General features: G+C 61.6%; 50 protein-coding genes and 1 pseudogene (1 of these 51 only partly in view). 25 read left to right on the top strand and 26 right to left on the bottom strand.

All coding sequences use genetic code 11. From position 1 onward, the window contains the following. On the top strand, window positions 1-1,245 hold the 3' portion of the coding sequence (locus KHO31_RS18585; RefSeq protein WP_201085031.1) for an MFS transporter. Its footprint begins 12 nt before the window's first position; only the last 1,245 of its 1,257 coding nucleotides appear in the window; its start codon lies beyond the left edge, outside the window; it ends in the stop codon at window positions 1,243-1,245. Window positions 1,246-1,549: 304 nt separating this feature from the next. Here KHO31_RS18585 and KHO31_RS18580 read toward each other — a convergent pair whose 3' ends face one another. The 6 genes from KHO31_RS18580 to KHO31_RS18555 form a co-directional block, all read right to left on the bottom strand. Then, window positions 1,550-2,698 carry an enoyl-CoA hydratase/isomerase family protein gene (locus KHO31_RS18580; protein WP_201085030.1) on the bottom strand — a complete coding sequence of 383 codons (1,149 nt, stop codon included), beginning with the start codon at window positions 2,696-2,698 and terminating at the stop codon, window positions 1,550-1,552. Next, window positions 2,695-3,525 carry an enoyl-CoA hydratase gene (locus tag KHO31_RS18575; protein ID WP_211623881.1) on the bottom strand — a complete coding sequence of 277 codons (831 nt, stop codon included), beginning with the start codon at window positions 3,523-3,525 and terminating at the stop codon, window positions 2,695-2,697. The genes KHO31_RS18580 and KHO31_RS18575 overlap by 4 nt, the downstream gene beginning before the upstream one ends. Then, window positions 3,522-4,418 carry a 3-hydroxyisobutyrate dehydrogenase gene (gene mmsB / locus KHO31_RS18570; protein WP_201072566.1) on the bottom strand — a complete coding sequence of 299 codons (897 nt, stop codon included), beginning with the start codon at window positions 4,416-4,418 and terminating at the stop codon, window positions 3,522-3,524. The genes KHO31_RS18575 and mmsB overlap by 4 nt, the downstream gene beginning before the upstream one ends. Before the next feature lie 170 nt (window positions 4,419-4,588). Continuing rightward, window positions 4,589-6,106 carry a CoA-acylating methylmalonate-semialdehyde dehydrogenase gene (locus tag KHO31_RS18565; protein WP_211623879.1) on the bottom strand — a complete coding sequence of 506 codons (1,518 nt, stop codon included), beginning with the start codon at window positions 6,104-6,106 and terminating at the stop codon, window positions 4,589-4,591. A 60-nt stretch (window positions 6,107-6,166) separates the two neighbouring features. Further along, window positions 6,167-7,858 carry an AMP-binding protein gene (locus tag KHO31_RS18560; RefSeq protein WP_201072561.1) on the bottom strand — a complete coding sequence of 564 codons (1,692 nt, stop codon included), beginning with the start codon at window positions 7,856-7,858 and terminating at the stop codon, window positions 6,167-6,169. Window positions 7,859-7,953: 95 nt separating this feature from the next. After that, the gene (locus KHO31_RS18555; protein ID WP_201072558.1) at window positions 7,954-9,087 is read right to left on the bottom strand and encodes an acyl-CoA dehydrogenase; all 1,134 of its coding nucleotides are present in this window, start codon (window positions 9,085-9,087) and stop codon (window positions 7,954-7,956) included. Window positions 9,088-9,391: 304 nt separating this feature from the next. Between KHO31_RS18555 and KHO31_RS18550 the strand changes: the two genes are divergently transcribed. From KHO31_RS18550 to KHO31_RS18525, 6 genes are all read left to right on the top strand, one after another. Then, a complete protein-coding gene (locus KHO31_RS18550; RefSeq protein WP_211623894.1) occupies window positions 9,392-10,429 on the top strand; it encodes an AraC family transcriptional regulator in 1,038 nt (345 codons plus the stop codon). Between the two features lie 82 nt (window positions 10,430-10,511). Then, window positions 10,512-12,137 (top strand): NfeD family protein, encoded by a 1,626-nt coding sequence (locus tag KHO31_RS18545; RefSeq protein WP_211623878.1) that lies wholly within the window; start codon window positions 10,512-10,514, stop codon window positions 12,135-12,137. Continuing rightward, the gene (locus KHO31_RS18540) at window positions 12,134-12,907 is read left to right on the top strand and encodes a slipin family protein (RefSeq protein ID WP_201072555.1); all 774 of its coding nucleotides are present in this window, start codon (window positions 12,134-12,136) and stop codon (window positions 12,905-12,907) included. The genes KHO31_RS18545 and KHO31_RS18540 overlap by 4 nt, the downstream gene beginning before the upstream one ends. 139 nt (window positions 12,908-13,046) lie before the next feature. Further along, window positions 13,047-13,304 carry a DUF4148 domain-containing protein gene (locus KHO31_RS18535; RefSeq protein WP_201072553.1) on the top strand — a complete coding sequence of 86 codons (258 nt, stop codon included), beginning with the start codon at window positions 13,047-13,049 and terminating at the stop codon, window positions 13,302-13,304. A gap of 370 nt (window positions 13,305-13,674) precedes the next feature. After that, complete coding sequence (locus tag KHO31_RS18530) at window positions 13,675-14,976, top strand: NCS2 family permease (protein WP_201072551.1); 1,302 nt, start codon at window positions 13,675-13,677, stop codon at window positions 14,974-14,976. A gap of 142 nt (window positions 14,977-15,118) precedes the next feature. Beyond that, a complete protein-coding gene (locus tag KHO31_RS18525; protein WP_201072549.1) occupies window positions 15,119-15,652 on the top strand; it encodes a cytochrome b in 534 nt (177 codons plus the stop codon). 266 nt (window positions 15,653-15,918) lie between these two features. Here KHO31_RS18525 and KHO31_RS18520 read toward each other — a convergent pair whose 3' ends face one another. Continuing rightward, window positions 15,919-16,209, bottom strand: a complete 291-nt coding sequence (locus KHO31_RS18520) for a DUF1488 family protein (protein ID WP_028194698.1) — start codon at window positions 16,207-16,209, stop codon at window positions 15,919-15,921. Between the two features lie 414 nt (window positions 16,210-16,623). Between KHO31_RS18520 and KHO31_RS18515 the strand changes: the two genes are divergently transcribed. Both KHO31_RS18515 and KHO31_RS18510 read left to right on the top strand, forming a co-directional pair. Next, on the top strand, window positions 16,624-18,618 hold the full coding sequence (locus tag KHO31_RS18515; RefSeq protein WP_201072547.1) for a sigma-54-dependent Fis family transcriptional regulator: 1,995 nt from the start codon (window positions 16,624-16,626) through the stop codon (window positions 18,616-18,618). A gap of 74 nt (window positions 18,619-18,692) precedes the next feature. Then, complete coding sequence (locus tag KHO31_RS18510) at window positions 18,693-19,001, top strand: 2Fe-2S iron-sulfur cluster-binding protein (RefSeq protein ID WP_201085027.1); 309 nt, start codon at window positions 18,693-18,695, stop codon at window positions 18,999-19,001. 133 nt (window positions 19,002-19,134) lie between these two features. Here KHO31_RS18510 and KHO31_RS18505 read toward each other — a convergent pair whose 3' ends face one another. The 5 genes from KHO31_RS18505 to KHO31_RS18485 form a co-directional block, all read right to left on the bottom strand. Next, entirely contained in the window at window positions 19,135-19,329 is a 195-nt protein-coding gene (locus KHO31_RS18505; protein WP_042325076.1) for a YqaE/Pmp3 family membrane protein, read from the bottom strand. Between the two features lie 80 nt (window positions 19,330-19,409). Then, window positions 19,410-19,604: a DUF1653 domain-containing protein gene (locus KHO31_RS18500; RefSeq protein ID WP_201085026.1), complete on the bottom strand. Its 195-nt coding sequence runs from the start codon at window positions 19,602-19,604 to the stop codon at window positions 19,410-19,412. 191 nt (window positions 19,605-19,795) lie between these two features. Then, complete coding sequence (locus KHO31_RS18495; protein WP_201072543.1) at window positions 19,796-21,142, bottom strand: glutamine synthetase family protein; 1,347 nt, start codon at window positions 21,140-21,142, stop codon at window positions 19,796-19,798. A gap of 175 nt (window positions 21,143-21,317) precedes the next feature. Beyond that, window positions 21,318-21,875 carry a helix-turn-helix domain-containing protein gene (locus KHO31_RS18490; RefSeq protein WP_201072541.1) on the bottom strand — a complete coding sequence of 186 codons (558 nt, stop codon included), beginning with the start codon at window positions 21,873-21,875 and terminating at the stop codon, window positions 21,318-21,320. 15 nt (window positions 21,876-21,890) lie between these two features. Beyond that, window positions 21,891-23,180, bottom strand: a complete 1,290-nt coding sequence (locus KHO31_RS18485; protein WP_201072539.1) for an NAD(P)/FAD-dependent oxidoreductase — start codon at window positions 23,178-23,180, stop codon at window positions 21,891-21,893. A 242-nt stretch (window positions 23,181-23,422) separates the two neighbouring features. On the opposite strand from KHO31_RS18485, the gene KHO31_RS18480 reads away from it, so the two are divergent. Together KHO31_RS18480 and KHO31_RS18475 are read left to right on the top strand one after the other, a co-directional pair. Next, the gene (locus KHO31_RS18480; RefSeq protein ID WP_201085025.1) at window positions 23,423-23,860 is read left to right on the top strand and encodes a YciI family protein; all 438 of its coding nucleotides are present in this window, start codon (window positions 23,423-23,425) and stop codon (window positions 23,858-23,860) included. A gap of 34 nt (window positions 23,861-23,894) precedes the next feature. Continuing rightward, window positions 23,895-24,299 (top strand): OsmC family protein, encoded by a 405-nt coding sequence (locus tag KHO31_RS18475; RefSeq protein WP_201072535.1) that lies wholly within the window; start codon window positions 23,895-23,897, stop codon window positions 24,297-24,299. A gap of 33 nt (window positions 24,300-24,332) precedes the next feature. On the opposite strand, the gene KHO31_RS18470 is transcribed toward KHO31_RS18475, so the two are convergent. Next, window positions 24,333-24,977, bottom strand: coding sequence for a helix-turn-helix transcriptional regulator (locus KHO31_RS18470; protein WP_201072533.1), 645 nt, complete (start codon window positions 24,975-24,977; stop codon window positions 24,333-24,335). 348 nt (window positions 24,978-25,325) lie between these two features. Between KHO31_RS18470 and KHO31_RS18465 the strand changes: the two genes are divergently transcribed. From KHO31_RS18465 to infA, 3 genes are all read left to right on the top strand, one after another. Further along, complete coding sequence (locus KHO31_RS18465; RefSeq protein WP_201072531.1) at window positions 25,326-25,544, top strand: hypothetical protein; 219 nt, start codon at window positions 25,326-25,328, stop codon at window positions 25,542-25,544. A 532-nt stretch (window positions 25,545-26,076) separates the two neighbouring features. After that, on the top strand, window positions 26,077-26,358 hold the full coding sequence (locus KHO31_RS18460) for a hypothetical protein (protein ID WP_035557986.1): 282 nt from the start codon (window positions 26,077-26,079) through the stop codon (window positions 26,356-26,358). Between the two features lie 135 nt (window positions 26,359-26,493). Next, a complete protein-coding gene (gene infA, locus KHO31_RS18455) occupies window positions 26,494-26,766 on the top strand; it encodes a translation initiation factor IF-1 (protein ID WP_012427521.1) in 273 nt (90 codons plus the stop codon). A gap of 288 nt (window positions 26,767-27,054) precedes the next feature. Here the strand turns inward: infA and KHO31_RS18450 are convergent, their stop codons facing one another. Next, window positions 27,055-27,798, bottom strand: coding sequence for a GntR family transcriptional regulator (locus KHO31_RS18450; RefSeq protein WP_201072529.1), 744 nt, complete (start codon window positions 27,796-27,798; stop codon window positions 27,055-27,057). 257 nt (window positions 27,799-28,055) lie between these two features. On the opposite strand from KHO31_RS18450, the gene KHO31_RS18445 reads away from it, so the two are divergent. The 3 genes from KHO31_RS18445 (at window position 28,056) to KHO31_RS18435 (ending at window position 31,230) form a co-directional block, all read left to right on the top strand. Beyond that, window positions 28,056-29,294 carry a cyanate transporter gene (locus KHO31_RS18445; RefSeq protein WP_201072527.1) on the top strand — a complete coding sequence of 413 codons (1,239 nt, stop codon included), beginning with the start codon at window positions 28,056-28,058 and terminating at the stop codon, window positions 29,292-29,294. Between the two features lie 198 nt (window positions 29,295-29,492). Further along, window positions 29,493-30,068, top strand: a complete 576-nt coding sequence (locus KHO31_RS18440; protein WP_201072525.1) for an ANTAR domain-containing response regulator — start codon at window positions 29,493-29,495, stop codon at window positions 30,066-30,068. Window positions 30,069-30,078: 10 nt separating this feature from the next. Next, complete coding sequence (locus tag KHO31_RS18435; protein WP_211623877.1) at window positions 30,079-31,230, top strand: CmpA/NrtA family ABC transporter substrate-binding protein; 1,152 nt, start codon at window positions 30,079-30,081, stop codon at window positions 31,228-31,230. A gap of 29 nt (window positions 31,231-31,259) precedes the next feature. Here the strand turns inward: KHO31_RS18435 and KHO31_RS18430 are convergent, their stop codons facing one another. Next, on the bottom strand, window positions 31,260-32,678 hold the full coding sequence (locus KHO31_RS18430) for a sensor histidine kinase (RefSeq protein ID WP_201072520.1): 1,419 nt from the start codon (window positions 32,676-32,678) through the stop codon (window positions 31,260-31,262). Then, window positions 32,675-33,346 (bottom strand): response regulator, encoded by a 672-nt coding sequence (locus tag KHO31_RS18425; RefSeq protein ID WP_201072995.1) that lies wholly within the window; start codon window positions 33,344-33,346, stop codon window positions 32,675-32,677. Before KHO31_RS18425 ends, KHO31_RS18430 begins: the two co-directional genes overlap by 4 nt. A 139-nt stretch (window positions 33,347-33,485) precedes the next feature. Here KHO31_RS18425 and KHO31_RS18420 point away from each other — a divergent pair, with 139 nt between their 5' ends. The 5 genes from KHO31_RS18420 (at window position 33,486) to KHO31_RS18400 (ending at window position 39,011) form a co-directional block, all read left to right on the top strand. Continuing rightward, on the top strand, window positions 33,486-34,574 hold the full coding sequence (locus tag KHO31_RS18420; RefSeq protein ID WP_211623876.1) for an ABC transporter substrate-binding protein: 1,089 nt from the start codon (window positions 33,486-33,488) through the stop codon (window positions 34,572-34,574). Between the two features lie 100 nt (window positions 34,575-34,674). Further along, entirely contained in the window at window positions 34,675-36,444 is a 1,770-nt protein-coding gene (locus tag KHO31_RS18415; protein WP_201072515.1) for an ABC transporter permease, read from the top strand. Then, window positions 36,437-37,504: an ABC transporter ATP-binding protein gene (locus KHO31_RS18410; RefSeq protein ID WP_201108316.1), complete on the top strand. Its 1,068-nt coding sequence runs from the start codon at window positions 36,437-36,439 to the stop codon at window positions 37,502-37,504. The genes KHO31_RS18415 and KHO31_RS18410 overlap by 8 nt, the downstream gene beginning before the upstream one ends. A gap of 70 nt (window positions 37,505-37,574) precedes the next feature. Next, a complete protein-coding gene (locus KHO31_RS18405) occupies window positions 37,575-38,651 on the top strand; it encodes a porin (protein ID WP_201085021.1) in 1,077 nt (358 codons plus the stop codon). 210 nt (window positions 38,652-38,861) lie between these two features. Then, window positions 38,862-39,011, top strand: a complete 150-nt coding sequence (locus KHO31_RS18400; protein WP_201072509.1) for a hypothetical protein — start codon at window positions 38,862-38,864, stop codon at window positions 39,009-39,011. Between the two features lie 38 nt (window positions 39,012-39,049). Here the strand turns inward: KHO31_RS18400 and KHO31_RS18395 are convergent, their stop codons facing one another. Both KHO31_RS18395 and KHO31_RS39345 read right to left on the bottom strand, forming a co-directional pair. Further along, window positions 39,050-39,490, bottom strand: coding sequence for an ester cyclase (locus KHO31_RS18395; protein ID WP_211623875.1), 441 nt, complete (start codon window positions 39,488-39,490; stop codon window positions 39,050-39,052). Between the two features lie 718 nt (window positions 39,491-40,208). Then, window positions 40,209-41,117, bottom strand: a pseudogene (locus tag KHO31_RS39345) (LysR substrate-binding domain-containing protein); the annotation flags it as partial. 406 nt (window positions 41,118-41,523) lie between these two features. Here KHO31_RS39345 and KHO31_RS18385 point away from each other — a divergent pair. Both KHO31_RS18385 and KHO31_RS18380 read left to right on the top strand, forming a co-directional pair. Next, window positions 41,524-42,579, top strand: coding sequence for a Dyp-type peroxidase (locus KHO31_RS18385; protein WP_211623892.1), 1,056 nt, complete (start codon window positions 41,524-41,526; stop codon window positions 42,577-42,579). Beyond that, the gene (locus KHO31_RS18380; protein ID WP_211623872.1) at window positions 42,572-43,375 is read left to right on the top strand and encodes a family 1 encapsulin nanocompartment shell protein; all 804 of its coding nucleotides are present in this window, start codon (window positions 42,572-42,574) and stop codon (window positions 43,373-43,375) included. Before KHO31_RS18385 ends, KHO31_RS18380 begins: the two co-directional genes overlap by 8 nt. 168 nt (window positions 43,376-43,543) lie before the next feature. Here KHO31_RS18380 and KHO31_RS18375 read toward each other — a convergent pair whose 3' ends face one another. After that, window positions 43,544-44,533 carry a LysR family transcriptional regulator gene (locus KHO31_RS18375; RefSeq protein WP_211623870.1) on the bottom strand — a complete coding sequence of 330 codons (990 nt, stop codon included), beginning with the start codon at window positions 44,531-44,533 and terminating at the stop codon, window positions 43,544-43,546. Between the two features lie 273 nt (window positions 44,534-44,806). On the opposite strand from KHO31_RS18375, the gene KHO31_RS18370 reads away from it, so the two are divergent. After that, window positions 44,807-46,234: an aminotransferase-like domain-containing protein gene (locus KHO31_RS18370; protein WP_201072502.1), complete on the top strand. Its 1,428-nt coding sequence runs from the start codon at window positions 44,807-44,809 to the stop codon at window positions 46,232-46,234. A 43-nt stretch (window positions 46,235-46,277) separates the two neighbouring features. Here KHO31_RS18370 and moaA read toward each other — a convergent pair whose 3' ends face one another. From moaA to KHO31_RS18335, 7 genes are all read right to left on the bottom strand, one after another. Continuing rightward, the gene (gene moaA, locus KHO31_RS18365) at window positions 46,278-47,381 is read right to left on the bottom strand and encodes a GTP 3',8-cyclase MoaA (RefSeq protein WP_201139337.1); all 1,104 of its coding nucleotides are present in this window, start codon (window positions 47,379-47,381) and stop codon (window positions 46,278-46,280) included. A gap of 242 nt (window positions 47,382-47,623) precedes the next feature. Next, window positions 47,624-48,535 carry a bestrophin family protein gene (locus KHO31_RS18360; protein ID WP_201072498.1) on the bottom strand — a complete coding sequence of 304 codons (912 nt, stop codon included), beginning with the start codon at window positions 48,533-48,535 and terminating at the stop codon, window positions 47,624-47,626. Window positions 48,536-48,573: 38 nt separating this feature from the next. Beyond that, window positions 48,574-49,581, bottom strand: a complete 1,008-nt coding sequence (gene cydB, locus KHO31_RS18355) for a cytochrome d ubiquinol oxidase subunit II (protein ID WP_201072496.1) — start codon at window positions 49,579-49,581, stop codon at window positions 48,574-48,576. Between the two features lie 4 nt (window positions 49,582-49,585). Further along, window positions 49,586-50,974 (bottom strand): cytochrome ubiquinol oxidase subunit I, encoded by a 1,389-nt coding sequence (locus KHO31_RS18350; protein ID WP_201072494.1) that lies wholly within the window; start codon window positions 50,972-50,974, stop codon window positions 49,586-49,588. A gap of 262 nt (window positions 50,975-51,236) precedes the next feature. After that, window positions 51,237-53,519, bottom strand: coding sequence for an FdhF/YdeP family oxidoreductase (locus KHO31_RS18345; RefSeq protein ID WP_201072492.1), 2,283 nt, complete (start codon window positions 53,517-53,519; stop codon window positions 51,237-51,239). 247 nt (window positions 53,520-53,766) lie between these two features. Continuing rightward, window positions 53,767-56,562 (bottom strand): ATP-dependent Clp protease ATP-binding subunit, encoded by a 2,796-nt coding sequence (locus KHO31_RS18340; protein ID WP_201072490.1) that lies wholly within the window; start codon window positions 56,560-56,562, stop codon window positions 53,767-53,769. A 418-nt stretch (window positions 56,563-56,980) separates the two neighbouring features. Continuing rightward, complete coding sequence (locus tag KHO31_RS18335) at window positions 56,981-57,361, bottom strand: TraR/DksA family transcriptional regulator (RefSeq protein ID WP_211623868.1); 381 nt, start codon at window positions 57,359-57,361, stop codon at window positions 56,981-56,983. Window positions 57,362-57,378 lie beyond the last annotated feature (17 nt).

Genomic DNA, 57,378 nt, shown 5'->3' with positions numbered 1-57,378 from the left:
AGCTCAAGGCATGAGCGCCGTTTGCTATGGCTGCTTGCGCTGACGCAGTTCACCATCATCATGGACTTCATGGTGATGATGCCGCTCGGGCCGCAGATCATGCTCTCGTTCAGTATCACACCCGCCGCGTTTGCGACGGCCGTATCGGCGTATTCGTGGTGTTCGGGTCTGTCGGGTTTATTCGCGGCGACCTATATCGACCGCTTCGACCGGCGTCGTCTGTTGCTGACCGTCTATGCGCTGTTCGCGCTATCGAATCTCGCCTGCGCGTTGGCGAGCAGCTTCCCCCTTCTGCTTGCGGCACGTGCTTTTGCGGGCATAACGGGTGGCGTGTTGGGCTCCGTGATCATGGCGATCGTCGGCGACGTGATTCCGGTGCAACGCCGCGGCGCCGCGACCGGCACGATCATGACCGCCTTTTCATTGGCTGCGATTGCTGGCGTGCCGGCAGGCGTGATGCTAGGCGCGCACTTCAACTGGGCCGCGCCGTTCTATTTGCTGGTGGTGCTGTCGCTACTCGTCTGGGTGGCGGGTTGGCAACTAGTCCCTTCGCTTGCCGAACATTTGAGCCGCCGCCAGCCCGCGCTTGGCGAAGTGCTGCCTGATTTATGGCGGCTGTTGAGCAACCCGCGACATATGAATGCGTTTGCGCTGACGTTCATGATGATGATCGCGCATATGCTGGTGATCCCGTTTATCTCGCCGATCCTGGTTGCCAATCACGGCGTGGCCCCGACGCAGTTGTCGTGGCTGTATATGGCGGGTGGCGCGGCAACGTTCTTCACATCGCGCCGCGTGGGCAGACTTGCTGACCGATTCGGCGCGCGGCGCGTATTCCGGATTGCGGCGGTACTTTCGTTTCTGCCCGTCCTGTTGGTGACGCATCTGCCGGATCTACCGTTCTACGCGCTCGTGATGTTTTTCCCGTTTTTCATGGTACTGCTATCCGGTCGAATGGTACCCATGCAGGCACTGCTGACAACCGTACCCGAGCCCTCCCGCCGGGGTGCATTTCTAAGCGCCAACAGTGCGCTGCAGGCCTTGGGCACGGGATGTGGCGCATGGATTGGCGGCTTGATGCTGAGCAGTTCGTCGACCGGGCAAATCACAGGATATGGGACAGTAGGCTGGGTAGCCGTAGCCGTCGCGCTGATCGGCGTACTCTGGATTTCCCGGGTTCACGGCGCGCAGAGCGTGTTACCCCCGACAGGCATACTGCGAGGCGACACAGTCGGAGAAGGATAATAACGAGCGCGCCGACGGCGCGTTAGAAGCACCGCATCGGCGCGCGCAGCGCCGCCGGAAGAATGACAGCCTTGTCACTAGCGCCGAATGTGCGAGAGCACAGATTCCAGATGCACCACTACCGCAACTGCGCGGGGGCTCCGCTTAAGAGCTAGCGGTGTGAAGCGGCTTTCTTTGCTTATCTTTCTTTGCCGCGGCAAAGAAAGTAAGTGCCGCCCCGCACAGGGGCAACGCTAATAGACCAATAACAATTCAAGGAAAGGCCAACACCGCAGGCATACAAGCAGAACAAGCACCATCTACTTCATCCAGCATCAGCCCCCAACCCCACCAACGGATGCGTCTCCCTCTTCCACGGCGAAGCCAAAAAATGCCGAACCCGTTCCGGCCGCACTTCAGCAAGCGTCGCAGGCGCCCACCGGCACTTACGATCCTTATCGATCAATTGGGCCCTCACACCTTCGCAGAAGTCCCCCTCCTCGACCACCCGCTTAACAATACCCAGCTCCATTCGAAAGCAGTCCGCCAGGCTCATCTGCCGCCCACGCAGTAGCGCCTCCCGCGTGACATACAACATCGTGGGCGAATGCCCAACCATCGCATCATAAGCAGCCTGCAGCCACTGCTTCACCTCACGCGCAGGCTCGCGCTCCAGATCCTGACGCAACGTCGCGACGATCCGCTCGATGCTCGAGCGCCGATCGAAATGCCTCAACATCAACTGCGTAAAAGGCCCCAACGCAGCATGCGGAATAATATTGCACGGCGGCTCGAACACCCCACGCAACGCCGCCATCAAATCCCCCGCGTGCGGCATGCGTTGCAAGCGCTCTTCGAAAGTCCCGAGCCACTCCGCCGGCACGCACAGATCCGCCAACTGCAAGCGCAACGCGTCAGCGCCGGACAACGTCACACCCGTGAGCCCGACATACAGTTCGACCTCCGCCGGCATCACACCAAGGAAACGCGTCGCCCCCACATCCGGCAGAAAGCCAATGCGCGTCTCCGGCATCGCGATCTTGCTGCGCTCCGTGACAATGCGCAGCCGCGCAGCCTGACCGAGCCCCATGCCGCCGCCCATCGAGATACCGTCGAGCAAAGCAACCACAGGCTTCGGAAACGTGTGCAACGCATAGTCGAGCCGGTACTCGTCGACGAAGAACGCCAGCCACCGGCTGTCGCCATTCTTGGCGAGCCGGTGTACCTCACGCACATCGCCGCCGGCGCAAAAACCCTTGGCGCCCGCGCCTTTCAGCACGAGCGCAACGATACCGTCATCGGTACGGCAATGTTCGACCAGGACGGCAAGCTCGCGCACCATCGCGTGCGACAGCGCATTGAGCGCGGCCGGCCGGTTCAGCGTGATGATCGCCACACGGTTGACGACGCGAAACAGAATCTCGCGCTCCGCTTCGACGCTCGTATCGAGCGCGACGCTCTGCACGGCGCTCATCGAAGGTTCTCCTGCTCGCCATTGGCACGCTGTTCGGCGTGCGCTACGGCCTGCGTCACCTGCCAGCGCGGCGCACGTTTCTCGAGGAATGCATTGACGCCTTCGCGCTGGTCGGCGCCGTCGAACAGGTCGACAAAGCGTTCCCGTTCCACCGCCAGGGCCGCCGCACGCGGCACGCCGTTGCGCCCCTGGTGGATCAGCGTCTTGCTGAAGCCGACCGCTTGAGGGCTAAGGGTCGCGACACGCGCCGCCATCGTCAACGCGGCCTCGCGCGCTGCGCCTTTTTCCACCACTTCTTCGACGAGACCGATACGCAATGCGGTTGCCGCATCGACGCGTTCACCGGTCAGAATCATCCGCTTGGCCCAGCCTTCGCCGACCAGCCACGGCAGCGTCTGCGTACCGCAGCCGCACGGCAGCAAACCGACCGCCGTTTCGGGCAAAGCCATCAACGCGTGTTGCTCGGCGATGCGAATGTCGCAGGCCAGCGCGCATTCGAGCCCGCCGCCCATCGCGTAGCCGTTGATCGCGGCGATCACCACCGGACGCGCGTTCTGCAAGGTCTCGAACGCCGCGCCGAAACGCGTCGCCGCTGTGCGCGCGACTTCGCGATTGCCGTCGGCGAACGTGTTCAGGTCGGCGCCCGCGCTGAAGAACTTGGGGCCGTCGCCCGTGATCACGATCGCCCGCACGCGCGCCTCGCCGTTCAGCTGCTCAACGGTGTGCTGCAACTGCATCAAGCCGTCCGGCGTGAAAGCATTCGCGGGCGGCCGTTTGAGCGTCAGCAGCGCGACAGCGCCGTCGTGTGCGTAGTCGAGTTCGATCATGACGCGTCTCCGTCCTTGCGATAGAGCTTGATCACGGCCGAGAAGTCCAGACGACCCGCGCCCTTCGTGCTCATTGTTTGATAAAGCTGTTGCGCGAGCGCGCCGAGATACACCGGTTGACGCGCGAACTTCGCGGCGTCGGTGGCGAGGCCCAGGTCCTTCAACATCAGATCAGTGCCGAAGCCGCCGGTATAACCGCGCGTGGACGGCGCGGTTTCGATCACGCCGGGCATCGGGTTATACGTGTCCGAACTCCAGCAGCGGCCCGTCGAGGTATTGATGATGCCGCCCAGTACTTTCGAGTCGATGCCAAGCGCCTCGCCCAGCGACATGGCCTCGGCCACGCCCGCCATCGTGATGCCGAGCACGAGGTTGTTGCAGATCTTCGCGACCTGGCCGGTGCCGGTCTCGCCGCAATGCACGATGTTCTTGCCCATCGCCGACAACACCGGTTTGACCTGCTCATACGCGCTCACGCTGCCGCCGACCATGAAGGTCAGCGTGCCCGCCGCCGCGCCGCCGGTGCCGCCCGAAACGGGCGCGTCGACGAAGGTATTACCGCGTTGCTCCGCAAGTTCGGCAAACTCCTTCACGCTCGCCGGGTCGATCGTGCTCGAATCGATGATCGTCACGCCTTCCGCGATGCCGGCGAAGACACCGTCATCCGCTATCAGCACGCTACGCACATGAACGGCTGCGGGCAGCATCGTCACCACGCATTCGACGTCGGTCACCGCGGCTTTCGGCGAATTTGCCGCTTTAGCACCCGCATCGACGAGCGCCTGGACAGCTTGCGCGTTGAGGTCGAATACGTTGACCGCGTGGCCTGCCTTCAGCAGATTGAGCGCCATCGGCGCGCCCATATTGCCCAGTCCGATAAAGCCAATTTTCATGGTGTCGTCTCCTGTCGATGGGAGTTAGCGCTTTAGCGCTTACTCCCGTCCCATGCAAAGCTCGATGGGAGTTAGCGCTTTAGCGCTTACTCCCGTCCCATGCAAAGCTCGATGGGAGTTAGCGCTTTAGCGCTTACTCCCATCCCATGCAAAGCAATAAACCTTTGATCTCAGCGCAAGCTGATAGTCGTATTAACACCGTCGTTGACGGTATCGTCGTCGAACCAGCGGGCGGTTACCGTCTTGGTCTGCGTGTAGAACTGCACAACCTGCTTACCATACGGCCCGAGGTCGCCAAGTTTCGAGCCACGCGAACCGGTAAAGCTGAAAGACGGCACGGGCACCGGAATCGGAATATTGATGCCGACCTGCCCGATATCGATCTCGCTCTGGAATTTGCGCGCCGCCGCGCCGCTTTGCGTGAAGAGGCCCACGCCGTTGCCAAACGGATTGCGATTGACGAGCGCAATCGCGTCATCGAGCGTGGCGGCATTCAGCACCACCAGCACCGGACCAAAAATTTCCTGACGGTAGATTTCCATCTCGGTGGTGACATCGGTGAACACCGTCGGGCCGATGAAGTTTCCTTGCTCGTAGCCCGGAACCTTCACGTCGCGGCCGTCGAGCGCCAAGGTTGCGCCCTCTTTCACACCCGTTTCGATCAGGCCGAGAATGCGTTGCTTCGCCGCGCGTGAAACCACCGGCCCAATGTCCGTATTCGGCTCGTTACCCGCGTTGACCTTCAGCGTCTTCGCCTTCGCGACCAGATCGGGCAGCCATTGCTGCGCCGCGCCGACCAGCACGACCACCGAAGTCGCCATGCAACGCTGTCCTGCTGCGCCGAACCCTGCACCGGCCAGCGCATTCAAGGTCTGTTCACGGTTCGCATCAGGCAGCACGACTGCGTGGTTCTTCGCGCCCATCATCGACTGCACGCGCTTGCCGTGTTCGCTCCCGAGGCGATAAACATGGGTGCCAACCGCCGTCGAGCCGACAAACGAAATCGCTTTCACCAGATCGTGCGTGCAAAGCGCGTCGACCACATCCCTGCCGCCGTGCACGACATTCAGCACACCCTTTGGCACGCCGGCTTCGAGCGCCAGTTCGACCAGTTGCATCGTCGACAGCGGATCCTGCTCGGAAGGCTTCAGCACGAACGTATTGCCGCAGACGATCGCCATCGGGAACATCCACAACGGGATCATCGCGGGAAAATTGAACGGCGTGATACCGGCGCAAACGCCAATCGGCTGACGTAGCGTGTAGGTATCCACACCACCTGCGACGTTCTCGGCGAATTCACCTTGCTGCAAGGTACCGATCGAGCAGGCATGCTCGACCACTTCGAGCCCGCGGAAGATATCGCCTTCCGCATCGGGAATCGTCTTGCCCTGCTCGGCGCTCAGCGTCTTGGCGATGCGCGGCGAATGCTCGCGAATCAGCGCCTGAAACTTCAGCATGATGCGCATGCGCGCGCCGATCGGCGTGTCTTTCCACGTCTTGAACGCGGTGTGCGCCGAACGGATTGCTTCGTTCACTTCATCGGCGGTGGCGAACGGCACGCGTGCGAGTACCTCTTGCGTAGCCGGGTTGACGATGTCGCGCCATTCAGTGGTTTTGGATTCGACGAACTCGCCGTTGATCAGCAGTTTGATGGTGGCGACCTGGTTCGAAGCAATTGCGCTCATGCTGGCACTCCTGTGCAGTGGCCGCCTGGCGGCCGGACAGTGACTGGGAACAAAAAATAATTAACGCAGATCCGGGAAGTCTTCTTCCCAATACTCGCCGGGCAGGCGCGCGGGCTCGGCCTCGCGCTCCATTTCGCGACGCCGCAATTCGACGCGGCGAATCTTGCCGGAGATGGTTTTAGGCAACTCGCTGAACTGGAGGCGGCGAATCCGCTTGTACGGTGCGAGTTTTTCGCGCGAGAACGCGAAGACCGCACGTGCGAGTTCGGGACCGGCTTCATAGCCGTGACGCACAGTGACGAACGCTTTGGGGACCGACAGGCGCAGCGCATCGGCACTCGGTACCACAGCCGCTTCGCCGATCGCTTCGTGTTCGATCAGCACGCTTTCGAGTTCGAACGGGCTCAGTCTGTAGTCGGACGACTTGAAAACATCATCGGCGCGGCCGACGTAGACGTAGTAGCCGTCATCACGGCGCAATGCGACGTCGGAGGTGTGATAGAAACCGTTGCGCATGGCTTGCGCGGTGGCCTTTGCATTGTTCGCGTAGCCGGTCATCAAACCGAGCGGACGCTCGGCCAAAGGCAGCGAGATTTCGCCTTCGGTGACGGGTTGATCGTCGGCATCGAGGAGTTCGATTTTATAGCCCGGCAGCGGACGGCCCATCGAGCCCGGCACCACCGGTTGCCCCGGCGGGTTGCCGATCTGGCAGGTCGTTTCGGTCTGGCCGAAGCCGTCGCGAATCGTGATGCCCCACGCATGCTTGACGCGTTCGATGATCTCCGGATTCAACGGCTCGCCCGCACCGACGATTTCGCGCAGTTTCACCGGATAGTCGGTGAGATGCTCCTGCACGAGCATGCGCCACACAGTCGGCGGCGCACACAGCGTGGTGACGTTGAAACGCACCAGCACGTCGAGCGTGTCTTTCGGCACGAAGCGCGGAAAATTGAAAACGAACACGCAGGCTTGCGCATTCCACGGCGCGTAGAAGCAGCTCCATGCGTGTTTGGCCCAACCCGGCGAGCTGATGTTCCAGTGGATGTCGTTGGGTTGCAGGCCGATCCAGTACATGGTCGACAGATGGCCGATCGGGTAACTCTGGTGCGTATGCTCGACCAGCTTCGGCTTGGATGTAGTGCCCGAGGTGAAATACAGCAGCAGAGGATCGGTGGCGTGCGTCACGCCTTCGGGGGTAAATTGCGGCGACGCATCATAGGCCGCTGCAAGATCGATCCAACCATCGCGCGGCGTGCCGACCGAGATGCGTGTGAGCGGCACGTCGAGTGCGTCGAACTTGGCCAGTTCCGCGCTATCGACCACCACGAACTGCGCGCCGCCGATCTGCACCCGGTCGCGCACGTCGTCGGCGGAAAGCTGGGTGGTGGCCGGCAGGACGATTGCGCCGAGCTTCATGGCCGCGAGCATTACGTCCCAAAGTTCGACGCGGTTCGGCAACATCAGCAGCAAGCGGTCGCCGCGCCCCACGCCAACCCCGCGCAGGAAGTTCGCCATGCGCGACGAGCGCTCCGACATCTGCGCGTAGGACAGACGCAATCCGTCGCTGGCCGGATCATCGACGATCCACAGCGCCGGGTTGTCATTGTCGCGCGCGATCACATCGAAGTAGTCGAGCGCCCAGTTGAACTGGCCTGGCGTCGGCCACGCGAATTCGCGGTAGGCGCGGTCGTAGTCGGTTCGATGGCGCAATAACAGGTCGCGCGCTTCGAGAAAGCCCTTCGCTGCAGTCATCGTCGTCTCCAATTCCATGCTGGTGGCGCGGTATGCGCTCTGTTTATTGCCTTACTAGCAGGCTATTTTGCGCTCAAACGCCTTCCAGCTTGCGTTTAAACATGGCGCGCGATAACCATTCGCTGCACTTCGCTGGTTCCTTCGTAAATCTGTGTGATGCGGGCGTCACGATAGTGGCGTTCCACCGCATAGTCTTCAAGGTAGCCGTAGCCGCCGTGAATCTGGATCGCCTTCGAGCAGACTTCCTCGGCGAGTTCCGACGCAAACAGCTTGGCCTGCGATGCCTCGGACAAACACGGCTTGCCTGCCGTGCGCAAGCGCGCCGCGTGGTGCACGAGCAGACGCGCGGCGTTCAGGCGGGTCGCCATGTCGGCGAGCATGTTGGCAATGGTCTGGTGGTCCTTCAGCGCCTTGCCGAACTGGATACGTTCGTTCGCGTAGAGGCGAGCGGCATCGAATGCGGCTCGCGCGATACCGACCGCCTGCGCCGCAATCCCGATGCGCCCGCCCTCGAGATTCGACAACGCAATGCGCAGGCCTTCGCCCGGTTCGCCAAGCAGATTGGCTTCGGGCACCGCGCAATCGTCGAGCGAGATCGGGCAGGTGTCGGATGCGCGAATGCCAAGCTTGTGCTCCGGCTTGCCGACGTTGAAACCCGGGGTATCGGTCGGCACGATGAAGGCGGACAGACCACGCTTGCCGCGGTCGGGATCGGTGACGGCGAACACGATCGCGATGTTGGCGCGCGCGCCGTTGGTCACGAACTGCTTGTTGCCGTTGAGAATCCATTTGCCGTCGCGCAGTACCGCGCGGGTGCGCAGATTATTCGCCTCGGAACCCGCTTGCGGCTCGGTCAGGCAGAACGCACCGATGCGGCGTCCCGTGGCGAGGTCTTGCAGATAGCGGTCTTTTTGCGCGTCCGTGCCGAAGTTCAGGATCGGCCCGCAGCCGACCGAGTTGTGCACGCTCATCAGCGTGGCGCAGGCGGCGCAGCCCGCGGCGATCTCTTCGAGGGCGAGCGCATAGGCCACGTAGTCGGTATAGACGCCGCCCCACTCGGGCGGCACGATCATGCCGAGAAAGCCGAGCTCGCCCATTTGCGTCACGACTTCCGCCGGCAGCTTCGCGTCGCGGTCCCACTGCCCGGCGTGCGGCGCGAGGCGCTCAGTGGCGAAGTCGCGGGCGGCGTCGCGGATCATCCGCTGTTCGTCGGTGTAGAAGGTGTCCATCGTTCGATCCTGTTAGGTGCATCGCGTCGCGGCGGCGAGGCGCTGCCTCGTCATTGCGACGCATCGCGGGGGTGGCCGGCCTCGCCGTGGTGTCTCCGGACGATGCGGCCCGCGATCGGTTAAGGCCAAGTGTAGGGAAGCTTCTGGACAGGTTCGATGCTCTGCCCGATCATTCTGGGTGAGCGCATTTGCCATACCGGCATCATGCAACGTTGATTCAGGCCACAATTTCAAAGGCTTAGCGAATCGCCACACGAAAAATGTTGAGCGCGTTTGCCAGACGACCAAGAAAAACATGAAGAACATGAAAGACGACAAGGGCACGATCTCCGTCAGCATGGTCGAGGAGACCCTGGCGCTGGCGCAAGCGCGCGGTTTCGATGCGCTACCGCTTGCTGAAGCCGCCGGCATTGCGGGACCGATGCTGGCGTCACCGAAGAGCCGCGTGTCGTCGGCGCAATACGGCGCGTTGTGGGCCGGCATCGCCCGCGCGCTCGACGATGAATTCTTCGGCCAGGACTCGCACCGCATGAAAAGCGGCAGCTTCATCGCGATGACGCAAACGGCGCTGACCGCGCGTAACGGTGCGCAGGCGCTCGCGCGGGCGGTCGGTTTCATGCGGCTGGTGCTGGACGATCTTGGCGCACAGATCGAAACAGACGCGCAGCGTGTGCGGCTCAGATTCGTCCAGCGCGAAGGCACCAAGCCGCCCGCGATGTTCGCCTATGCGACCTACTTCATTCTTGTCTACGGCCTGCTGTGCTGGCTGGTGGGGCGGCGCATTCCCCTGCTCGAGGCGCGCTTTCGTTGCCCGGAACCGCCGGCCGCCCATGAATACCGGCTGATGTTCTGCGACGACATGACCTTCGAACAGCCTGAGTCCTATGTCGATCTTGCGCCGGCGTTTCTCGAACTGCCGGTCATCCAAACGACGAAGTCGGTCAAGCCGTTCCTGCGCGATGCGCCCGGCAGCTTCATCGTCAAGTACCGCAATCCCGGCTCGCTCGCCGCGCGCGTGCGCAAGATGCTGCGCGCGCTGCCGATGGCCGGCTGGCCCCCCGCGGACCAGATGGCGCTGCGCCTGCACGTCGCTGAAGCGACGATGCGGCGGCGTCTGAAGCAGGAAGGCTATACCTACCAGTCGATCAAGGACGACTTGCGGCGCGACATCGCAATTGGCGAATTGCAGGACACCGATCGCACGATCGCCGACATCGCCACCGCCGTGGGTTTCGCGGAACCGAGCGCGTTTCATCGCGCATTTCGCAAGTGGACCGGCATGCGGCCGACCGATTACCGGCCGGCGCGTGCGGATTTCACGCGTCGCACGGAATCGGACTAAGCTGTTAGGAGCAGGCCAGCCTTTCTGGGGTATCGGCCCGCGCTGGCCGATACCCGTCGGCATGGTGCGGCAGCCGTCAGCGATGAGCACGTATCCGCGCCTCCCGTTCCGGCAGTCTGGTCCGCGCCCTGCGCTTATCCGTGGCGGAGTCGTGGGCCGGTTGATGCGCGGCATGACCGCGTTCGGCATGCTTTTGGCATTCGGATTCGCGTTATGCGAAAACGCGCCGCGGGTTTGGGCCGCCGAGGCCGCCGTCGCACCGAATAGCGTTATCGTGATTCCGGTGAACGGCGCGATCAGTCCGGCCAGCGCCGACTTCATCGTACGCAGCCTGCAACGCGCCGCCGACGACCGTGCGCAACTCGCCGTGCTGCAACTCGATACGCCCGGCGGACTGGATACGTCGATGCGGCAGATCATCAAGGCGATTCTCGGCTCGCCGGTGCCGGTCGCCACCTTCATCGCTCCAAGTGGCGCGCGGGCGGCGAGCGCCGGCACCTATATCATCTATGCCAGCCATATAGCGGCAATGGCGCCGGGCACCAATCTCGGCGCGGCGACGCCGATTCAGATGGGCATCGGCGGTGCGGAGCCGCCTGCGGGCGGCGGCGGTATGCCCGGGTTGCCCGGCGGCGGAGCCGGAGCCGGTGGCGGCGCCGGCGCACAAAAGAACGGCCCCGGAGCGCCTGCCTCAGCCGATTCCGCGAACTCGACGAACGCGGCGAACTCGGCTAGCGCAGCCCTTCCGCTCGACACCCAATCCACCGAACTGCGCAAGCAGGTCCACGACGCGGCCGCCTACATCCGCGGCCTCGCGCAGATGCGTGGACGCAATGCCGACTGGGCCGAACGCGCGGTGCGCGAAGCGGTCAGCCTGTCGGCCAGCGAAGCGCTCGCGCAGCACGTGGTCGATCTGAATGCGCGCGACATTCCCGACCTGTTGCGCCAGGTGGACGGCCGCACGATCAACACGAGCCACGGCGACGTCAAGCTCAGCACCGCCAATGCGCCCGTGGTCACGCTCGAAGCCGACTGGCGCAGCCAGTTCCTTGCGGTCATCACCGATCCGAACGTCGCGCTGGTTCTGCTGATGATCGGCATGTACGGCCTCTTCTTCGAGTTCGCCAATCCGGGCTTCGTGCTGCCAGGCGTGGTCGGCGCCATCAGTCTGCTGATGGGACTCTTCGCGATGCAGATGCTGCCGGTCAATTACGTCGGGCTCGGCTTGATCTTTCTCGGCATCGCATTCCTGATCGGCGAGGCATTTCTGCCGACCTTCGGCTCACTCGGCTTCGGCGGTGTGGTCGCGTTCGTGATCGGCTCGCTGATGCTGATCGATACCGACGTGCCCGGCTACGGCATTCCGCTGCCCCTGATCGCGGCCGTGACTGTGTTCAGCGTCGCGTTTGTGTTCGGGGTATCGAGGCTCGCCTTGCGGGCGCGACGCCGGCCCGTGGTGACCGGCTCGGAAGGGCTGATCGGCAGTCTCGGCGTCGTGCTCGACGGCGGCCTGCTGCAGGGGGACGCAACGGCAGACGCACCAGCGGGCGGCATGCTGGCCGGTTGGGCTCAGGTCCACGGTGAACGCTGGCGGGTGTCCAGCACGGCCCCGGTCGCGGCCGGTCACGCGGTGCGCGTCACGGCGCGGCGTGGACTGACGCTGACCGTCGAGCCCGCGGAAGCACGACAACAAGGAGAACGCTCATGATCGGTTTCACATTTGGCTTCAGCAGCATTCTGATTCTGCTGGCGGCCGCACTGATTGCTTCATCGATACGGATTTTTCGCGAGTACGAACGCGGCGTGGTGTTCATGCTCGGGCGCTTCTGGAAGGTCAAGGGGCCGGGCCTTGTCCTGATCATCCCGATCGTGCAGCAGGTGGTGCGCATGGATCTGCGCACCGTCGTGTTCGACGTACCGCCGCAGGACGTGATTACCCGTGACAACGTGTCGGTCAAAGTGAACGCGGTGGTGTATTTCCGCGTAGTCGATCCGGAGAAGGCGGTGATCCAGGTGGCGCGCTATTTCGAAGCGACCAGCCAGCTCTCGCAAACCACCCTGCGCGCGGTGCTCGGCAAGCATGAACTCGACGACCTGCTGGCCGCTCGCGAGCAACTGAACGCCGATATCCAGAAGGTGCTCGATACACAAACCGACGCGTGGGGCATCAAGGTGTCGATCGTCGAGATCAAGCATGTGGACATCAATGAAACGATGATCCGCGCGATCGCCCGTCAAGCCGAAGCCGAGCGCGAACGGCGCGCCAAGGTGATTCACGCGGAAGGTGAATTGCAGGCTTCGCAGCATCTGCTGGAAGCGGCGCAGACACTCGCGCGGCAGCCGCAGGCCATGCAACTGCGTTACCTGCAAACGCTCACGACGATCGCCGCCGACAAGAATTCGACGATCGTATTTCCGTTGCCGATCGATCTGCTGAGCGCGGTGCTGGATCGCTTCAGCAAGCCGTCGGCCTCCTGAACCGGGGGACGCGCCGCTTCACATTGGCCCGCTTTGGATCACGGGGTGAAACGGTGCATTGCCGTTAATCGACTTATTCGACAGGCCTATGAAAACTAACATAAAGGGGTCGTTTTTAACCGCTCCATGGGAGCTAGTCATGAAAATCGTTTCTCTGGTTGGACTCGGCGCGCTGTTGGCCGCCGTTAGTATGAGCACTGCGTTTGCGCAGACCTCACGGCCTTACGACCCGTCGGCGCCGCTCACGCGGGCCCAGGTGAAGGCCGATCTGGCTGAATGGCGCGCGGCCGGCTACGATCCACTCGACTGGATCGACTATCCGGACAACGCGCAACGCGCGGGCCGCATCGTCGCCATGCGACGGGCGCAGCAGATGGGCGGGGGCATGTCGCAGTAATCGGTCTCATCCCAAGCTTGAAGCGGCATGCCGGGCCGCCCGCGACTGCAACGGTCGCAGGCGACGTCGGCCTTGCATGCCGAACATTCCCGCCCCCTTCCCCCGAAAACCCGCTGCTCGCCACTGCGACGTCGTAAATTCGCTTGCCGCTCCGCCCCGCGTGCTGGCAAGGTATCATCTCGCCCCTTTGGCCAACCCCGCAGTCACGCAATTCGGTTCGCTGCCGCCAATCATGATTACAATCCGCCCGTAGGCTTGGCTGCGTGGCGCATCTGTGCCGTGTCGGACGGCATGGTCGCCATGCTTATTTGCGACGCATTGCCCGTATCAACCACAAGAAACGCTTTTTGAACAACGAGAGACCCGCCTCATGGACTCCATAAAACGATACTTCGGCTTCGAAGCCGCCGGCACCAACCTGCGCACCGAGGTGCTCGCCGGGCTGACCACCTTCCTGACGATGGCCTACATCATCTTCGTCAATCCGGCGATTCTCGGCGACGCCGGCATGCCGAAAGACGCGGTGTTCGTCGCGACCTGCATCGTGGCCGCGCTGGCCTCGCTGATCATGGGTCTCTACGCCAACTACCCGATCGCGCTCGCGCCAGGTATGGGCCTGAATGCGTACTTCGCGTACACCGTCGTGAAAGGCATGGGTTTCACGTGGCAAGCCGCGCTCGGCGCGGTGTTCATCTCCGGCTGCCTGTTCATGATCGTCACGCTATTTCGGGTGCGTGAGGTGATCGTCAACGGCATTCCGCATTCGATACGTATCGCCATCACCGGCGGCATTGGTCTGTTTCTCGCGATCATTTCGCTGAAGTCAGCCGGCGTGGTGGTCGGCAATCCGGCCACGCTGGTCACGCTCGGCGATCTGCACAACTCGCATGTGGTCCTCGCGGTGGTCGGCTTCTTCGCAATCGTCACGCTCGACTATCTGCGGGTGCGCGGCGCGATCCTGATCGGCATCGTCGGCGTGACGGTGCTGAGCTTTTTCTTCGGCGGCAATCAGTTCCACGGCATCGTCTCCGCGCCGCCGTCGATCACACCGACGCTGTTCCAGCTCGACATTCGCGGCGCGCTCTCCGGCGGCGTGCTGAACGTGATCCTGGTGTTCTTCCTCGTCGAACTGTTCGATGCGACCGGCACGCTGATGGGCGTGGCCAATCGCGCCGGGCTGCTGGTCGAAGGCAAGATGTTCCGGCTGAACCGCGCTCTGCTCGCCGACAGCACGGCGATTCTGGCCGGCTCGATGCTGGGCACGTCGTCGACCACGGCATATATCGAGAGCGCCTCGGGCGTGCAAGCCGGCGGCCGTACGGGCGTGACGGCGATCACCGTCGCCTTGCTGTTCCTCGCGGCGCTGTTCTTTGCGCCGCTGGCGGGCGTGGTGCCCGGCTACGCGACGGCGCCGGCCCTGCTGTACGTGTCGTGCCTGATGCTGCGCGAAATGCTCGACCTGCCGTGGGACGACGCCACCGAAGTCGTGCCGGCTGCACTGACCGCCCTGCTGATGCCGTTCACCTACTCGATCGCCAATGGCGTCGCGTTCGGTTTCATCTCGTATGCCGGCCTGAAACTGCTGACCGGGCAGGCGCGCAAAGTGAAACTGGTCGTGTGGATCATTGCGGCGATTTTCCTGTTCCGGTATTTCTACCTCGGCAGCGAATGAGCACGGCGGCATTGCCGCTGTGTTTGGCCACCGTTCGGTCTGGATCAACAATCGTTTTATTGAAGGCGCCCGTTCTGGCCGGGCACCCTTTATCATCCGATGATTGATAAAAACCAACGAACTGGTCACAGGAGTTCCCTGCATGTCGCCCTATAGCCGCGCCTCGGACCGTTACACGACGCCCGCCATTTTCTTCCACTGGGCGATCTTTCTGCTGGTCGCGCTCGCCTATCTGGCAATCGAAATACGCGGGCCGAAAGGGTCCGACAGCCGGGCGTTCTGGAGCAGCGTGCATTACTGCGCCGGCACCCTCGTGCTGGGGCTGGCGGTCCTGCGCCTGCTATGGCGGCTGTGGGCCGGCGCGCCCGCGGAAATCGAAGGCAATCGGCTGCTTACGTTTCTGGGGCGGGCCGCGCATCTCGCCCTGTACCTCTTTATCTTCGCGCAGCCGCTGCTCGGCATCCTGATGATCAATGCCGGTGGGCATCCGGTGACGCTGGCCTGGGTCAACATCAATTACACGCTGGTCGGCGCGGATCCGATTGCACGGCCACTGCTCAAGACAGCGCATGAGTGGCTGGGTAATGCGTTTTACTGGGTGATCGGATTGCACGCGCTTGCGGCGATTGCGCATCACGTGGTGTTCAAGGACCGGACACTGCGGCGGATGGTTTGACCGGATTCCAGTCTTTGGCACGTGCGACGTTGGCGCTCGAACTCGCAGCATCTGGAGCTACAGCCGCGCGGGCGAGGACCTGGGCGGCGCAAATGGCCGCGGCCAGTTGAGGATCAGTTAGGGTGCCGACGCCGCGCTTGGGTTTGCGTCTCGTGTTGCTCTTGCGCGGCTTGTTGTGCTTTCTTCCTTAACCCGTTCGTTGGGGCTAATTTCGGGGCTATTTTCGGGCGTGCTTGCGGGCCGAAACCCAGCAGGCGCGGATTCGCTCAGTTGCGCCAGTTCGCTTCATAGAAACGTACGTAGCCGCTCCTCAGCACCAGACATTGCGCCCGCGTTTCCGATAGCAGACGCCTCGTGGCCGCCTCGATCCGGGCCCGGTGCGCGTCGAATGCGCCGACCATGTCTTCCAGACGCGGCGATGCGGCACCGAAATGATCTTCCAGCGCCTCAGCGGTGATCATGCACTCCACCCTCTGCCCATCAACCATCGCCGGGAACGCCAAGGTAAGTTCGCGACCTGAATATTCAGGAGTTTCGTTCGGGAATAGGATCTGCATGGGGTTCACCTAAGGGTTGGGTGCGGCGCTGGGTCGATTGGTACTGCGCACGCTGGTTGAGTCTGGTCGCACGTGCAGCGCTTTTCCTCCTGGTCGGATGCTGGTGGTGCGGGTCCGTCACCCCACGGCTGCGAGAGCGTAGTACTTCGCGTCCAGCGGAGGTGATTTGATTCACTGTAGACGAGTTCGGGCGCGGCGCAAGTTTTCCTTTTCGTTTGCTTGATTTTGGTGCCTGGCAAGGTGTTTTGGGGGCGGCTTCTCCACCACACGACTCGATTTTTCCCCGCCATGCGGCTTTCGCCTGGGTCCCGTTTCGTCCTGTAATATCGGTGTTCGACCGCATGTGCGTATGTTGCACTGCGGAACGCAACGGCGGGCAACGCACCCGCCGGGTCCGATAACCGGAGACATGCCTTGACCCATCGGTCTGTTACGCCGCCCGCCATCGGTCGGCCAGATGTCATCGCGCAAGCTCATGCCCGCTCGCTCGAAGTCGGCCTGCGTGCGTCGGAAACGCCGGACTTTCAACCGCTGCGCCGCCTCGCGCTGCGTGAACTCGTCGATCGCAACCAGTCGCTCTATACCCACGCGCTCCCTGTCATGGAGACGCTGCACGCGCAGATCGTCGACACGCAAAGCATGGTGCTGCTCACCGACAATCACGGCGTGATTCTCCACAGTCTCGGTGACAGCGACTTCGTCGAAAAAGCCAATCGCGTCGCGTTGTGTCCGGGCGTGTCATGGGCCGAAGCGGATCGCGGCACGAACGCGATCGGCACCGCCCTGATCGACGGGCAGCCGACTGTTGTCCACGCCGGCGAGCACTTCCTGCACGCGAACCGGATCCTCACCTGTTCATGCGCGCCCATTGCGGATCCCTTTGGACGCACCATCGGCGCGCTCGATGTCAGCGGCGACACGCGTGGTTTTCACAAGCACACGCTCGCGCTCGTGCGGATGTCGGCGCAGATGATCGAAAATCATCTGTTCTCCAATCAATTCGTCGACGCCATTCGCGTCCACTTTCACGCGCGCGCGGAATTCATCGGCACACTATACGAAGGGCTCGCCGCATTCGCGCCGGACGGCACGTTTTTGTCCGCGAATCGCAGCGCGCTGTTTCAATTCGGGCAGCCGCTCGCCGACCTGCAAAGGCAAACTTTCGATGCGCTGTTCGGTATCGCATTCGCCCGGCTCCTGCAACAGATCGCTCGCGCACCAGGCGAAAGTATCGTGCTGACACTGCCGAGCGGCGTGCGGGTGGTCGCACGCGGCGAATTTGCGGTGCCGCGCTATGTGGCTTCGGCAGAAGGCTTTCCTGACGCGGCGCGCACGGCCACTTCCAGCGGCACGCGTGCTGCGGCGCGGACCTGCGAAGCGCCGCCACTGGCCACACTCGAAACGCTCGATACCGGCGATGCAACGGTCGCCGCGATCCTGCGACGAGTCGCCAAGCTGCGCGGACGCGATATTCCCATTCTCGTACTCGGCAAAACCGGCACTGGCAAGGAGTGGCTCGCGCGCGCGATCCATCACGATTCGCCGCGGCGGGCCGCGCCGTTCATCGCGCTGAATTGCGCATCGCTGCCCGATACGCTGATCGAGGCAGAGTTGTTCGGCTATGAAGACGGTGCGTTCACCGGCGCAAAAAAACGTGGCAGCGTCGGCAAGATTGTGCAGGCCGACGGCGGCACGCTTTTTCTCGATGAAATCGGCGATATGCCGCTTGCTCAGCAAGTGCGGTTGATGCGTGTGCTGCAGGAACGCACCGTCGTGCCGCTCGGTGGCACGCGGGCGATTCCGGTCGATCTGCGCATCGTCTGCGCGACCCACCGCAATCTGCGCGCGATGATCGAAGCCGGTACCTTCCGCGAAGACCTGTATTACCGGATCAACGGCCTCGTCGTCACTTTGCCGGCGCTGCGCGAGCGTAGCGATCTCGCGGCGCTCGTCGAGCGCATGCTTGAATTGCAGCCGGATGGTGAGCGTTTGCCACGCCGCGTGTCCGACGAGGTCCTGGAACGGTTTGCGCAATGCCGCTGGCCGGGCAATCTGCGGCAACTGGCTAATGTGCTGCGCACCGCAAGCGTCATGGCCGAAGGCGCGGAGCAGATCGAACTCGAGGATTTGCCGGAGGATTTTCTGCAGGATTGTGGGGGTGCGCCGACCGACGAAGGCGCCCAACCGCCCGTGCCGTGTTCAGGCAACGGCAATGGTCGTGACGACGGCCAGGAAAAACCGGCAGCGCCCGTGCAAGCATCGCCCGCGCGGATGGAGGATTGGCAGGCGACCTTGATCGCGCAGACGCTCGCTCGACTCGACGGCAATGTGTCGGCGGCGGCTCGCGAGTTGGGGCTTGCGCGAAATACGGTGTATCGGTATCTGCGGCGTGGGAACACGATGCATTGAAACGGTGGCGCCGGGGGCTTGGGCGTTCGCTGTGAACGTGTAAAGTGTGGCGCAATCCGTCACCGACTCACACGATGTCCGACCCTACCCGCCCGCCTCTCGTTCGCATCGAGCCGCTCGGCCAAAGCTTTGAAGCGCCCGATTCGCTCACGATCCTCGAAGCCGCCGGCTTTGCGAATCTGCGCCTGCCGCGCTCGTGCCGCAACGGTACGTGCCGGACGTGCATGTGCAAAATGACCTCGGGACGCGTGCGCTATACGATCGAGTGGCCAGGACTCAGCCGGGAAGAAAAAGCGGAAGGGTACATCCTGCCATGCGTGGCAATCGCGGAAACCGACGTGGTAATCGAAGCGCCGGATACGGTTGAATTACCGCAGCGCTAATGCAGCCGGTATGCGCCGCCAGCCAGGCATCAGCGCCAAGGCCGGATCGCCTGCTTGCAGCGAGCGCTGGAAGCAGGCACGCCTTCATGTCCTCCGCCGCAGACCATCTCGGCGGACGATATCGCATTCCGCCTTACCGCCCGTTTCCCATCGCCCGGGCGATTTTCTTGTCGGTGTTGTACTGGCTCAGCGCATACACCGACCAGATCGCGGCCGGAATCCAGCCAATCAGCGTGATCTGCAAGATCAGGCAGATGATCCCGGCAAACGGCCGGCCGATCGTGAAGAACTGGAACCACGGAAGAAGGATGGCAAGCAAAAGACGCATTCAGATTTCCTGTTTGTGTTGACCTTGCAGTACACGTTCTTCGAGTGCGATCGTCATTGCACTCGCTTGAACGGGTCCGCCTAGTTGATCGGTGCGAAGCGCGGCACCTTGGTGCCGTCGATTTCGACCAGCTCGAAAAACACCGAAGCCGGACGCGTCCAGATCGTACCATTGCTCGCTTTGTAGACGATCATCGTGACCGTCAGATCGGACTCGAGCGTGGCCTCGCAAACCAGCTCGTAAATGCCGCCTTTGTAGTGTCGATAACGCACCATTCAACTACTCCTGTTCCGATCAACGGAATTTTCATAAGCGGACCGACGTGCTCCGAAACAGAGCACGTGGTTTTGTTGCGACCGTCATTTTAAACCCGTGTCGACGCAAGACAGATCACGGATGCTGGTTCACGTTATCGCCATCGACAGTCGCGATGCACAGCTGCCTGAGCGGTAAATAGCGCTGCCGCTCAAAGAAACCAGCGGTATTCCCGCGCGTTCACCTCGTTCAAGAAATCCAGATGGTCCTGCCGCTTGTTCTCGCAGTAGACCATCACGAACTCTTCGCCCATTCCCTTGCGCACCACGGAATGATTCTGCATCGCCGCGACGGCGCTGAGCATGTCTTTCGGAAAATCGATCCCGCTCCTGCGGTCCTCATTGAGCGGCGCGATTGGCTCGCGAGCGCTGTCCAGTCCGTGTTCCATGCTGGTGAGGATCGCAGCCAGCACAAGGTAAGGGTTCGCGTCCGCGCCCGCCACGCGGTGTTCGATGCGCAGGTTGCGATCATCCGATTCGGGAATACGAATGCAGGCGTCGCGGTCTTCGAAGCCCCAACTTGCACGGCTGGCAGCATTCGCTTTCCAGCCATAGCGGCGAAAGGCATTGTGATTGGCAGCGAAGACTGGCATGCAATGCGGCAGCAGAGCGAGGCAGCCGGCCACCGCATGGCGCAACGGCCGCTGATTGTCTACCGCCAGCAGGTTGTTGCCGGCCTCATCGTAGAGGCTCACGTGCACATGCATGCCGCTGCCCGGCGCATGCAGATAAGGCTTGCTCATGAAGCTGGCGCGGTAGCCATGTTTCATCGCCACGCCGCGCGTGCTGCGGCAGAATAATGCGGCCCAGTCCGCGGCGCACAGACTATCGTCGTTGTGGCCAAAGTTGATCTCGAACTGCCCCGGTCCCAGTTCAGCCGTGATCACGGTGGCATCCACGCCCTGCTCGCGCGTGGCGTCGACCATCTCGTTGAGCACGCCGGAGAACCGCGACAGTCGCTCGATATGCATGTTCGGCTGGTCGTCCCTGTCGTCACAGAACGGGTCGCGTGGGAACTGCGGCAGACCGTCCACGAGCCTGGCGTCGAACAGGTAGAACTCCAGTTCGAAGGCCACTACCGGGCGGATGCCGCGCCGTTCGAAGCGTTTCAGCACGCGCGCCAGCACCTCGCGTGGTTCGAACTCGATGGGCGCCGCGGTGCCGTCCGAGCTGATCAACATCTGCCCCAAAGGCTGGCTCTCCCATCGCACCGGCTTGAGGGTGCCGGCAATCAGACGGCGCACCGCATCTGGATCCCCGTCGTTGAAGCAATAGTCGCCGATCGGGTACAAACCGCCCTGCGCACCGAGCAGAATGCAGTTCTGAGGCAGCTTCAGGAGGCTGCCGGCAGCGACCTTCTCGAGCATGTCCACGGGGTATCGTTTGCCATAGAAGTGCCCAGGGATATCCAGGCAAATAAGGTCGACGTAACGCACCTCGGGATACGCCGCGCGGAAGGCGCGCACTTCGCTGAGCAGGTCGGCGCTGGGGGAAGTCATGTTGTTGTCCTTCTCACGCAAAAAGTGATGATTGAGAGTCAGTTCAAAGTTGCCGTAGACAGAGGCAGTCAGATCGGCAGCATAAAGGGATGCAGCACGCGCGACTCAGTTCATTAGTCATCCGAATTTTGATTTGGCGCAGCGTGCCCTGCTGCGCCCAGGTTCGGCCTGAATTCTAGGTAAACACCCAAAGTACCCGCGTCGGTTCGTCCGAAAGGTTGGCGTAGCGGAACCGCGCGTGCGCCGGCACCTGGAAGCCATCGTTAGGGCCAAGGGTTACCGGTTGCTCCTCGTCGTCCAGCCAGATGGTCAACTCGCCTTCGAGGACGAAGCCGCCTTGCTCGTCGCTATCGTTCAAAGGCCTATCACCGCTGCTGGCGCCGGGCGCGAGGTGACTTTCCAGCATCGAGAAACCCGCCGACATGTTCGGCGACACCAGCACGTCAGTCACACCCTCGGCGTAATAGAGAGTCCGGCGTTCGTCTGGCCGCGTGACCCAAGGCAGCGCGCGCGGCTTGCTCAAATTATAGAAATAGGTGGTGGGCACGCCCAGCGCCTCACCGATGGCGGTCAGGTCACCCACAGTCGGACGCGAGAGGCCGCGCTCGATCTGGGAGAGGAAACCCACTGAGCGGCCAATCTTTTCCGCCAATGCGCCCAGGGTCACCTTCTTGTGCTTGCGCAAGTCACGAATCAATATCGCGAGACCTTCAATCTCTTCCTGCTTGTTCATCTTCTTTTCCTTCCCTCAGACTCTATCGCGCAGACGATACCAGGTCTTCCCAATGACCTCCAGCGGCGCGGCCAGCAACGCTCCGCCGGGAAAAGGCGGATTGTTGATGGCCTGATACAGGTCCAGCAGTTCGTCGTCACCGAGGATGGCGTCGGCGACCGCCCGTGCTGCGGCGAGCGTGGGGAGCACGCCGTGCCCGGAATAGCCTTGGAGCCAGTAGCGCTCACCCTGGCGGCCGATATCCGGCGTGCGCTTCATGCTGATATCGATATGGCCGCCCCAGGCAAACTGCAGCTCGACCCCGCGCAATTGCGGGAACGTCCGCTCCAGGTACGGCCTCGTAGCCGCCGCAATATCCTTGGGAATACCGCCCGCGTAGGTGCAGCCGCCGCCGAAAAGCAGGCGATTATCCGGACTCAAGCGGAAGTAGTCGGGAACGAACTGGTTGTCGATGACGCAGCTGTTGCGCGGCAGCAGCGAGCGGGCCACGTCCGGCTCCAGCGGCGCAGTGGCAACCTGATACGTGCCGACCGGCAGCATGCGCCTCGCCAGTTTGCGATCGAGGCTGTCGATATATGCGTTGCAGGCGAGCACCAGCACGTCCGCACGCACCTCGCCCTTGTCGGTGCGCGCAACAAAACCGTCAGACGTTTGGTGATAGTCCAGCACCTGACTCTGCTCGAAGATCCGTCCACCGGCCTGCTCGATAGCCGCTGCCAGGCCTTGGGCCAACTTCAGCGGATTCAGGTGGCCCGCCTCCGGATCGTAGAGCGCCGCATGATAGCGATCGCTCGCAATCCACTCAGGCATCTCCTCGCGAGAGATGAAGCGCATCCGGTCGTAGCCCCATTTTTCCGCGGCGTCGCGCTGCGCCTCCTGTAGCGAACCAACGCGGCGCGGCAGCACCGCCGCCCACAGACTGCCGGCACGGTAGTCCGCGTCAAAGGCATGCCGCTCCGGCAGCTCACGTATCTCGCCGGCAGCCCAGCGCATGCTGTCCCAGAGTTGGCGGGCACGCTCCAGTCCCAGCGCCGCCTCCAGCGGAGGCATGTCGCAGGACCAGCCGAGCAGTGCCTGGCCACCATTGCGCCCGGATGCCGCCCAGGCCACCCGGCTGGCCTCGAGCAAAGTGACACGCTTACCTGCGAGAGCCAGGCGCAGCGCAGTGTGCAAGCCGCTGAAACCTGCGCCGACGATTAACACCTCGGTATCCAGGCGATCTTCCAACGTGGGGCGCAGTGGAATTGGGCCCGGATAGGTGCACGCGTAGTAGCTAGCGACGTGCTCGGCGGACTGATGGAACATCAGGTCTGCTCCGTGAAAAAATCAATCGTTAATTTCATGAAAAATTAACATTAAATTTTCACCAATGCAAGTGCGGACTAAAAGCGCCTTGTCGCGTCGCGCGATGCAAGAGGACGATGACGGGTGCTGGACCGTGTCGATTTCTGCTGCTCGGGTTCGTCGTATGAGTGAGCGCCGCCCATCGACCCTGATTAGACGTCGGGGCCACGCGGCTCCAACAAATCACTCAAGGAGAAACGACAATGCGCGTCATCGTGATCGTGAAGGCGACGAGTCAGTCCGAGGCCGGCACAATGCCCAGCACGGAATTGCTGACGGCAATGGGCAACTTCAATGAAGAACTCGTCAAGGCAGGCGTGATGCTCGCCGGCGAAGGCTTGCACCCGAGTGCGAGAGGCAAACGGGTACACTTCTCAGGCAGCCAGCGGACCGTGACCGATGGACCGTTCGCGGAGACCAAGGAACTCGTCGCGGGGTTCTGGCTGTGGCAAGTCAAGTCGATGGAAGAAGCCGTCGAATGGGTCAGGCGCTGCCCCAACCCCATGGAAGGCGACGCCGAGATTGAAATTCGACCGCTGTTCGATGCAGACGACTTCGGCGCGGAACTGACGCCGGAGTTACGGGCCCAGGAGGCGCGCCTGCGCGCTGAGACCGAAGGCCGGGCGAACAAGCCGCGCTGATGCGGAGGCGCGGCGATTCCAGGTGAGGATACTGATGACTCTCGCGATCGCAACCGCCATCTCGGACGCAGATTCACCCAACTATGTCGTCAAAGTCGATGCAGGCACGCACAGCCTGCTTGGCGATGAAGGACCGCGCGAAGGGGGGCAGGATAGCGGCCCGGCCCCCTTCGAATTCGTGCTTTCGGGTCTCGCGGCATGCACCGCCGCAACGCTCAGGATGTATATGCAGAAAAAAGCGTGGCCGGGCGGCCGGATTAAAGTCGCCACGGAATTGCACGTCGAGCGTGACGGGGGTCAATACATTCGGCGCACCGTGACTGTCGATGGCCCCCTCGACGATAGCCAGCGGACCCGCCTTGCCGAAATCTGCGAGAAAACGCCTGTCACCCTGTTCATCAAGCGGGGAACACGGATCGACACGACGATGCAATGGTGAGTCGGCGCGTCTCGTTACGTCATGTGCGGACCGTCAGCCACCCTCTTTCATCTGCTTCAGAATCTTGTAGACGGTGGCGCGCCCCATCGTCAGCACGGCGGCTACATAGTTCGCGGAACTGCGGCCGCGAAACGCGCCTTGCGCATGCAGCGCCTCGACGATTTCCCGCTTGTGTTCACGCGTGAGCGCATTGAGGCCAATTTGCCGCTCGCGCAGCCAGGTGTGCAGAAACGTGTTGATGCGGTCCTGCCAGTCGTCGCGGAACAACTCCTCCGCGGGCGCGTCCGTCAGATTGCCGCCTTTGATGAACAGATCGAGCGTGGAGCGCACATCTTCGAACACCGCGATGTTGAAGTTGACGCACAGCATGCCGGCCGGCTTGCCGTCGTCGTCGAACAGAATGTTGCTCACGCAGCGCATGCGACGGCCATCCCAATTCAGCTTCTCGTACGGCCCGATTGTCCGGCCGCGTGCCGCATAGTGGACTTCATCGAGCACCGAGGGGCCGCCGACTTCGAGCTTCGACAGGTTGTTCACGAGATACGCGATGGTCTGATCGCGCAGGTCGTGAATCACGACTTCGGCACACGGATAGAACAGCGCCGCGATGCCGTCTGCAATCGGTGCGTAGCGGTCCAGCAGCAGGTCTTTCACGGGAGAGACGGTTGTCTTGCGCATTGGGAAATCGCAGTGTTCGAGGGATGCGGCGCCGCTTTAGCCCAAATGAGCTAATCGGGATGCCGAGGTTAAGGCCGGCGGCAAGGCAAGCACAACAAGGCCGGGCAGCCAGGCGCGGCAACTCGCCATTGTAACGACCCCAATGGGCGGCGGCGAACGCGACGGCATGGAGACAGCGCGACGGCTATTTTATTGCGGGGCCGCATCGCGCTTAGGGCTTTGATGGGCGCTCGACGGCATGCTCCCCACCTGTTCCGGTTGTTGCGTCCGCACCCGGCGATTTTTGTCCGCTTGGCGAGCGATTTTTTTTCGTGCGATAAAAGAACCAACTATTTCACGGAGCAACAGATGGCCACGCTAGAAGCGTTTCGCGCCGTGCTCGACGACGAGGGCACGCCGGAAATCATCCGCAATCACATCATCGATTCGTTGCAATACACGCTGCGCAATCACGGGCAGGTTTTTACGTCCAAGGAGGTCGAATGGCTGGCCGGTTGGGACGATGCACGCATTCCGCTCGCCGCTTCACGCGAGCTGCAGAAGCGCGTCGCCGAAACCACCCGCTGACGCTCATCCGCCCTCGCCGTCACGGCGCGACCTCTCACACGGCGTGCCGGTCACACCCTGGCGCGCCGTCCGCGGTAAGCCTTTCTTGCCCAACACCCCGCCGGCTGGGCGGTTTGCCCGCACGCGGAACTTTTTGCTATCCAATTAGCCCCATTTAGTGCATCATATTGGAATAGCTGCATTCTGCATCAGCAGTACAAGCGGCAGTTTCAATCGGCGTCTCCGCACCACCCCCGACTGTTCGACCGCTGCCTGTCGGCGATCCCGTCACTCCGGCAATGCGCCGCCTGCATTCGCCGTCGCGAGTTGTGCAGCTGAGTGGTTCATTTACGCGCCCGATGTCTGCGCGACATCAGCGTGTTTCTTCTCCATCGAATCCGCGATTTTGCGCGGCCGCGCTCATGCCCTTGCCATCGGGCCTGTGCCAACCTTTTTCCATGGCGGCGCGCCCTAAGGTGCTGCGCTGCCGGGCCTGTTGTGCCGCGCGTAACACGCGTGACACGGGGGCCACGTAATACAGGACACGTGCTTCATGAATTCAGTTGTCAAGACGTACAAGGGTTACGAAATTCACCCGCTCGTCTATCCGCGCCGCCCGGCGGACGGTCAGACGAGCCGCAATCCGGACGCAGGCTACGACGCGTCGGTGCGCATCTGCCGCGTGGGCGCCAATCCGGCAGCCGACGGGCGTGTGTTCCGTCTGCAGTATCTGTTTCCGTTCGACGGCACGGGCAAGGCGCGCATTGCGTGCATGGCCCACGCCGAGCAATTGATCGACGGCCGTGTAGACGGCCAGTCCGTCGCCGATCTTTGAGCGGTACTATCAGCAAATCCGCTGTTACCGCAACACAGTTGGGCTGAAAGCCAACTGTCAACCGTATCAGATGTTGCGCCAGGCGGCTTAGCCGTACGGCCAACACCCACTTATCCCATCGACCAGGAGTTATGCATGGCGAAAGAAGAACTGCTTGAACTTGACGGTATCGTCGACGAAGTACTTCCGGATAGCCGTTACCGCGTGACGCTCGACAACGGCGTCGTGGTTGGCGCTTACGCGTCCGGACGCATGCGCAAGAACCACATCCGTATTCTCGCGGGCGACCGCGTGACGCTGGAACTGTCGGTTTACGATCTGACCAAAGGCCGGATCAATTTCCGTCACAAAGACGAGCGCGCCACCGGTGGCGGCGGCGCACGCAATACGCAATTCCGTCGCCGTTAAGGCTGGCGGCACGTTGACCGTTTCTTGACGGTTATTGCGTGGCCCATTGCTGTTCGTTGTTCGCGAAGCCTTTCGCGCGCCTCCTCCGGCTTGACTCGATGACTCGAGCCTGAGCGGCGCGCTGCGGCGTCGTATGAGTTGTACCCGTTGCGCGCTTTGCCTCGCCGATCGCTTTGCTGAATCGCCTTGCGCATAGCCTCAACTACCGCCCGCCTCGGCGCCCCGCGCGCCCTTCCGCAGCCGGCTGTCTCGCACCCTCGCGCCCTTCGCGCATTAAGCCGCTTCTTATTACGCCCCGAACACCGCACCGAGATCCTCTCCGGCGGCGCTCTTGCGTACCTGCTCAACCACCCGCTCCTCCAACTCAGAAAGATGCTCGCGCATCGCCGCCAGCGCCGTGCGCAGGTCTCCCGCATCGAGCGCTTCGATGATTTGCATGTGCTCGTCCGCTGAACAGGTCGAACCCTTCGACGGGTCGAACAAGGCCTTGTACAACTCGGTCTTCGCGACGAGTTGCCCAACCAGGCCGAGCAATTCCGTACCACCCGCCAGTTCCGTCAGCAGCACGTGAAACTGGCCGGCGAGCCGCACGGATTCCTCGATTGCACCGGCGCGCGACGCCCTCTCTTCGCTGCGCACATGGGCGCGCAGGCGGCGCTTGTGAGCCGCACTCAAGCTCCCGCACAAAGCCGCGACGATGCCCGCCTCGACAATCTGCCGGGCGCGATACACCTGACGAATGTCTTCTTCCGATGGCGACGGCACGAACGCGCCGCGATTCGCCTCGAGTACCAGCTTGCCCTCGAAACCCAGCCGCGCGAGCACCTTGCGCAGCGCGCCGCGCGTGCAACTGAATGCCGCCGCGAGATCGCGCTCGACCAGTTGCGCGCCCGGCCGCAAACGGCCTTGCAATAACGCCGCGGTAATCGATGCGTAAATGCGCTCTTCGACGCTGATCGAGTCGTCTTCGGATGCGCTGCGGATGCTTATGCCGGCGTCGGCGGACGGCGCCTGCGAGGAACGGGAGGCCATGAATTCAGTGATGGAGAACGGAGCGATATCGCCCGGCATTGTAGCGACGCGGGCTGGCAGACGCCATCAGCGGGCTCGTGGACTTATACCAGACATCAGAAAAATGGTTAACCATTTTAGGTTATTATGGTTGACCAAAACAGTCTAGCACGGTCTTTCTCCACCCTGCTCGAGCCTTGTTACCCGTCTTGCCGCCGGTCGCGCAACGTCCTCCTCCCGCTCGCAAGGCGCCGCCCACTCTCACATTCAGGTCCATTGTGAATTCGCACTCCAGCGCCAGCCCGACCGCAACTCACGCCAACCCCGCATCGCACGCGCTCACGTGGCGTGACGCGTTATGGTTAGGTGTGGTTGTGGTGATCGGTGTCAATCTGCGGCCCTTGCTGACGTCGATCAGCCCGCTGATGACGACGATTCGCGACGCAACCGGGCTGAGCTTTTACGGCGCGTCGTTGCTGACCAGCCTGCCGGTTGTCGCGATGGGCATCGGTGCATTCGGCGCCGGCGCGCTAACCCGGCTGATCGGCGAAACGCGCGGTGTTGCGCTCGGTTTACTGGCGATCGCACTGGCTTGCGGCGCGCGCTGGGCGACTGCGAGCGGCGCGGCCTTGCTGTTGACGGCGGCTCTGGCGGGCGTCGGCGTCGCGGCGATTCAGGCTCTGCTGCCCGCTGTCATGAAGCAGCGTTTCCACGCGCGGGTGCCGCTGGCGATGGGGGTTTTCTCCGCGTCGATCATGGGAGGCGGCGGGCTCGGGGCGCGCTTGAGTCCGTGGGTGAGCAACGCGATGGGGTCGTGGCATGCCGGGCTCGCGGTGTGGGCTATTCCGGCCTTGATCGCACTGATCTGCTGGTTGGGTTTGAATCTTCAGCCGTCGACTGGCACTGCGGCGCAGCCCGTTCCTGCGAGCCCTGCGCCGCTTCCGCTGTGGCGCAAGCGGCGCGCGTGGACGCTTGGCCTCTACTTCGGAATCGTCAACGGTGGCTATACGACACTCGTCGCGTGGCTGCCAGCGTTCTACCAGCAGCGAGGCGTGAGTGTTGCGGATAGCGGTTCGCTGCTTGCGAGCATGACGGTGTTTCAGGCCGCAGCGGCTCTATTGCTTCCGCTGGCCGCGGCGTCGTTTCGGGATCGGCGGCCATGGTTGGTTCTAGGTCTGTCTGCCCAGTTCATTGGGTTGCTTGGGTTGATCTTGTGGCCGGATGCGGCGCCGTTAGTCTGGGTCGGCATTGCCGGCGCCGGACTTGGCGGGACCTTCTCGTTGACGCTCGTCACAGCCATGGATCATTCGGCCGATCATCGCGTCGCAGGAAGGCTGGTTGCGTTTACTCAGGGTGTCGGGTTCGTAGTCGCAGCAATTGCGCCGATGTTTGCTGGCGCGCTTCGGTCAATGAGTGGCTCGTTTTCGACCACGTGGGCAATGCTCCTCACCGGCGTGACTATGATGATTCTGGTGAGCTTTCTATTTTCGCCGCGCAGCTATGAGTCATGGCGTTGACCGTGTCTGGAACTACCACCGCCTCGTGCTCACGACGCGCGCCGCTTCGGTGCATACCCCTCGCATGCCCCACGCGTGTGCAGCCCCTATTACCCACCCCGTTTGTAAGTCCGTGATTGCGCACCTTTCATCCCAGCGCCCCGTCCACTGGCATACCTATTGCTTTATCAGTAGCCAGCCGTCGACAAACCACACCCCATGCTGCGTGTTCTCCTCGTCACCGATACCGACAAGCCGATAGGCGATCTGCGCGACGCCCTCGCGCGGCTCGGCTACGAGATGCTGGCCTCTACGGCGACGCCGCAAGCGCTGCATCGCGTGGTTCAGAGCGAGCGGCCGGACGTCATCATCATCGACACGGAATCGCCGTCGCGCGACACGCTCGAACAGCTCGCCGTCATGAACGCCACCGCGCCACGTCCGGTGCTGATGTTCAGTCACGACGCGAACCAGCAATTGATCCGCGATGCGGTCGGTGCGGGCGTCACAGCCTACCTCGTCGAAGGCCTCGCTACGGAGCGGCTCGCACCGATTCTCGAAGTTGCGCTCGCACGGTTTGCGCAGGAGTCGCAATTGCGCGAACGCCTTGCGCAAGTCGAGGGCGAACTCGCCGAACGCAAGGTGATCGACCGCGCCAAACGCCTGCTAATGGATCAACAGAAGATCACCGAACACGCCGCGTACGCCACCTTGCGCAAGCGCGCAATGAACCAGGGCGTCAAACTCGCCGAAGTCGCGCGCGCCATCGTCGCGTCGGCCGACTCGCTCAAATGAAGCGCTGCTCATGAACTCTCCTGCCCCCCTCACCCCATCGTCCGCGCCTGCGCCGCTCGAGAAAACCCATCTGCGGCTCGGTTTCGTCGCACTGTCCGATGCCGCGCCGCTCGTCGCCGCGAAGCTGCTCGAATTCGGCCACGCCCATGGTTTGACGCTCGAGTTGTGCCGGCAGCCCTCATGGGCCGCCGTGCGCGACAAACTGCTGTCTGGCGATCTCGATGCGGCGCATGTGCTCTACGGGCTCGTCTACGGCGTGCAACTCGGCCTCGGCGGTCCGCAAACGGATATGGCCGTGCTGATGGTGCTCAATCAGAACGGCCAGGCGATCACCCTGTCGAACCGTCTCGCCGATGCATTGGCCAAGCACGGCACAGTGCGCCAGGCGTTGGCGACGCTCGGCCGCAAGCCGGTGTTCGCGCAGACCTTTCCCACCAGCACGCACGCGATGTGGCTGTACTACTGGCTCGCGTCGCAAGGCGTGCATCCGTTGCGCGAGATCGAGAGCGTCGTGATTCCGCCGCCGCAAATGGTCGCCGCGCTCGCCGAAGACAGGCTCGACGGTCTGTGCGTCGGCGAGCCGTGGAATGCGATGGCAGAGGCGCAAGGCGTCGGCAGGACGGTCGCTTACACGAGCGAGGTATGGCCCGATCATCCCGAGAAAGTACTGGCATGCCGGCGAGATTTTGTGAGCGCCAATCCGAACGCCGCGCGGGCCCTCGTGCAGACGATGCTCGAAGCGTGCCGCTGGCTCGACGGTGCGGGTCATCGAGAGGAAATTGCACGCTGGCTCGCGCGGCCTGAATTCATCGGTATCGATGAAGCATTGATCGCGGCGCGATTCGGCAACGAAATCGCAGCCTCGGCGCCGCAGCGCCTGCCCATGCGGTTCTTCGACAACGGTGCAGTGAACTACCCTCGCGCCGCCGACGGTGCCTGGTTCCTCACGCAGTTCGAACGCTGGGGCATGATCGACGCGCGCGCGGATTACGCCGAAATCGCGGCGCAAATCAATCAGACGCAGTTGTATCGCGAAGCGGCCGCGCGCGTCGGCATAGCGGTGCCGAACGATGAGCGTTCGCAAGTGCTAATCGACGGTCAGGTGTGGGGTAGCGACACGGCGTCCAAGGCTTACGCGCAGCGCTTCACTATCCGCGCATAGCGTTGCGGTTGCGAGTCGCGGCGTGATCGTCACGCGACCCTTAGCGCCGGAAATTGCACGCTGACTACAAGTCCGCCACCAGGCGCGTCGCTCAACGCAATCAGCGCGCCATGCACACGCGCGATTTCCCGCACAATCGACAAACCCAGGCCGCTACCCTCGACAGCCTGCGTCGCTTCGCTGCGATAGAACCGCTCGAACACCGCATCGCGCTCGCCGACGGCAATCCCCGGCCCGTTATCGATCACCTGCAGCAGCGGCTGCTCACCTTCGCACGCGACGCGCACGGTAATCACAGCCCCGTCACCCGAATAACGAATGGCGTTGTCGATCAGGTTGCCGACCAGTTCCGCAAGCAGATCGGTCTGACCCATCACGTCGATACGTGCGTCCTGTTCGAAGCCGAGATCGATGCCACGCGAGCGCGCCACCGGCGACCAGTCGAGCGTCACACTGCGCGCCACTTTATGCAACGGCACGGCGGCATGCTTGACGGTATAGCCGCTGTCCGCATCGAGCCGCGAGAGCGAGAGCAATTGCTGCACGATGCGCACGGCCTGCTGGACCGCACGATTCAGCCGCCGCAAATGCACCCCTTGCCGGCGACTGCCGTTCGAGACCTCGTCACCGCCGTCGATATCGCGCAGCGCCAGTTCCGATTCCGCCTGAATGACCGCAAGCGGGGTCTTTAATTGATGCGCGGCGTCGTTAAAAAATCGCCGGCGCGACAACTGCATCAACTGCGTGCGGCCGATGTACTGATTGATCGAATCGACCAGCGGCGCGACTTCACTCGGCAGGCCGACCGTATCGAGCGGCGTCGGATCGTCTTCAGCACGCGCGGCGACTTTGGCCGACAACCGGTTCAGCGGCCGCAAGCCGCGTGCAACACCCAGCCACACAATCCCTAACGCGAGCACGACCAGCAAGAATTCCTGCTGCAACGAGCCGGTCAGAATCTCTCGCGCCAACGCCTGGCGCTGCTCGATCGTTTCGCCGACGCTCACCAGCACCACGCGCGTTTGCGCGCTCGGCACGTCGTGAACCGGCAGCCGCAACATCGCGATGCGCAGCGGACGGCCACGAAACATGTCGTCATAAAACTGCACGCTGTAGGGATCCGCAGGCGCCTTCGTGCCTGACGGCAGATCCGGATAGCCGGTCACCACCCGGCCACCCTCCTCGCGAATCTGGTAGTAGATGTTGCCGCCGCCGTTGGATTCGAACATCTCCAGCGCGAGATACGGCAAGTCGACTTCGATCTGCCCGTCGCGCAAACGGATGCCGTCGCGTATCGAGCGCAGCGAAAACTCCAAGGTGCGATCGAAGGCCACGTGTGCGGCATTCATTGCGCGTTGATACGTCAGCCATGCGTCGAAGGCGAGCAGCAGAAGCAGCGGCAGCAACAACCAGAGCGCGACGCTAACGCGCAGATTCGGCCGCGTCATGCGTCCTTCGCTTCCAGCAGATAGCCGAGCCCCCGCAGCGTCACGATACCGACCGAACTGCGCTCGAGTTTCTTGCGCAAGCGGTGCACGTAGATTTCGATGGCGTCGGCATTCACCGATTCATCGAGTCCAAAGATTTTCTCCGAGAGCGTGTCCTTGTTGATCGCGCGGCCGTTGCGCAGGATCAGCACCTCGAGCACTGAACGTTCGCGCGGCGTCAACGCGAGCGGCTCGCCATCGAGCGTGAAACCGCGGTCGACGCTGTCGTAAAGCAGCGTGCCGCATTGCGCATGCAGCGGCTCCTGGCCATGACTCCGGCGCAACAATGCGCGCGCACGCGCCTCGAGTTCGGTGAGCGCAAAGGGCTTGGCGAGGTAATCGTCGGCGCCGAGATCGAGGCCGCGCACGCGTTCCTCCACCGAACCATGCGCCGTCAGCATCAATACCGGCACCGCGTTACGCCGTGCGCGCAGACGGCGTAACACTTCGAGGCCGTCAAGCTTCGGCAAACCGATATCGAGAATCACCAGCGCGTAGTCCTGCGTGCGCAAAACATGGTCGGCGGACTCACCGTCATGCATGCAGTCGACGGTGAGTTTCGCGCCGGTCAGCGCATCGGTCAGCGAGCGGGAAAGGATTGGATTGTCTTCGACAAGCAGCACACGCATAAACAGAATCCCAGGGAAATCCATGAGGCGAATTCGACCATTGTGACGCATTTCTTTCGAAAACTGAAAGCATTCAGAAAGCACGCCTCTCTTACCATTCGCCTACACAAAACAAACACAATGTTTTCTGGAGGAAGACGTGCAAATCTCTTTGAAGTATCTCGCCGTAGCCGTTGCATTCGCCGCAAACTCAACATGGGCCGCCTTTCCGGCCGGTTATCCCAGCGACTATCAGGCCACCGTCGACGGGGCAAAGAAGGAAGGCAAGCTGATCGTCTATTCGGTCACGGACACGGCCTTGGTACGCCCACTCATCAAGGACTTTGAAAGCTTGTATGGCATCAAGGTCGAATACAACGACATGAACAGCACCGAGCTGTACAACCGCTACATCAGCGAAAACGCGGCCAGCAGCACCAGCGCCGACGTGCTGTGGAGCTCGGCGATGGACCTGCAGGTCAAGCTCGTCAACGACGGTTTGATGGCCAGCTACGAATCGCCCGAAGCGAAGCAGTTGCCGCAATGGGCGCAGTACCAGAAGCAGGCGTATGGCACCACGTATGAGCCCCTTGCGATCGTCTACAACAAGCGCCTCCTGCCCGCGGGCGACGTGCCGCAAACGCGCGCCGATCTGATCAAGCTGCTGCAAAGCAAGCCGGATCAGTTCAAGGGCAAAGTCACCACGTACGACATCGAAAAGTCCGGCGTCGGCTTCAACTATCTGACGCAAGACGCACGCGTCAATCCGCAAGTCACGTGGGACCTCGTGAAAGCAATGGGCGCAACCGGTCCGAAGCTGCAATCGAGTACCGGCGCGATGATGGAGCGCATTTCTTCGGGTGAGAACCTGATCGGCTACAACATTCTCGGTTCATACGCGCTCAGCAAAGCGAAGAAAGACCCGTCGATCGGCTACGTCTACCCGAAGGACTACACGCTGGTGGTGAGCCGCCTCGTGACCATTTCGAAGAAGGCGCAAAGCCCGAATGCCGCGAAGCTGTGGGTCGATTACCTGCTCTCGCAACGCGGTCAAACCTTGCTCGCCAACCAGGCAAGCCTGTTCTCGATTCGCGCTGACGTCGAAGGTGAAACGTCGATGGCCGGTCTGACGAAGCAGCTCGGCGACTCGCTCAAGCCGATCCCGATCGGCGCCGGCCTGCTGGTCTACCTCGACCAGTCCAAGCGGCTTGAATTCCTCAAACAATGGCAACAGTCGATCAAACGCTAAGCCTCGACTGACCTGACGGCGTCGGCGCTGAAACGCGCGGACGCCACGCCTTCCTTCACTACCTGTCGATATGCGGCTTTTACGCTGCAGGGGGACACTCATGCTTTCCACTAGCGCAACCGGACACCGCGACGCACCACCACTCGCGGTCGACGGCGGCACGATAGGCGCGCTGCCGCGCGGCGGTCTGCAGCCGTTTGCGGGGCTGCTGCGCTGGCTCGTCGTCGCGGTGCTGACCGTCGCGGTGGCGCTGCCGCTCGGCTTCATTCTGTTCCAGAGCGTGCTGAACGCGCCGTTCTTCGACGCCAAACGCACGCTTGGTCTTGCCGGTTTCGAATTCATTTTCAGCGACCCCGACTTCTGGTCCGCGCTGAAGAACTCTTTCATCATCGCGGGCGGGATGCTGTTCATCTCGATCCCACTCGGCGGGATTCTCGCATTTCTGATGGTGCGCACGGATCTGCCTGGCCGCCGTTGGCTCGAACCGCTGCTGCTCACCCCCGTGTTCGTTTCGCCGATGGTGCTCGCGTTCGGCTATGTGGTCGCGGCTGGACCGGTCGGCTTCTATTCGGTCTGGTGGAAGGAACTGTTCGGCACCGCCGAAGCGCCATGGAGCGTGTACTCGATTCTCGCGATCACCGTGATCGTCGGACTCACGCATGTGCCGCACGTGTATCTGTATTCGTCGGCGGCGCTGCGCAATCTCGGCTCTGATGTCGAAGAAGCGGCGCGCGTTGCGGGTGCGCGGCCGTTCCGTGTCGCACTCGACGTCAGCCTGCCGATGACGCTGCCCGCGTTGCTGTTCGCCGGCGTGCTGGTGTTCTTCCTCGGCTTCGAAGTGTTCGGCCTGCCGCTCGTACTTGGCGACCCTGAAGGCCACCTCGTGCTGGCAACGTATCTGTACAAGCTCACCAACAAGCTCGGCGTGCCTTCGTATCACCTGATGGCCGCGGTCGCCGTGTGTATCGTCGCGATCACGTTCCCGCTCGTGCTGCTGCAACGACGCTTACTGAAGAGCGCGAACCGCTTCGTTACGGTCAAGGGTAAAGCGGGACGTCAGACCGTGCTGCCGCTCGGCGCATGGCGTTGGGTTGCGTTGGCGATCGTCGCGCTGTGGCTGCTGCTCACGGTGTTCGTGCCGCTCTCCGGCATTACGCTGCGTGCATTCGTCACCAACTGGGGCGAAGGCGTGAACCTTGCCGAAGTGCTGACGCTCGCCAATTTCACCGAACTGTTCGAACAGGACAACCTGGTCCGCGCGATTCTCAATACGCTCGGCATCGGCGTGATCGGCGGCGCACTTGCGGTGGGCTTCTATTCGCTGGTCGCCTTTGCAGGCCATCGCCGCAACGACTGGGCGACGCGCCTGCTCGACTACCTCGTGCTGCTGCCGCGCGCGGTGCCCGGCCTGCTCGCCGGTCTCGCGTTCCTGTGGATCTTTCTCTTCGTGCCGGGCCTGAAGGAACTGAAGAACTCCATGTGGAGCATCTGGATCGCGTACACGGTGGTGTGGCTCGCGTACGGCATGCGCCTGATTCAAAGCGCGCTGCTGCAAGTCGGCCCGGAACTCGAAGAAGCGGGACGCAGCGTCGGCGGCACGCGGGCGCGCGTGAGTCTCGACGTGACGCTGCCGCTCGTGCGTTTCGGCCTGCTCGCGGCATGGCTCCTGATCTTCATGATCTTCGAGCGCGAATACTCGACCGCCGTCTATTTACTCTCGCCCGGCACTGAAGTGATCGGCGCGCTACTGGTGTCGCTGTGGGCGACTGGCGCAGTCGATCAGGTCGCGGCGCTTTCTGTCATCAACATCGCGATGGTCGGCGTCGGACTCGGCGTCGCCCTGCGCTTCGGAGTGAAATTGCATGGATAAGCTCTCGGTCGACAACCTATTTCTCAGCTATGGCGACAACCCGATCCTGAAGGGCGTGTCGTTCGAATTGAACCCCGGCGAAGTGGTGTGCCTGCTGGGCGCGTCGGGAAGCGGCAAGACCACGCTGCTGCGCGCAGTCGCGGGACTAGAACAACCCTCGTCGGGCCGTATCGAACTCGACGGCAAGGTGTTTTTCAACGGTGAATCTAAAGTCGATCTGCCGGTCGAGCAACGCTCGCTCGGTCTCGTGTTTCAGTCGTATGCGCTCTGGCCGCACCGCACCGTGGCGGACAACGTCGGCTATGGACTGAAGCTGCGGCGCGTGTCGAGCACTGAGCAAAAAAAGCGTGTGCAGGCTGCGCTCGACCAACTCGGCCTCGGCCATCTCGCTGCGCGCTACCCGTATCAGCTTTCCGGCGGCCAGCAACAGCGTGTGGCGATTGCGCGGGCGCTGGTCTACAACCCGCCCGTCATTCTGCTCGACGAGCCGCTGTCGAATCTCGATGCCAAGCTGCGTGAAGAAGCGCGCGCCTGGTTGCGCGAACTGATCGTTTCGCTGGGCCTGTCCGCGTTGTGCGTCACGCACGACCAGACCGAAGCGATGGCGATGTCCGATCGCATCCTGCTGCTGCGCAACGGCCGCATCGAGCAGGAAGGCACGCCGGCCGAACTGTATGGCGCGCCCCGCTCGCTTTACACCGCCGAGTTCATGGGCAGCAATAACCGGATCGACGCGCGCGTTGCGGCAGTCGACGGCGAACGCGTCACGCTCGCCGGGGACGGCTGGCAATTACAGGCTCAGGCGCGCGAAGCGCTCACCACCGGGCAAAACGCGCAGGCCGTCATTCGCCTCGAGCGCGTGCAGGTTGCCGACGGTCCGGGCGCAAACCGCCTCGAGGCGGAGCTCATCACGTCGATGTATCTCGGCGACCGCTGGGAGTACCTGTTCCATTGCGGCGATCTGCGCCTGCGCGCCTTCGGCCACGTGCCGCGAACGGCCGGCCGCCACTGGATCGAATTCCCCGCCAACGACTGCTGGGCCTTCGCACAGGCGAGCTAGCACGCGTTGATGGCCTCAGCAGCACCGTATCCCCAACCGAAGCAAAAAAACCAACCACAGGAGACTGTTGATGAAGTGGAGTATGACGAAGGCGACCCTCGGCGTGACGTGCGCCGGCCTCGCCGGATTTGCAGCAACGGCGCATGCGCAATCGAGCGTGACCTTATACGGGATCGTCGATGCGGGCGTCGAATACGTGAATCACGCGAGCAAGGACGGCAGCGCCACGCGCCTCGTCTCAGGCGGCAAGAACACCTCGCGCTGGGGCCTGCGTGGTGTCGAAGACCTGGGCGGCGGACTGAAGGCGATCTTCCAGTTGGAGAGCGGCATCAACATCGCGAACGGCCAGTTCGACGACAGCACCGGCGCGATCTTCGACCGCCGCGCTACGATCGGCCTGAAAAACCGCTTCGGGCAAATCACGCTCGGCCGCAATTTCACGACCACCTACGACTACATGCTGCAGTTCGACCCGATGGGTTACGCGCCGAACTACTCGTGGGCGACGTCATCCACCGCGACGGGCGGTCGCAAGGACGGTCTGTTCTCCCGCTCGTCTAACGCCGTGCGCTATGACGGCACATTCTCCGGCTTCAAGCTCGGCGCCATGTACGGTTTCGGCAACGTGCCGGGCAGCATGAAGTCGAGTTCCAAATACGACTTTGGTCTCGGCTACGAGAACGGACCGTTTGCCGTCGTCGCTACGTTCGACCGGCAGAACGGCGCCAACGATAGCGTGACGCCCGCGGATACCACCAACTACATTCAAGGCATTCACGCAGGCTTGAGCTACGACTTCGGCGCGGTGAAGGCGATGGCCGGGTATCGCAACTATCGGCGTACGTTCCACACTGCCGCGCCGACGTTGCGCAGCGATATGTACTGGCTCGGCGGTCAATACGACGTGACGCCTTTCTTCTCGCTGTTTGCCGCCGTCTACCATCAGGACATCAAGGACGCGAGCGACGCCGATCCGACGTTGTTCTCGCTGCGCGCGCAATACGCATTGTCGAAGCGGACGGTGCTGTATATGGCGGGCGGTTATGCGATGGCCAAGCATGACAATGCGGTCAGCCTGTCGCGCGATCTGACCGGCGCGGCGGATACGCAAACGGGTGTGACGGCGGGGATTCAGCACCGGTTCTGAGGCCTCTGGAGCGGGTAACGTATCCAGAACACCCACGCATCTGAAGCATTCAAACGGAGCGAGGCGCGGCGAAGGTCAATCCTTCGGCGCGCCTCGCTCCGTTTGCTTTTAGATGGATTCGGGCAGTCCATTCGCCTAGAATGGATCAACCAAATGGAACAAGCGCCAGCGTCGTTTTTATCTAGTGCCTATGTCGACAGGAGACATGCCATGTCACAAGCAAGCCGTGATACCCGCAAGACGTCTCGCCACGGGCTGCTATGGTTCGTTGCATTGTGGCTGCTCGGCGTCGGCGGGACGGCACTACTCGTGCTCCCGTTTCATCTTCTGGTCGCGGCAGCAATGCATCACTCGCATTGACACTTTTCTCGGCGCTTATGCGTCCATCCTGATACGACTCAAGACCGCTCGAGCGTTGACGGTAACTGTCCAAGTTGCCGGAACACCGATAGCCAGTCTTCGAGGTGCCATGTCTTGGCAATTAAATTTCCACGCATCTGGTGGAAAGAGTGAATCGCGAAACTAATGTGTTTGGAACTGGCAGCAATACCAAGTAGCTCCCCGCTTTGAGTGCCGCTGACCTCTGCACGAACGCCCACCCGGTCTCCATGGATCAGCACGTCCAGAAGGGTGATTTTCATATCCGGCAGCGCCGTGGCGATGTTCGCGAATATTTGAACCATCTGCTCAGGTCCTGGCGCCGCCCCGACGGGCTCGGGAATATATTCCCAATCAGGCGTAACGACCTTTCGTAACAACGCGACGCTTTTCTGCTCGAAGGCATGATAGATCCCTTCAATCGCTTCACGGGTGATCGCTTCGTTGGTAGGGAGGGTCATGTCCGGATACTCCTGAAGAATGCTCACGGCAAAGCCTGGACCGAACCATGCTGCACGGATGCCGGCATCGCTGTTGTCAGCGAATATCTTGGGCGCCACCCGTCTGGTTTGTTCTGAAGTCTACATCCATGCGCATCCGCGCGCTCCGCGCTCGCGATCAGGGAAGTGGTTTGCGAAAAACGCTCCCACCATAACCGAGCACGATATTGTCGACTTCAAACGGTGACGCCTCCTGCGCCTCGAGAATGAACGCCACACGGTTGGGGGCCAGCTTACTGGATATCGATGCGACCAGATCGTCGTCGAGCGTGTCCTTGATCGCGTGTTCAGCCAGTCCCCCGCTCACCCCTATCGTGAAGCCAAGCATCGCCCCAACCGGTCCCCCAAGCATTCCGATCAAGCCGCCCGTTAGCGCACCGATCACTGTCCCCCAAAACGGCCGCGTCTGCTTGTCGAGCAGGATCAGCTTGCCTGCGGCGTCCTTTTGAACCAGCACGCCACTCTCGATTTTGAAACCAAGGTCCTTTTCCTCAAAATTCCTGAAATCCCGACCGGCTCTTTCGGCGACGTCCACGCTGTCGAATACCGCGACAATCAACTGTTGTGCCATTTGAAAGCTCCTCGACTCACTGACGTTGTCTATCAAAGATAGTGATTTTCGCAGCGCGTGCCATTTGTTTATTTCCGATGCGTGGTATCGGTCGAAGTGAGCATCGATCTCCGCGCGCACCCTGGCGAGAATTTCCGGCGTGCAAGCGTTTAGCATCATCACAATCAACCGTACTCGCGCGGAGACCTGGCGTTGTGTCTGACTCAAGAGATTCAATTCGAATGACGGCAGGTCGAAACCCGGCAGGATTCGGACCAGCCTTCCCTCTGCGAGCGCATTGACGCACGCCGGCTCTTCCAGCACCCCAATGCCCGCACCCGCAAGAATCATTTCATACATGGGCCGCCAATGACTGGTCTTGATTGCGGTGCGGATCGGCACGCTCTCCACAACGGTCGCTACGTGTCTGAGCGGCAACTGGTCCGTGCCGAACAGGCTTTGGACCCGAATGAATGGGTGTTTCACCAGCTCAGACGGTTCAGTGATCGGGCCGTGCTGGCTCAGATAACCAGGCGCTGCAACGAGAACACGTCCGACCTGACCAAGCTGACGGGCAAGGAACGCCCCTTCTCCGAGCTGGCCAAGACGAAACGAAATGTCTACGCCCTCCGTCACGAGGTCGACGATCCGGTCGTTCAGGACCAGTTCCAGATCCAGTTCTGGATAGGTTGCACGCACCAGGGTCAACGCCTCAGGCACGATCGTCTCGCCAAAGCAATGGGGTGCCGCGATGCGAATCGTTCCCTTGAGCGCCTGCCCTTCGTTCGTTACTTCAGCGATCGCCTGCTCCACGGCGTGCAGAATCCGCTTGCTGCGCTCGTAGAAGATGACGCCTTCGGGTGTGCAATTGAAAGCGCGCGCGCTGCGCAGCAGGAGCCGGCAGCCAAGGTACTTCTCGAGCCGCTCGATGCGTTCGCTCGCGGCCGGCTGCCCGATACTGAGGTCCCTTGCCGCGCTGGAGATACTCCCACGCTCAACCACCCTGACGTAGATGCGCATGGCTTCGAGCAGATTCACCGCACCCAACCTCCATTCGCAATGCGAATTATTTGACACCGCCTTATTAGCGTCAGCGGATAAACGGATGGTAACGATATGACAGGAGAATAAAAGGCCGCCGGGCCCGATATGAAGTATTGAAGGAGAGGCAGACATTTGCGACAAAATGATGTCCAACGCTATCGGCGCACGACCTCGCCTGACGGCGCTTTGCACGATGTCAGCCAGCGAGCATGCGAAACGCAATCTGATCGTCAGTCCGGCTTCGAGACGCCGCATTCGAACTCACTGAAGGCCTTTGTGCACTTTCCATAAGGTGCCTGGCCGGTATAACATCTCGGGTACCTCAGGCAGGCAATTACGAAGGCGGAGAGGCATTCGCTCCATTCCTGGAATCAATGACGGTTTATCCCCATTCAATCCGATGCCTAAAGACATTCAAGAACCGCAAGCCGTATGTAATAACATCACCCGTAGCGCGATCTTCATCGTCGCAACCTTTACGGGTGACCAGGACCTTGCTGAACAAGTGCGCGCGTGGTGCGGCGACGTTGCCGCCCTGGTGCGCTCCGTCGGCAAGCGCGTCCCCTCCGGCAACCTGTCGTGCGTTGTCGGCTTCGGCTCCGACGTGTGGGACACGCTGTTCGGCGCCCCGCGCCCAGCATGCCTGCACCCCTTTCGAGAATTCGGCGAGGGCGAACGCCGCGCCGTGGGTACGCCGGGCGATATCCTGCTGCACATCCGCGCGGATCAGATGGATCTCTGCTTCGAGCTCGCCACGCAGCTGGTAGGACGGCTCGGCAATGCGGTCTCCGTGGTCGACGAAGTGCATGGCTTTCGCAACTTCGATCTGCGCAGCATGGTGGGTTTCGTCGACGGCACCGAGAATCCGGAGGGGCGTAAGGCCGTCGACTCCACGCTCATCGGCGACGAAGATCCCGGATTCGAGGACGGCAGTTATGTCATCGTGCAGAAGTACCTGCACGATATGAATGGCTGGAACGCGCTTTCGGTCGAAACTCAGGAACGCATTATCGGTCGCACGAAACTGGCCGATATCGAGCTCGACGCAGCGGTCAAACCGTCGTGTTCGCACAGCTCGCTCACGACGATCACCGAGAACGGCGAGGAAGTGAAAATCCTCCGTGACAACATGCCGTTCGGCCGCCCCGGCATGGGCGAGTTCGGCACCTACTTCATCGGTTACGCCCGTTCGCCCGAGCCGATCGAGCAGATGATGGAGAACATGTTTGTTGGCCGGCCGCCGGGTAACTACGACCGGCTGCTCGACTACAGCCGCGCGGTCACGGGCGGCCTCTTCTTCGTCCCGTCGGCCACCTTGCTCGACGCGCTCGCAGATCGCGATCCGCAAGCTGCCGCCGCTGTCGAGCCGCGGTCCGATGCGTCTTCGTCCGCCGAGCCGCGTCACGACGGCTCGCTGAATATTGGCTCTCTCAAGGGAATCTCTCAACATGAATAACCTGCATCGCGAGCTTGCTCCAATCTCCCGCGCCGCCTGGTCGCAGATCGAAGACGAAGTGGCGCGCACTTTCAAGCGCAGCGTCGCCGGCCGTCGGGTGGTTGACGTCAAGGGTCCCGGCGGGACGGAACTGTCCGGCGTCGGCACGGGGCACCAGATCGCGATCGCCGCACCGCAGGCGGGCGTCACGGCGAAACTGTCCGAGGTGAAGCGCCTCGTTCAGTTGACGGTGCCGTTCGAGCTGCAGCGCGAAGCGATCGACAGCGTCGTGCGCGGCGCGAAAGATGCAGACTGGCAGCCCGCGAAGGAAGCAGCAAAGCAGCTCGCCTATGCCGAAGATCGTGCGATCTTCGATGGATACAAGGCTGCGGACATAGACGGGATTCGCGAAGGCTCGTCGAATCCGCCGCTCGCGCTGCCGGCCGACGTCAGCGACTATCCGAACACGATTAGCAATGCGCTCGAACAGCTGCGGCTTGCCGGTGTCGACGGGCCCTACTCCGTGCTGCTCGGCGCCGATGCGTACACGGCGCTCGGCGAGGCGCGCGATCAGGGCTATCCGGTTATCGAGCACATCAAGCGGATCGTGAATGGCGACATCATCTGGGCGCCCGCGCTCGCAGGCGGCAGCGTGGTATCCATGCGCGGCGGCGATTTCGAGTTACACCTGGGCGAAGAGCTGTCGATCGGTTATGTGAGCCATACCGACACGGTAGTGCGCCTCTATCTGTGCGAGACACTGACATTCCTGATGCTGACGAGCGAGGCGTCGGTGTCGTTGCCGCAAGCGGAATGAGCATCTGACGATGCATCGATTTACATGATCGGTTTGGCCTTTTCAAAGGCTTCGCCGATCGTTCCAACCATGTAGAACGCTTGCTCCGGCCCTCTGCCTAAAAGAGATAGCGATCCCGGTCAAAGCTGCCACACGTTCATTTCCGATTCCTACTATCGGTTTAGGGGCTCAGGCCCGCAACGACGGTTTCAGAAGCGCTGACACAGCCTCGTCGGGAAGTACTTCAAAGCGACTTGTCACTTCGCCGCAGTCGACGTGCACTCTCTCCAGGATTTCCGAAGTGCACTTTCTTAACATCGTCACAATCATCCGTACCCGCGGCGGTACCGGACGTTGCGCCTGGATCAGTACATTCACATCGAAGGGCAGCACCTCGAATTCCGGCAGTACGTGGACCAGTCTGCCGTCTGCTAGCGCATCGACACACGCCGGCTCTTCCAGCACCCCGATGCCGGCGCCCGAGAGGATCATTTCATACATGGGCCGCCAATGACTGGTCTTGATTGCGGTACGGATCGGCGCACTCTCCACCACGGTCGCCATGTGTCTGAGCGGCAACTGTTCCGTGCCGAACATGCCCTGGACCCGGATGAACGGGTGTTTCATCAACTCAGACGGTTCAGTGATCGGGCCGTGCTGATTCAGATAGCCAGGTGCTGCAACGAGCACACGTCCGACCTGACCAAGCTGACGGGCAATGAATGCCCCTTCTCCGAGCTGGCCAAGACGAAACGAAATGTCTACGCCCTCCGTCACGAGGTCGACGATCCGGTCGTTCAGCACCAGTTCCAGATCCAGTTGCGGATAGGCTGCGCGCACCAGCGTCAACGCCTCCGGCACGATCGTCTCGCCAAAACAGTGAGGTGCCGCGATGCGAATCGTGCCCTTCAGATCCTGCTCGTCGCTCGACACTTCGGCGACTGCCTGTTCCACGGCGTGCAGAATCCGCTTGCTGCGCTCGTAGAAGATGACGCCTTCGGGCGTGCAATTGAAAGCGCGTGCGCTGCGCAGCAGGAGCCGGCACCCGAGGTACTTCTCGAGCCGCTCGATGCGTTCGCTTGCGGCCGGCTGCCCGATATTAAGGTCCCTCGCCGCGCCGGAGATACTCTCTCGCTCAACCACCCTGACGTAAATACGCATGGCTTCTAGCAGATTCATGGTGCCCAACCTCCCTGTGTGCCGATCGCGCGTAATTCAAACCAACCGTTACGCGTCGAAAGATCCCAACTTGGGGACCAGGCAATGTTCGTTCGATGGAGTAAAGGTTAAGGCGGGGCCATCGGTCGTAGAGTGCACAAATCGGGCCGGCTCGCGTCAGTACAGTTCTGCTACGATCTCGGCACCAGGCGGCAGCACAGCGGCGCGAACGCGTATAAGCCATCGGAGAGACCGGTACAACTTATGGCAGCGAAACACTAAGGGAATCGTCCGATGAATCTCTATGAGAAGCTTGCCGACGACATCGAGAAGCTGATCCGGCAAGGCGTGTACGGTCATGGCGAACGCCTCCCATCCGTACGGCAGACCAGCCAGCAGCATCGGCTCAGCGTGACGACGGTCATCCGCGCGTATTTGCTGCTCGAGAGCCGTGGCTTGCTAACGGCCAGGCCCCAGTCCGGCTATTTCGTCAACTTTCGGGGCGTCGGAGGCGAACGGAAAACGCTCGAACTCCGGCCATCGAAACCGATCCCGATATCGTCGCCGGTCGACGTCAGCCGGTTAGTGCTTTCCACCTTGCGCTCAATCGGTGTCGACGATGCCGTGCCGCTCGGTTCGCCCTACCCCGATCCAGGTCTGTTTCCCTTCGAAAAGCTCAACCGCTACGCTTACGATGCGGGACGGGGCAAGACGCGCTGGGGCGTGACGGACGCGCTCCCACCCGGCAATGCGGCACTCGTGCGCCAGATCGCGCGTCGCTACCTCGAGAACGGCATGGCCGTCGATCCAAACGAGATCATCATCACGGTCGGCGCGACTGAGGCGATCAATCTGTGCCTTCAGGCAGTCGCGAAGCCGGGCGACGTGATCGCCGTCGAGTCACCGACCTTCTACGCGATGCTCCATGCAATCGAACGGATGGGCATGAAAGCGATCGAGGTGTCGACTCATCCGGAGCACGGCATCGATATTGCGGCGCTTGCCTCGATCGTGGAGTCGCAGACCATCAAAGCCTGCATGGTCATGCCGAATTTCCAGAATCCGCTGGGTTTTCTGATGCCCGACGAACGCAAGCGCGAACTGGTGGAATTCCTGACGAAGCGGGACATTCCGGTCATCGAGAACGGTGTCTACAATGAATTGCACTTCGACAGCACGCACCCAAGCACGTTGAAGTCCTTCGATACGAAGGGGCTGGTACTTCACTGCGGCTCTTTCTCGAAGACGCTCACGGCAGCCTACCGGATTGGTTGGGCGCTGCCGGGCCGTTATCGCGATCAGGTCGAGAAACTCAAATTTCTGAACACGCTGACCTCTCCGACGATTCCGCAAATGGCGATTGCGGAATTCCTTGAGCGCGATGGTTACGAGCATCATCTGCGAAGGGTTCGGAGGACCTATGCGCAGCAGGCCAACCTGATGAAGGCAACCGTCTCGCGTTTCTTTCCTGAAGGGACGCGCATGTCCAACCCTGCGGGCGGATACGTGCTGTGGATCGAACTGCCGCTCAAGGTCGACGCGATGCGGCTCTACAACCTCGCTCTCGACCAGGGTATCACCATCGGACCTGGCTACATGTTCTCGGTCTCGGAGACGACCTATCGGAACTTCATCCGCCTCAATTACAGCAGCCCCTGGTCGAGCGAAATCGAACAGGCGGTGATTACCGTGGGCAAGCTCGTCGCGATGTGCGCGCGTTAGCGGCACGCTGGTCTGAGTCTGCTTCGCGAGGGCTGGCGAGGCGTCAACCGCCGACCAGCGACATGCGGACTGTCGGATAGACTTTCCCGGGTCCCGTCCTGCGCTGGGTCGAGCGAAGCTCGGAATAGCGGTCGTCGCGCTGGATCCACCGGCTGCGGACGGCCACTGCCAACTGCTCGACCGAGGCGGTATCGGTGAGCCAGGGCCTGAGGTCCGTGCCCTGGGTGGCAAAAAGGCACGAATACAATTGACCGTCAGCCGATACGCGAGCGCGCGAACACGATCCGCAGAAGGGTTGCGATACGCTCGCGATGAATCCGACTTCGCCTGTGCCGTCGGCATGGCGATAGTTGACGGCAGTGCCCGTCTTCTCACGAACGACGACAGCCACCAGAGGGAACGCCGATTCGACGATGTCGCGCGTCTCGCGAGCCGTGATCACCTTCGTATTCGACCAGCCGGCCGCGCCGCCAACGTCCATATACTCGATGAAACGCACGGCCACGCCGGTGCCCTTGAACAGCCGCACGAGCGGCAGAATCTGGCTGTCGTTGACGCCTCGCTCGATCACGCTGTTGACCTTGATCGGCGCGAGTCCCACTGCACGCGCGGTCTCGATCCCGTCCAGTATCCGCGACACGGGCATGTCGATGTCGCTCATCCGGCGGAATACAGCGTCATCCACTGCGTCAAGGCTCACCGTCACGCGGCCGAGGCCGGCGTCGCGCAGCGAGCGCGCCCTCGCAGCGAGCAAGGAGCCGTTTGTTGTCAGCGCGAGCTCCATCGGTTTGCCGCTTTCGGTGGTCAGTTTCGCGAGCTGTTCGATCAGGGATTCGAGCCCGCGCCGCAGCAGCGGCTCGCCGCCGGTGATGCGTATCTTCTCCACCCCGAGCAGCGCGAACGCTTTCGCGAGCTTAAGGATCTGTTCGAACGAGAGGCGTTCCGAAGACGGCAGGAACCGGTAGTCTGTGCCGAAGGTGTCCCGCGGCATGCAGTAAGTACAGCGGAAATTGCATTGATCGATGACGGACAGACGTAAATCCCGCAGTGGGCGGTTGAGCTTGTCGAGCGTGGACGTGACACCGCCGGCGGATCCGCTATCGCGGGATGCCGTATCGGCGAGTATAGAGTGGTCGATGATGTTCACGATCTATCCGTAAATGGACGGCGTGCGGCGGGATACAGAGCGACGGCAGTCATTTATTCTGATCGGAAGAGCCGACGATCTGTGCACGACCTTCTCGCAGGATAGTGCGTCGGCCCTGCGTATGGGACGCACAGTCTGCACGGATTTCCAGGGGTACAGTTCGATGCGTCGTCTCCGGTGCGACGGCGAGGCAGACGCGCGTACCACTGGGCAGACTGACCGGATGCGTCAAAAAACGCACCCTAAGTCAGTTGGTACGAGCGCACCGGTACGACCTCGGCGGGAAGTTCACATCCGCATAGTTCGAGAACCGACCGTTCGATGTTGCGGGTCATGGCGTCAAGCGCTAGCGCATTCGGTGCGAGACTAAACGGCTCGGCGACTTCGCTGGCAATCGCTTCGAGCGCAATCAGCGTATACGAAATGAAAACACAAAGAAGCGGCGTAAAGAATTCCGTTGAATCGACAAGACCGAACGGCAACAACACGCAATAGGCATAGACGGTACGGTGAAGCAGCACACTGTAGGCAAACGGAATGGGCGTGGATGCGATCCGCTCACATCCTCCTACAGTCCGTCCCAGCTCGTTGATCTGCGCGTCGACCATCCAGAGCTTCGTATCCGACATCAATCCCCGAACGTGCAGATCGGCGAAGTCACGACGAATGTCATTGAGCAACGCCGTCGGTTTGTAGCAGGTGTGCTGCAATGCCTCGGTTCGCGTACGTCCAAGAAAGCGCAGGAGATCAGGAGTCGGGTCGGTTCCGCGCAACTGGTGCTTCAGCGCATACACGGTCGCAATCAGTGTATGCGCCATATGAACGTTGTGATCGCCTCGTGGCACGTAACACAGCATTTGCGACGTCAGCGCGCGCGCCGAGATCAGGATGCTGCCCCAGAGATGACGCGCCTCATTGAACCGCTCGTAACTTGCGTTATTGCGGAACGCAAGGAAGATCGCAAGCGCGAGGCCGAATAACGTGAACGGCGCGGTATTAAGTGGGATTTTCTCGCCGAAGATGCGCCCTTGCGTCAGGACAGCAACACTGCTGACGATCGCCATGAACACCAGCTGCGGAATAATCGACTGCAACACGGACCCGTTCCAGATAAACAGCAGCCGGAACCAGTTTTCCCCTGGTCTTACTATCATGATGTGCTCTTTTTGGTAGTCTGATTGCGCCGTCACCCTCAGTGGTAGCCGGCGTCCCCTTCCCGCACCTTGCCGCGGAAAACGCGATACTGCATCACGTTGTAGACGAGGATGATCGGCAACACAATCACCGTGCCAACCAGTGCGAACAACTGGCTCGAGTGGCTCGACGAGGCTTCCCAGATCGTCAGGGACGGCGGAACGATGTTCGGCCAGATGCTGATGAGCAAGCCGCTGTAGCCGAGAAAGCACAGCGCGAGCGCGAGAAGGAACGGTGTTGCTTCGTGCTTCAGCCGAATCGAACGGAACACGCCCCATACACAGGCGACGACAAGAATCGGCACCGGCAGGAACCAGCCGAGATTGCCGCTCCCGAACCAGCGAAACGCCACCGCCGGCAAGCCGATCACGGTCCAGAGACTCACGATGACCATCACCCCGAGCAGGATGCTCACGAGCGGCCGCATCACCTCGCGTATCTTGCGCTGCAGTTCACCATCGGTCTTCAGGATGAGCCAGCCGCAGCCGAGCGTCGCATACGTGCAGAGCACACCGATTCCGCAGAACAGGCTAAACGGCGAGAGCCAGTCGAACGGGCCGCCGGCGAAACGACCATCGACGATCTTGATGCCTTGCAGCAGCGAGCCCAGCACGATGCCCTGGCAGAGCCCCGCGAGCGCGGAACCGCCAATGAAGGCGAGATCCCACGCATGCTGGGTCCTCACGGCCTTGGCACGCAGTTCGAAGGCTGCCCCGCGGAAGATCAGGCCCACGACCATCAGGATCAGCGGCAGATAGTTCGCCGGCAGCAGCGTCGAATAGACCACGGGGAACGCCCCGTAAAGCCCGGCGCCGCCGAGCACGAGGAACGTCTCGTTACCGTCCCAGACCGGCGCGATGGTATTGAGCATCACTTGCCGATCGCCTTTCTCCTCGAAGAACGGAAACAGCAGACCGATGCCGAGATCGAACCCGTCCAGCATCACGTAGATGAAAACGCCGAGTCCGATGATAGCGGCCCACACGACAGGGAGATCGATTTGCATGGTGTCACTCTCCTTCCAGCGCGTCGAGCGGGCGATTGCGCAGCACCGGATACCTGCGCGACTTGCCGCTGTCGATATGCTCCTCCGGTCCGCGCTTCATCATTTTCATCATGTAGTAGAACCCCATGCCGAACACCAGGAAATACACCAGTACAAAGATCAGCAGCGAAACGCCGACTTGCTGCGAACTGACCGGCGAGACGGAGTCCACTGTACGGAAGACACCGTAGACCGTCCACGGTTGGCGGCCGACCTCCGTCGTTATCCACCCGGCCAGAAGTGCCACAATTCCGGAAGGTCCCATGCACAGCACGAGGACCTGGTACCAGCGCGTCTCGTAGAGGCGGCCGCGCAGTCTGAGCAGCAAACCGAGCAGCGCCGTCAAAAGCATCAACATGCCCAGACCCGCCATGATCCGGAAGGTCCAGAATATGATCGGCGAGTACGGGCGGTCCTGCGGCGGAAACTCTTTAAGCCCGCGGATCTCTCCGTTCCAGCTATGAGTCAGGATCAGGCTGCCCAGGTGCGGTATCTGGATCGTGTAGCGCGTCACTTCCGCATCCATGTCAGGCAGGCCGACCAGATTGAGCGCCGTACCGCCCTTCTCGGTTTCCCACAGCCCTTCGATCGCAGCGATCTTGGCCGGCTGATATTCGCGTGTGTTGAGGCCGTGCGCATCGCCCACCACAATCTGGATCGGCGCGAGGAAAAGCAGAATCCAGAGCGCCATGGAAAAACTACGCGTGACAGGTTTGTCGCGCCGGCCATGCAATAGATGCCACGCACCGCAGGCGGCGACGATGAAGCCCGCGACAATGAACGCGGCGATGGTCATATGCGCGAGGCGAAACGGGAACGACGGGTTGAAAATCACTTTCATCCAGTCGACCGGTACGATCCGACCGTTCTCGACGGCGAATCCTTGCGGCGTCTGCATGAAGCTATTCGACGCGAGAATCCAGAATGTGGAAATGAGCGTGCCCACCGCCACCATGAGCGTGGCGAAGAAGTGTGCGCGTGGACTGACACGCTCCCAGCCGAACAACATGACGCCGAGAAAGCCGGCCTCGAGAAAGAACGCCGTCAGCACTTCATAGGTCAGGAGCGGCCCCGTAATGTTGCCGGCAAAGCTGGAAAATCCACTCCAGTTGGTGCCGAACTCGTAGGCCATCACCACACCCGATACCACCCCCATTCCGAAGCCGACCGCGAAAATCTTCGACCAGAACAGAAACATGTCCTTGTAGGCAACGTCGCCGGTGAGCAACCAGCGCCATTCCAGCACGGCGAGGAAACTCGCCATGCCGATACTGATCGCGGGGAAAATAATATGAAACGAAACCGTGAACGCAAACTGCAACCTGGCAAGGTGGAATGCATCGAAAATTTCCATGATTGATCAATGGCTCCAGGTGAAAACAGCATCTGCGTCAAGACGGACGCCATGTGGCGACGGAACAACTGCGCGGCTCATCGATCGCGATAAGGCAAGTTCTACTGATAAGCAGACGAAGCGGAATCGCACGCATGCGACGAGAATGTGGACAGGCGGAAACCACCGGGTGCCGCTGCCAGAACAGCGTTCACGCCCGGTATCCTGCGGGTCGATCAACTGGACGCGCACATCCGGTTGATCGGCCCGTCATCGCTTCAAGTCAAGCTTCTGCCGAGCGCACAACATGCACAGGAACAGACTTGTACGAAGGCGTGCCGCTCTCTTTGTCAATGAAGTCGAGTGGCACCAGCACGTTGGCTTCCGGATAATAGGCCGCCACCGAACCCGGCGCGATGTTGTAAGCGATAGCCGTGATCTTCTTCAGGCGAAGCTGTCTGCCCGGCAAGATGGTTTCAATGTCGACCAGATCACCATGTTCGAGTCCGCGTTGGGCAAGATCGTCTTCGTTCATAAACAGCACGTCACGCCGGCCGAACACGCCCCGGTAACGATCGTCGAGCGCATAGATCGTGGTGTTGTACTGGTCGTGGCTGCGGATCGTGATGAGGCGCAGGACATTTTCAGCGCCGAGAACATCTGCGTCTTCCTTCACACCACCGTACACCGAGAACATCGCTTTGCCCGACGGTGTGGGCCACACGCGTTCCGTCGGGGGAAGCGGCATACGGAATCCCCCCGGCACTCTGATTCGTTCATTGAATGCCTCGAATCCCGGCACGGTTTGCTCGATCAGGTCCCGAATCTTGTCGTAGTCGGCAACCAGGTCCGACCATGCCACCTTGCTGTTCGGCAACGCTGCTTTCGCGATACCGGCGATGATCGCCGGTTCGGATAGCAGGTGCTCGGACGCAGGCGTCAGCTTGCCCGAAGAAGCGTGGACCATCGACATGGAATCCTCGACCGTAATGGATTGCCGGCCGGTCGCCTGGATATCCAGTTCCGTGCGGCCCACAACAGGCAGCACATATGTTTCTTTTGCCACTAACAGATGCGAGCGATTGAGCTTGGTACCGAGATGGACGCTCAGATCGAGCTTGCCCATTGCGGGAAAGGACTGATCGGAATCGGGTAATGCAACAGCGAAATTTCCGCCGAGGCAAATCAGGGCCTTGGCCGTGCCGGCGATCATTGCCTGCATCGCCTGGACCGCGTCGTGCCCGTGCGCAGCGGGCGGCGTGAAGCCGAATACATCTTCGATCTGCTTGAGGAAGGTGGCGGACGGCTTTTCGGTGATACCGACCGTGCGGTTTCCCTGCACGTTGGAATGTCCGCGCAAAGGACAGATGCCAGCACCGGGTTTGCCGATGTTGCCGCGCAATAACAACAGGTCAGCAATCAGACGGACATTGGCGGTGCCTTTGTTATGCTGGGTAACGCCCATGCCGTAGGTGACGATCGTCGCATTCGATTTTGCGTAGGCAACGGCAACTTCATCGAGATCTTCACGGGTGAGTCCGCTTGCCTTTTCAATATCCTCCCATGACGTCGCTTCCAGATCGGCGGCAAACGCGTCGAAACCCTGAGTATGCGTCGCGATAAACTCGTGGTCCAGGACAGTGTTGCCCTGTTCTGCATCCATCTGCAGGAGCGCTTTCATGATGCCCTTGAGCGCGGCCGCGTCTCCACCAGCGTCGAGCTGAAAATAGGTCGACGCGATCCGGGTCGATCCGAAAGTCGCCATTTCAATAACGCTCTGCGGATCGGCGAAGCGCTCAAGCGCGCGCTCGCGCAGCGGATTGAACACAATGATCGGAACGTTGCGCCGCGAGCATTCGTGGAGTGTGCCCATCATCCGCGGGTGATTGGTCCCGGGATTGTGGCCGATCGAGAGGATGAGTTCGGTCTTGTCGAAATCATCCAGCGATACCGTGCCTTTGCCGATCCCGATCGACTGGGGCAAGCCAACGCTGGTCGGCTCGTGGCACATGTTCGAACAATCAGGGAAATTGTTCGTCCCATACTCTCGTGCGAGCAATTGAAAGAGATAGGCGGCCTCGTTCGACGCCCGGCCTGACGTATAGAACTCGGCTTCGTCCGGAGAAGACAGTCCTCGAAGTACTTCACCGATGCGAGCGAATGCGTTCTCCCACTCGACAGCCAGAAACTTGTCCGTGGCGCGGTCGTAAACGAGGGGATGCGTCAACCGGCCGAGATCTTCCAGTTCGAAATCCGTGCGTTGCAGCAGCGCTGACACCGTGTTGTTTGCGAAAAATTCCGGCGTCACCCGCTTGGTCGTTGCTTCCCACGTAACCGCTTTTGCGCCGTTCTCGCAGAACTGGAACGTAGACTTGTGCTCCTTGTCCGGCCAGGCACAACCCGGACAATCGAAGCCGTCAGGCTGATTGGTCCGCATCAAGGTGATCGGCGCCTCGATGCTTTCCATCTGGGTGCGGACGGCTTGCGCTGTCGCTCGAAGCGCCCCCCACCCTCCAGCGGGTGCGTCATACGGCCGGATTCCTGGAACTTCGCGTCGCGTGGTCATATGAGACTCCATGCATAGCCTTAGGATCCCTTAAGGCTTTCTTGTGTTGAGTTACGCCGCATCACGGCATAAGGCCTGGATACGGGTTCAGTCTAGTTGGGTTGCTGCGCCGCGAAGGGTACAGATTGACCGGTGGCGGGCATGCACAGTACATGTGCAGTGACATCGCCGCCCGTCCAGACAAGGCTGGGAGCCCGTACACCGTCTGCGGTGACGCGGCGGCGTCTCCCAGCCTGTGGCAGAGACATCACTCCTTCGAGGCGGCGCTTTCAGTTGGCTCGGGGTTGGCGACCTCTTTGGACGGCTTTTTCTTCGCACGCCCGTTAGCCCCCTTCCCGTCCGCCGCCTTAGGTGCAGGAGGCGGCGTCTCGCTCTTGCTGAACTTCACTTCGCCGCTTTCCTTGTCGTAACTGACATCGACCGTGTCGCCCGACTTCAGGACGTCGCCGAGCATCTCCTTCGCAAGACGCGTTTCCAGTTCCTGGCGAATCTGGCGCTTCAACTCACGCGCACCGAACTCCGGCCGATAGCCGGCCTCGGCAAGGTGATCAATGACCGATTCGTCGATTTTGAGGGTAATGTCCTGCGCAGCGGCGGTGCGCACGACCCGTTCGAGCTGGATCTGCACGATCGAGCGGATATTGTCGCGCGAGAGCCCATGGAAGACGATGATCTCGTCGATCCGGTTCAGGAATTCGGGCCGGAAGTGTCCCTTGAGCACGCCCATCAATTCCTCTCGGATCGCTTTCTCACCCTCGCGATCCGCCTCGGGTTTCTCGAGGTTGTCCATGATGATCGATGCGCCGAGGTTGCTCGTCGCAATGATGATCGTGTTACTGAAGTCCACGACCCGGCCCTTGCCGTCGGTCAGCCGCCCGTCGTCGAACACCTGCAGCAGCACGTTATACACGTCGGGGTGCGCCTTCTCGATCTCGTCAAGCAGGATCACGCAGTAAGGGCGCCGCCGGACGCGCTCGGTCAGTTGCCCGCCCTCGTCATAACCAACGTAGCCCGGAGGGGCCCCGATCAACCGTGCGACCGCGTGACGCTCCATGTACTCGGACATGTCGATACGAACGACCGCCTGCTCGTCGCCGAACACGGTTTCTGCCAGCGCCTTCGCGAGTTCGGTCTTGCCGACACCGGTCGGTCCGAGGAACAGGAACGTCGCGATAGGCCGGTTCGCCTGGCCGAGGCCCGCACGTGACAGGCGCACGGCATCGCTCACGGCAATCACCGCGTCATCCTGGCCGATCACGCGCTCGCGCAGCTTCTTCTCCATCTCCAGAAGCTTCCGGCGCTCTTCCTGCGTAAGCTCCGTGACCGGAATGCCGGTGAGACGCGACAGCACTTCGGCGATCGACTCCACGGTCACTTCGAGCGTTTCCGAGCCGGTCTTGCGCTGCCATGTCTCCATCTGTTCGTCGAGTTTCTCCTGCTTTTCGCCGATCCGTGCCTCGAAAGCTTTCGCCTCATCGAAGCGCTTGCGCGACGACGCATAATCCTGCTCGCGCTTGAGTTGGGCGATCTCGGCTTCGAGCTCCAGGATGGCCGCCGGACGCGAGGTCGCGCCGATGCGCACGCGTGCCGCCGCCTGGTCAATCAGGTCAATGGCCTTGTCGGGCAAAAAACGCGACGTAATGTAACGATCCGACAGTTCGGCGGCGGCAACAAACGCATCGTCGGCGAAGGTCACCTGGTGGTGCGCCTCGAGCTTGTCGCGAAGGCCACGCAGGATGACGATGGTCTGCTCGACCGTCGGTTCCGGCACCAACACCGGCTGGAAACGCCGCTCGAGCGCCGCATCTTTTTCGATGTACTTCTGATATTCGTTGAGAGTCGTCGCGCCGATCAGACTGAGCTCGCCACGGGCAAGCGCGGGTTTGAGCACGTTCGCGATATCGAGACCGCCTTCACCCCCGCCTTGTCCCGCGCCGACGATTGTGTGCAGTTCGTCGATGAACAGGATCAGTTCGTCCTTCTTGGCCGTGACTTCATCGATCAACTGCTTGGCACGTTCTTCGAATTCGCCGCGATACTTCGCGCCTGCCACCATCGAGTTGATGTTCACTTCGACGAGCCGCTTGCCGCGTAGCACTTCAGGCACGTCGCCATTGACGATGCGCTGGGCCAGCCCTTCAACGATCGCGGTCTTGCCGACACCCGGCTCGCCGATCAGCACAGGATTGTTCTTCTTGCGCCGCGCGAGCACTTCGATCGTGCTCTCGATTTCCTGCGCGCGACCCAGCACGGGGTCAAGCTTGCCCTCACGCGCCATGGCCGTGAGATCGCGTCCGAACTTGTCAAGGTTGGGCGTGCCGGTTGGCGTGTCGACACGGCCGTCCTCCGCGCCTTTACCCACGACTTTCACCACCTTCTGCCGCAACGCTTCCGGCGTCACGCCATATTTCTTCAGCAGCGTGCCTGCAATGCTGTCCGGCACCGCCGCAAGTCCGATCAGCAGATGTTCCGGGCCAACATAAGAGTGCCCCAGGTCGCGCGACGCCTGGAACGCAAATTGGAACGCCTTTTTCAAACGAGGCGAGACGGTCATCTTGTCCATCGGCGCGTCGGGATCGGCGGTTCCCTTTTGCGCATGCTGATCGATATACCCCTTGATGTCCTCTGGCGAGAGCTTGAGCTCCTTCAGCAGTGCCGCGCACACGTCGGTGTCCGCGAGCACGTACAGCAGGTGTTCGGTGTCGAGTTCGCTGCGGCCAAGCTCGTGGGCCTTCTCCGCGGCGCGCTGCAGCAATTCGAGCGTCTGCTCACTGAAAGCATCGGTCGCATCGACCGATTCGCGCGGCACCTCGGCGGCGTACCCAGCATCTTCGTCTTCGGCCCCATCCTCCATGCCGCCGAAGAAGCGCGACAGACCGCTTCCCCCGAGCAGTGAATCGAATGGGTTGAGCATGCTTTGGTGACGCATTAATTGACGGTAGTCGTAGTCGCAGATCGAGATGGATTTCCGTTCGCCGTTTTGCACAACGGTTACACGGGCGACAGCGGGACGGGCGTTACAGATTTCGCAGAGGGCGGGCATCGAGAGTCACCTTTTTCGGTTAAAACGTGCGGCTAGTTCAAAGGTTATAGGACGCGTCCAGGTGAATTGCGAACACTCCAGACCTGCCATCCACGGTCTGTTTGTTTTGTTCAATAAGCGGAGAACCGTGATAGCGATGGCGCATCAAGCGCGGCATCTTGCGAGGTTTTTACCCTGTCCGTTTTCAACGAACGCTGTCTGAAGAATGCGGATCGATTACCACGTCGGCTTCAGTATGATTAGCATAACGAACCCCTGAATCCGCACTTGGATTCTAAGAGTGGCTCGTAGATAAGGGAATATTGGTTTTTCCGATGATAGGCATTGGCGGCATCTGCCCAAGGCGTCTCAGCGCGACAATCTGGATCTTTGACATGCGCGCCGCCCAGCGAGGTCGCACACTGGGCGCGCTACGCGATCATTTGCCGGCCTCGCGGCGACTCTGCTCTTCAACAGTCAGGATAGCCTCCGGAGTCACTTCGAGCCGGGCTTTCGGTATCGGCTCACCACTTTCATCCGAGAGACCGTAGGTACCCTCGTCGATCTTCTGCAGCGCCCGCCCGATATCGCTGATGCGCTGATCGTTCACGTCGTGCAGTGCCTGATTGACCTCATTCTGTGCCATGCCTTGCGCTACGTCCTCGAACTCTTCGGCCTCGTCGCCACGCTGCTCCTGGGCCGCCCGCTCGTCCGCGATCGTATTCTCCTCTCCACCCAGGAGTTGCTGGCGTAATGACATGAGGCGCTTGCGCTGCTGCGCAATGAAATCGTCACTCAACTTGACTGGCTGCTCCGGCATGATTCTCTCCCTCGTCA

Origin of the sequence: Paraburkholderia domus (assembly GCF_905220705.1) — a bacterium.
Classification (GTDB): domain Bacteria; phylum Pseudomonadota; class Gammaproteobacteria; order Burkholderiales; family Burkholderiaceae; genus Paraburkholderia; species Paraburkholderia domus.
Note: the sequence above shows the minus strand (reverse complement) of the source record. Positions and strands in the feature narration are given on the sequence as shown.

Excerpts from the sequence above, each read along its gene's own strand:
- KHO31_RS18580 (WP_201085030.1), bottom strand. The coding sequence starts at position 2,698 with ATGAGCGCCGTGCAGAGCGTCGCGCTCGATACGAGCGTCGAAGCGGAG.
- KHO31_RS18575 (WP_211623881.1), bottom strand. The coding sequence starts at position 3,525 with ATGATCGAACTCGACTACGCACACGACGGCGCTGTCGCGCTGCTGACG.
- mmsB (WP_201072566.1), bottom strand. The coding sequence starts at position 4,418 with ATGAAAATTGGCTTTATCGGACTGGGCAATATGGGCGCGCCGATGGCG.
- KHO31_RS18565 (WP_211623879.1), bottom strand. The coding sequence starts at position 6,106 with ATGAGCGCAATTGCTTCGAACCAGGTCGCCACCATCAAACTGCTGATC.
- KHO31_RS18560 (WP_201072561.1), bottom strand. The coding sequence starts at position 7,858 with ATGACTGCAGCGAAGGGCTTTCTCGAAGCGCGCGACCTGTTATTGCGC.
- KHO31_RS18555 (WP_201072558.1), bottom strand. The coding sequence starts at position 9,087 with ATGGACACCTTCTACACCGACGAACAGCGGATGATCCGCGACGCCGCC.
- KHO31_RS18550 (WP_211623894.1), top strand. The coding sequence starts at position 9,392 with ATGAAAGACGACAAGGGCACGATCTCCGTCAGCATGGTCGAGGAGACC.
- KHO31_RS18545 (WP_211623878.1), top strand. The coding sequence starts at position 10,512 with ATGAGCACGTATCCGCGCCTCCCGTTCCGGCAGTCTGGTCCGCGCCCT.
- KHO31_RS18540 (WP_201072555.1), top strand. The coding sequence starts at position 12,134 with ATGATCGGTTTCACATTTGGCTTCAGCAGCATTCTGATTCTGCTGGCG.
- KHO31_RS18535 (WP_201072553.1), top strand. The coding sequence starts at position 13,047 with ATGAAAATCGTTTCTCTGGTTGGACTCGGCGCGCTGTTGGCCGCCGTT.
- KHO31_RS18530 (WP_201072551.1), top strand. The coding sequence starts at position 13,675 with ATGGACTCCATAAAACGATACTTCGGCTTCGAAGCCGCCGGCACCAAC.
- KHO31_RS18525 (WP_201072549.1), top strand. The coding sequence starts at position 15,119 with ATGTCGCCCTATAGCCGCGCCTCGGACCGTTACACGACGCCCGCCATT.
- KHO31_RS18520 (WP_028194698.1), bottom strand. The coding sequence starts at position 16,209 with ATGCAGATCCTATTCCCGAACGAAACTCCTGAATATTCAGGTCGCGAA.
- KHO31_RS18510 (WP_201085027.1), top strand. The coding sequence starts at position 18,693 with ATGTCCGACCCTACCCGCCCGCCTCTCGTTCGCATCGAGCCGCTCGGC.
- KHO31_RS18505 (WP_042325076.1), bottom strand. The coding sequence starts at position 19,329 with ATGCGTCTTTTGCTTGCCATCCTTCTTCCGTGGTTCCAGTTCTTCACG.
- KHO31_RS18500 (WP_201085026.1), bottom strand. The coding sequence starts at position 19,604 with ATGGTGCGTTATCGACACTACAAAGGCGGCATTTACGAGCTGGTTTGC.
- KHO31_RS18495 (WP_201072543.1), bottom strand. The coding sequence starts at position 21,142 with ATGACTTCCCCCAGCGCCGACCTGCTCAGCGAAGTGCGCGCCTTCCGC.
- KHO31_RS18490 (WP_201072541.1), bottom strand. The coding sequence starts at position 21,875 with ATGAACAAGCAGGAAGAGATTGAAGGTCTCGCGATATTGATTCGTGAC.
- KHO31_RS18485 (WP_201072539.1), bottom strand. The coding sequence starts at position 23,180 with ATGTTCCATCAGTCCGCCGAGCACGTCGCTAGCTACTACGCGTGCACC.
- KHO31_RS18480 (WP_201085025.1), top strand. The coding sequence starts at position 23,423 with ATGCGCGTCATCGTGATCGTGAAGGCGACGAGTCAGTCCGAGGCCGGC.
- KHO31_RS18475 (WP_201072535.1), top strand. The coding sequence starts at position 23,895 with ATGACTCTCGCGATCGCAACCGCCATCTCGGACGCAGATTCACCCAAC.
- KHO31_RS18470 (WP_201072533.1), bottom strand. The coding sequence starts at position 24,977 with ATGCGCAAGACAACCGTCTCTCCCGTGAAAGACCTGCTGCTGGACCGC.
- KHO31_RS18465 (WP_201072531.1), top strand. The coding sequence starts at position 25,326 with ATGGCCACGCTAGAAGCGTTTCGCGCCGTGCTCGACGACGAGGGCACG.
- KHO31_RS18460 (WP_035557986.1), top strand. The coding sequence starts at position 26,077 with ATGAATTCAGTTGTCAAGACGTACAAGGGTTACGAAATTCACCCGCTC.
- infA (WP_012427521.1), top strand. The coding sequence starts at position 26,494 with ATGGCGAAAGAAGAACTGCTTGAACTTGACGGTATCGTCGACGAAGTA.
- KHO31_RS18450 (WP_201072529.1), bottom strand. The coding sequence starts at position 27,798 with ATGGCCTCCCGTTCCTCGCAGGCGCCGTCCGCCGACGCCGGCATAAGC.
- KHO31_RS18440 (WP_201072525.1), top strand. The coding sequence starts at position 29,493 with ATGCTGCGTGTTCTCCTCGTCACCGATACCGACAAGCCGATAGGCGAT.
- KHO31_RS18435 (WP_211623877.1), top strand. The coding sequence starts at position 30,079 with ATGAACTCTCCTGCCCCCCTCACCCCATCGTCCGCGCCTGCGCCGCTC.
- KHO31_RS18430 (WP_201072520.1), bottom strand. The coding sequence starts at position 32,678 with ATGACGCGGCCGAATCTGCGCGTTAGCGTCGCGCTCTGGTTGTTGCTG.
- KHO31_RS18425 (WP_201072995.1), bottom strand. The coding sequence starts at position 33,346 with ATGCGTGTGCTGCTTGTCGAAGACAATCCAATCCTTTCCCGCTCGCTG.
- KHO31_RS18415 (WP_201072515.1), top strand. The coding sequence starts at position 34,675 with ATGCTTTCCACTAGCGCAACCGGACACCGCGACGCACCACCACTCGCG.
- KHO31_RS18410 (WP_201108316.1), top strand. The coding sequence starts at position 36,437 with ATGGATAAGCTCTCGGTCGACAACCTATTTCTCAGCTATGGCGACAAC.
- KHO31_RS18405 (WP_201085021.1), top strand. The coding sequence starts at position 37,575 with ATGAAGTGGAGTATGACGAAGGCGACCCTCGGCGTGACGTGCGCCGGC.
- KHO31_RS18400 (WP_201072509.1), top strand. The coding sequence starts at position 38,862 with ATGTCACAAGCAAGCCGTGATACCCGCAAGACGTCTCGCCACGGGCTG.
- KHO31_RS18395 (WP_211623875.1), bottom strand. The coding sequence starts at position 39,490 with ATGACCCTCCCTACCAACGAAGCGATCACCCGTGAAGCGATTGAAGGG.
- KHO31_RS18385 (WP_211623892.1), top strand. The coding sequence starts at position 41,524 with ATGCCTAAAGACATTCAAGAACCGCAAGCCGTATGTAATAACATCACC.
- KHO31_RS18380 (WP_211623872.1), top strand. The coding sequence starts at position 42,572 with ATGAATAACCTGCATCGCGAGCTTGCTCCAATCTCCCGCGCCGCCTGG.
- KHO31_RS18375 (WP_211623870.1), bottom strand. The coding sequence starts at position 44,533 with ATGAATCTGCTAGAAGCCATGCGTATTTACGTCAGGGTGGTTGAGCGA.
- KHO31_RS18370 (WP_201072502.1), top strand. The coding sequence starts at position 44,807 with ATGAATCTCTATGAGAAGCTTGCCGACGACATCGAGAAGCTGATCCGG.
- KHO31_RS18360 (WP_201072498.1), bottom strand. The coding sequence starts at position 48,535 with ATGATAGTAAGACCAGGGGAAAACTGGTTCCGGCTGCTGTTTATCTGG.
- cydB (WP_201072496.1), bottom strand. The coding sequence starts at position 49,581 with ATGCAAATCGATCTCCCTGTCGTGTGGGCCGCTATCATCGGACTCGGC.
- KHO31_RS18350 (WP_201072494.1), bottom strand. The coding sequence starts at position 50,974 with ATGGAAATTTTCGATGCATTCCACCTTGCCAGGTTGCAGTTTGCGTTC.
- KHO31_RS18345 (WP_201072492.1), bottom strand. The coding sequence starts at position 53,519 with ATGACCACGCGACGCGAAGTTCCAGGAATCCGGCCGTATGACGCACCC.
- KHO31_RS18340 (WP_201072490.1), bottom strand. The coding sequence starts at position 56,562 with ATGCCCGCCCTCTGCGAAATCTGTAACGCCCGTCCCGCTGTCGCCCGT.
- KHO31_RS18335 (WP_211623868.1), bottom strand. The coding sequence starts at position 57,361 with ATGCCGGAGCAGCCAGTCAAGTTGAGTGACGATTTCATTGCGCAGCAG.